Annotated in this window: 41 protein-coding genes, 1 tRNA gene, 1 rRNA gene and 1 pseudogene (1 of these 44 only partly in view); 26 read left to right on the top strand and 18 right to left on the bottom strand. The window is 71.4% G+C overall.

All coding sequences use genetic code 11. The features are described 5' to 3' along the window. Window positions 1-159 precede the first annotated feature (159 nt). The 3 genes from rrf (at window position 160) to ACIRF9_RS13105 (ending at window position 1,201) form a co-directional block, all read left to right on the top strand. Window positions 160-276 (top strand): 5S ribosomal RNA (gene rrf / locus ACIRF9_RS13115). 114 nt (window positions 277-390) lie between these two features. Continuing rightward, window positions 391-1,053: a DegT/DnrJ/EryC1/StrS family aminotransferase gene (locus ACIRF9_RS13110; protein ID WP_403819940.1), complete on the top strand. Its 663-nt coding sequence runs from the start codon at window positions 391-393 to the stop codon at window positions 1,051-1,053. A 75-nt stretch (window positions 1,054-1,128) separates the two neighbouring features. Then, window positions 1,129-1,201 (top strand) — tRNA-Thr (locus tag ACIRF9_RS13105). 59 nt (window positions 1,202-1,260) lie between these two features. Here ACIRF9_RS13105 and ACIRF9_RS13100 read toward each other — a convergent pair. Further along, window positions 1,261-3,999, bottom strand: coding sequence for a SpoIIE family protein phosphatase (locus ACIRF9_RS13100; protein WP_403819892.1), 2,739 nt, complete (start codon window positions 3,997-3,999; stop codon window positions 1,261-1,263). 379 nt (window positions 4,000-4,378) lie between these two features. Here ACIRF9_RS13100 and ACIRF9_RS13095 point away from each other — a divergent pair, with 379 nt between their 5' ends. The 10 genes and pseudogenes from ACIRF9_RS13095 to ACIRF9_RS13050 all read left to right on the top strand — a co-directional run. Beyond that, window positions 4,379-9,823: a HAMP domain-containing protein gene (locus ACIRF9_RS13095; protein WP_403819889.1), complete on the top strand. Its 5,445-nt coding sequence runs from the start codon at window positions 4,379-4,381 to the stop codon at window positions 9,821-9,823. Between the two features lie 262 nt (window positions 9,824-10,085). Then, window positions 10,086-10,772, top strand: coding sequence for a two-component system response regulator (locus ACIRF9_RS13090; protein WP_390848118.1), 687 nt, complete (start codon window positions 10,086-10,088; stop codon window positions 10,770-10,772). Window positions 10,773-11,004: 232 nt separating this feature from the next. After that, a complete protein-coding gene (locus tag ACIRF9_RS13085; protein ID WP_403819886.1) occupies window positions 11,005-13,725 on the top strand; it encodes a DNA translocase FtsK in 2,721 nt (906 codons plus the stop codon). Between the two features lie 254 nt (window positions 13,726-13,979). After that, entirely contained in the window at window positions 13,980-14,819 is an 840-nt protein-coding gene (locus ACIRF9_RS13080; protein WP_403819883.1) for a helix-turn-helix domain-containing protein, read from the top strand. 92 nt (window positions 14,820-14,911) lie between these two features. Next, window positions 14,912-16,381 (top strand): 30S ribosomal protein S12 methylthiotransferase RimO, encoded by a 1,470-nt coding sequence (gene rimO / locus ACIRF9_RS13075; RefSeq protein WP_403819881.1) that lies wholly within the window; start codon window positions 14,912-14,914, stop codon window positions 16,379-16,381. Further along, a complete protein-coding gene (pgsA, locus tag ACIRF9_RS13070) occupies window positions 16,378-17,184 on the top strand; it encodes a CDP-diacylglycerol--glycerol-3-phosphate 3-phosphatidyltransferase (protein WP_403819878.1) in 807 nt (268 codons plus the stop codon). The genes rimO and pgsA overlap by 4 nt, the downstream gene beginning before the upstream one ends. Beyond that, window positions 17,181-17,726, top strand: a complete 546-nt coding sequence (locus ACIRF9_RS13065; protein ID WP_403819876.1) for a CinA family protein — start codon at window positions 17,181-17,183, stop codon at window positions 17,724-17,726. Before pgsA ends, ACIRF9_RS13065 begins: the two co-directional genes overlap by 4 nt. Window positions 17,727-17,835: 109 nt before the next feature. Continuing rightward, window positions 17,836-18,216 carry a helix-turn-helix domain-containing protein gene (locus ACIRF9_RS13060; protein ID WP_015657463.1) on the top strand — a complete coding sequence of 127 codons (381 nt, stop codon included), beginning with the start codon at window positions 17,836-17,838 and terminating at the stop codon, window positions 18,214-18,216. 179 nt (window positions 18,217-18,395) lie between these two features. Continuing rightward, window positions 18,396-18,866, top strand: coding sequence for a Dps family protein (locus ACIRF9_RS13055; protein ID WP_403819873.1), 471 nt, complete (start codon window positions 18,396-18,398; stop codon window positions 18,864-18,866). Window positions 18,867-18,926: 60 nt separating this feature from the next. After that, window positions 18,927-19,139: pseudogene (locus ACIRF9_RS13050) on the top strand (hypothetical protein); the annotation flags it as partial. Between the two features lie 196 nt (window positions 19,140-19,335). On the opposite strand, the gene ACIRF9_RS13045 reads toward ACIRF9_RS13050, so the two are convergent. The 3 genes from ACIRF9_RS13045 to ACIRF9_RS13035 form a co-directional block, all read right to left on the bottom strand. After that, complete coding sequence (locus ACIRF9_RS13045) at window positions 19,336-20,100, bottom strand: SDR family NAD(P)-dependent oxidoreductase (RefSeq protein ID WP_403819870.1); 765 nt, start codon at window positions 20,098-20,100, stop codon at window positions 19,336-19,338. A gap of 54 nt (window positions 20,101-20,154) precedes the next feature. Next, window positions 20,155-21,000: a DNA-formamidopyrimidine glycosylase family protein gene (locus ACIRF9_RS13040; protein WP_403819868.1), complete on the bottom strand. Its 846-nt coding sequence runs from the start codon at window positions 20,998-21,000 to the stop codon at window positions 20,155-20,157. Window positions 21,001-21,075: 75 nt separating this feature from the next. Further along, a complete protein-coding gene (locus ACIRF9_RS13035) occupies window positions 21,076-26,007 on the bottom strand; it encodes an ATP-dependent helicase (RefSeq protein ID WP_403819865.1) in 4,932 nt (1,643 codons plus the stop codon). A gap of 149 nt (window positions 26,008-26,156) precedes the next feature. Between ACIRF9_RS13035 and ACIRF9_RS13030 the strand changes: the two genes are divergently transcribed. The 3 genes from ACIRF9_RS13030 to ACIRF9_RS13020 are packed head-to-tail and all read left to right on the top strand — an operon-like array spanning window position 26,157 to window position 28,047. After that, window positions 26,157-27,116, top strand: coding sequence for an AraC family transcriptional regulator (locus ACIRF9_RS13030; protein ID WP_403819862.1), 960 nt, complete (start codon window positions 26,157-26,159; stop codon window positions 27,114-27,116). After that, on the top strand, window positions 27,026-27,739 hold the full coding sequence (locus ACIRF9_RS13025) for an AzlC family ABC transporter permease (RefSeq protein ID WP_403819859.1): 714 nt from the start codon (window positions 27,026-27,028) through the stop codon (window positions 27,737-27,739). Before ACIRF9_RS13030 ends, ACIRF9_RS13025 begins: the two co-directional genes overlap by 91 nt. Beyond that, entirely contained in the window at window positions 27,739-28,047 is a 309-nt protein-coding gene (locus tag ACIRF9_RS13020) for an AzlD domain-containing protein (RefSeq protein ID WP_403819856.1), read from the top strand. Before ACIRF9_RS13025 ends, ACIRF9_RS13020 begins: the two co-directional genes overlap by 1 nt. Before the next feature lie 27 nt (window positions 28,048-28,074). Here ACIRF9_RS13020 and ACIRF9_RS13015 read toward each other — a convergent pair whose 3' ends face one another. Beyond that, complete coding sequence (locus ACIRF9_RS13015; RefSeq protein ID WP_403819853.1) at window positions 28,075-29,019, bottom strand: hypothetical protein; 945 nt, start codon at window positions 29,017-29,019, stop codon at window positions 28,075-28,077. A gap of 79 nt (window positions 29,020-29,098) precedes the next feature. On the opposite strand from ACIRF9_RS13015, the gene ACIRF9_RS13010 reads away from it, so the two are divergent. Next, the gene (locus tag ACIRF9_RS13010; RefSeq protein WP_403819850.1) at window positions 29,099-29,293 is read left to right on the top strand and encodes a DUF3046 domain-containing protein; all 195 of its coding nucleotides are present in this window, start codon (window positions 29,099-29,101) and stop codon (window positions 29,291-29,293) included. Window positions 29,294-29,353: 60 nt separating this feature from the next. Next, window positions 29,354-30,637, top strand: coding sequence for an AI-2E family transporter (locus tag ACIRF9_RS13005; RefSeq protein ID WP_403819847.1), 1,284 nt, complete (start codon window positions 29,354-29,356; stop codon window positions 30,635-30,637). Between the two features lie 42 nt (window positions 30,638-30,679). Here ACIRF9_RS13005 and ACIRF9_RS13000 read toward each other — a convergent pair whose 3' ends face one another. Beyond that, window positions 30,680-31,459 (bottom strand): hypothetical protein, encoded by a 780-nt coding sequence (locus ACIRF9_RS13000; RefSeq protein ID WP_403819844.1) that lies wholly within the window; start codon window positions 31,457-31,459, stop codon window positions 30,680-30,682. A 342-nt stretch (window positions 31,460-31,801) separates the two neighbouring features. Here ACIRF9_RS13000 and recA point away from each other — a divergent pair, with 342 nt between their 5' ends. The 4 genes from recA to ACIRF9_RS12980 all read left to right on the top strand — a co-directional run bounded on the left by recA (window position 31,802) and on the right by ACIRF9_RS12980 (window position 37,145). Continuing rightward, complete coding sequence (gene recA / locus ACIRF9_RS12995; RefSeq protein ID WP_403819842.1) at window positions 31,802-32,929, top strand: recombinase RecA; 1,128 nt, start codon at window positions 31,802-31,804, stop codon at window positions 32,927-32,929. 3 nt (window positions 32,930-32,932) lie between these two features. Continuing rightward, window positions 32,933-33,811, top strand: coding sequence for a recombination regulator RecX (gene recX, locus ACIRF9_RS12990; RefSeq protein ID WP_403819839.1), 879 nt, complete (start codon window positions 32,933-32,935; stop codon window positions 33,809-33,811). Window positions 33,812-33,924: 113 nt separating this feature from the next. After that, window positions 33,925-34,608 (top strand): ArsR/SmtB family transcription factor, encoded by a 684-nt coding sequence (locus ACIRF9_RS12985; RefSeq protein WP_403819836.1) that lies wholly within the window; start codon window positions 33,925-33,927, stop codon window positions 34,606-34,608. Then, a complete protein-coding gene (locus tag ACIRF9_RS12980) occupies window positions 34,605-37,145 on the top strand; it encodes an FtsX-like permease family protein (RefSeq protein ID WP_403819833.1) in 2,541 nt (846 codons plus the stop codon). The genes ACIRF9_RS12985 and ACIRF9_RS12980 overlap by 4 nt, the downstream gene beginning before the upstream one ends. A gap of 62 nt (window positions 37,146-37,207) precedes the next feature. On the opposite strand, the gene ACIRF9_RS12975 is transcribed toward ACIRF9_RS12980, so the two are convergent. The 8 genes from ACIRF9_RS12975 to ACIRF9_RS12940 all read right to left on the bottom strand — a co-directional run bounded on the left by ACIRF9_RS12975 (window position 37,208) and on the right by ACIRF9_RS12940 (window position 43,620). Then, complete coding sequence (locus ACIRF9_RS12975; RefSeq protein WP_403819937.1) at window positions 37,208-37,624, bottom strand: rhodanese-like domain-containing protein; 417 nt, start codon at window positions 37,622-37,624, stop codon at window positions 37,208-37,210. Next, window positions 37,615-38,202 carry a cysteine dioxygenase gene (locus ACIRF9_RS12970; RefSeq protein ID WP_403819830.1) on the bottom strand — a complete coding sequence of 196 codons (588 nt, stop codon included), beginning with the start codon at window positions 38,200-38,202 and terminating at the stop codon, window positions 37,615-37,617. Before ACIRF9_RS12970 ends, ACIRF9_RS12975 begins: the two co-directional genes overlap by 10 nt. Before the next feature lie 36 nt (window positions 38,203-38,238). Continuing rightward, window positions 38,239-38,310: a putative leader peptide gene (locus tag ACIRF9_RS12965; protein WP_309544753.1), complete on the bottom strand. Its 72-nt coding sequence runs from the start codon at window positions 38,308-38,310 to the stop codon at window positions 38,239-38,241. A gap of 144 nt (window positions 38,311-38,454) precedes the next feature. After that, complete coding sequence (locus ACIRF9_RS12960) at window positions 38,455-40,062, bottom strand: FAD-dependent monooxygenase (protein ID WP_403819827.1); 1,608 nt, start codon at window positions 40,060-40,062, stop codon at window positions 38,455-38,457. A gap of 175 nt (window positions 40,063-40,237) precedes the next feature. After that, complete coding sequence (locus tag ACIRF9_RS12955) at window positions 40,238-41,149, bottom strand: amino acid ABC transporter permease (protein ID WP_403819824.1); 912 nt, start codon at window positions 41,147-41,149, stop codon at window positions 40,238-40,240. Further along, window positions 41,146-41,811 carry an amino acid ABC transporter permease gene (locus tag ACIRF9_RS12950; RefSeq protein ID WP_403819821.1) on the bottom strand — a complete coding sequence of 222 codons (666 nt, stop codon included), beginning with the start codon at window positions 41,809-41,811 and terminating at the stop codon, window positions 41,146-41,148. Before ACIRF9_RS12950 ends, ACIRF9_RS12955 begins: the two co-directional genes overlap by 4 nt. Window positions 41,812-41,922: 111 nt before the next feature. Continuing rightward, window positions 41,923-42,783: a glutamate ABC transporter substrate-binding protein gene (locus tag ACIRF9_RS12945; RefSeq protein WP_403819819.1), complete on the bottom strand. Its 861-nt coding sequence runs from the start codon at window positions 42,781-42,783 to the stop codon at window positions 41,923-41,925. A gap of 60 nt (window positions 42,784-42,843) precedes the next feature. Continuing rightward, window positions 42,844-43,620: an amino acid ABC transporter ATP-binding protein gene (locus ACIRF9_RS12940; RefSeq protein WP_403819816.1), complete on the bottom strand. Its 777-nt coding sequence runs from the start codon at window positions 43,618-43,620 to the stop codon at window positions 42,844-42,846. A gap of 289 nt (window positions 43,621-43,909) precedes the next feature. Here ACIRF9_RS12940 and ACIRF9_RS12935 point away from each other — a divergent pair, with 289 nt between their 5' ends. Beyond that, complete coding sequence (locus ACIRF9_RS12935; RefSeq protein WP_403819813.1) at window positions 43,910-44,596, top strand: response regulator transcription factor; 687 nt, start codon at window positions 43,910-43,912, stop codon at window positions 44,594-44,596. 9 nt (window positions 44,597-44,605) lie between these two features. Further along, complete coding sequence (locus ACIRF9_RS12930; protein ID WP_403819811.1) at window positions 44,606-46,018, top strand: ATP-binding protein; 1,413 nt, start codon at window positions 44,606-44,608, stop codon at window positions 46,016-46,018. Between the two features lie 258 nt (window positions 46,019-46,276). Here ACIRF9_RS12930 and ACIRF9_RS12925 read toward each other — a convergent pair whose 3' ends face one another. Further along, on the bottom strand, window positions 46,277-47,275 hold the full coding sequence (locus ACIRF9_RS12925) for a TAXI family TRAP transporter solute-binding subunit (protein WP_403819808.1): 999 nt from the start codon (window positions 47,273-47,275) through the stop codon (window positions 46,277-46,279). A gap of 99 nt (window positions 47,276-47,374) precedes the next feature. On the opposite strand from ACIRF9_RS12925, the gene ACIRF9_RS12920 reads away from it, so the two are divergent. Beyond that, window positions 47,375-47,788 (top strand): MazG nucleotide pyrophosphohydrolase domain-containing protein, encoded by a 414-nt coding sequence (locus ACIRF9_RS12920; protein WP_403819805.1) that lies wholly within the window; start codon window positions 47,375-47,377, stop codon window positions 47,786-47,788. A gap of 6 nt (window positions 47,789-47,794) precedes the next feature. On the opposite strand, the gene ACIRF9_RS12915 is transcribed toward ACIRF9_RS12920, so the two are convergent. From ACIRF9_RS12915 to ACIRF9_RS12905, 3 genes are all read right to left on the bottom strand, one after another. After that, the gene (locus tag ACIRF9_RS12915) at window positions 47,795-49,186 is read right to left on the bottom strand and encodes a hypothetical protein (RefSeq protein WP_403819934.1); all 1,392 of its coding nucleotides are present in this window, start codon (window positions 49,184-49,186) and stop codon (window positions 47,795-47,797) included. A gap of 215 nt (window positions 49,187-49,401) precedes the next feature. Continuing rightward, entirely contained in the window at window positions 49,402-50,622 is a 1,221-nt protein-coding gene (locus ACIRF9_RS12910) for a cation:proton antiporter (protein WP_403819803.1), read from the bottom strand. A 4-nt stretch (window positions 50,623-50,626) separates the two neighbouring features. Continuing rightward, window positions 50,627-51,112, bottom strand: coding sequence for a cation:proton antiporter regulatory subunit (locus ACIRF9_RS12905; RefSeq protein WP_403819801.1), 486 nt, complete (start codon window positions 51,110-51,112; stop codon window positions 50,627-50,629). Between the two features lie 209 nt (window positions 51,113-51,321). On the opposite strand from ACIRF9_RS12905, the gene ACIRF9_RS12900 reads away from it, so the two are divergent. Beyond that, window positions 51,322-51,521: the start of a sensor histidine kinase gene (locus ACIRF9_RS12900; RefSeq protein ID WP_403819800.1), read on the top strand. It continues 772 nt past the right edge of the window; the window shows 200 of its 972 coding nt (coding positions 1-200); its start codon is at window positions 51,322-51,324; the stop codon falls past the right edge of the window.

The following is a 51,521-nucleotide window of genomic DNA, read 5'->3' as shown; positions in this document are numbered from 1 at the left end:
GTTGATAGGCCGGATCTGGAAGCACGGTAACGTGTGGAGGTGACCGGTACTAATAGGCCGAGGGCTTGTCCTCAGTTGCTCGCGTCCACTGTGTTGGTTCTGAAACCACGAACAGCCCCGTATGGCCACATACGGTGCGGCTGAACAGTTTCATAGTGTTTCGGTGGTCATAGCGTGAGGGAAACGCCCGGTTACATTCCGAACCCGGAAGCTAAGCCTTACAGCGCCGATGGTACTGCAGGGGGGACCCTGTGGGAGAGTAGGACACCGCCGAACAATCATTCAAAGGGTTGGGCCCTGAACTTCGGTTCAGGGCCCAACCCTTTTCTGCTTTCTGTCACTTGAAGTTCACGTTCCGCCCGCAGCATCCACGGCATGGGTACTGCTGCAATGCTCAGGGCCGCCGGCGTCGGCATCGGTGACGAGGTCATCGTGCCGGCTTTCGGGAACGCCGAAGTCGCCGGAGCGGTCGTCCTGGCGGGTGCGCTGCCGGTGTTCGCCGACGTGGATCCGGTGACCTACTGCCTGGACGCGGCCACTGTCGAGGCGGTCGTAACTCCGCGTACCGCGGCCATCGTTGTCGTACACCGCTTCGGGCGGCCGGCCGATGTCGCGCGGTTGCACGCCGTCGGGCAGCGGCATGGACTGCTGGTGCTGGAACAGGCGGAGTCCGAGGCGCCGTACGACGAGATCGCTCGGCGGCGGGAGCGGGCGGCCTATCTCGATGCGCGGCTGCGTGGGGTGCGGACGCCCGATGGTGGGGACGGGCACTCCTATCAGCAGTACGTGGTGCGGGTTCCGGGAAATGGCCGTCCCGATCGTGATGCCTTCGCTCGGGCTCTGCGGGGGAGGGGAGTTGAGTGCCGGGTGCCGGTGAAGACCCCCTTGCACCGGCTGCCCGAGTTCCGGCGCTGTGTGTCGCTGCCCGAGACCGAGCTGGCCGCGGACGAGACGCTCGCTCTGCCGGTGGACGCCTCTTTGACGAAGCGGGACATGCAGCGGATCGTGGCCGCGTGCAATGCGCTCGGTGGGCTGCTGCAACCGGCCTTCTGAACGAGTTTGGGAACACGGGCTCGTTCGGGGTATGATCTATTCCGTTGCCGCGAGGGAAACCTCGAAAAGCAACTGGCCCCTATAGCTCAGTCGGCAGAGCGTCTCCATGGTAAGGAGAAGGTCAACGGTTCGATTCCGTTTGGGGGCTCAAGAAAAACCCCCGCCCTTTCGGGCGGGGGTTTTCTCATGTCCGCGGCTCCTGCCGTCTCACGCCACTCGCATCGCCAGGATCGCCATGTCGTCGGACGGGGCGTCCGAGGCGAAGCGTTCGACCGCGCGCATGATGCGGGCCGCGACCGCGCCGGCCGTGAGGCCCGTACAGGTGGACAGGACGTCGGCGAGGCCGTCGTCGCCCAGCATGCGGGTGCCCTCTCGGCGCTCGGTGACGCCGTCGGTGACACAGAGCAGGACGTCGCCCGCATCGAGGGTGACCGTCTGCTCGTACAGCTCCAGGTCCTCGATGACGCCGAGGAGGGGCTGGGGCTCGGCGGCGGGCTCGACCGTGCCGTTCTGGCGCAGGCGGAGCGGAAGGGGGTGGCCGGCGCAGACCACCTTCAGCTGCGCGCTGCCGTCGTCCTGCGGGCGCATCTCGCCGTAGAGGAGGGTCAGGAAGCGGCTGCGGGCGCCCTCGTCGAGGATGGCCGAGTTGAGGCGCTCCAGGACCGCCGGGCCGCTGAGGCCCTCTCTGGCCAGCAGGCGCAGGGCGTGGCGGGCCAGGCCCGTCACGGCGGCCGCGTGCGGGCCCGTGCCGCAGACGTCGCCGATCGCGAAGCCGTAGGCGCCGTCGCTGATCGGGAAGACGTCGTAGAAGTCGCCGCCGACCTCGTTGCCCTCGCCGGCCGCGCGGTAGATGACGTCGACCTCGACGCCGTCGATCTCGGGGAGTCCCGGGGGCAGGAGGCTGCGCTGGAGGGACTGGCTGATGGCCGTGCGCTCGGAGTAGAGGCGGGCGTTGTCCAGGGCGAGGGCGGCGCGGCGGGACAGGTCCTCGGCCAGCTCCAGGATCTCCTGGCGGAAGTGTTCGTCGGTGGGCTTGCCGAGGGTCAGCATGCCGATGACGCGGTTGCGGGCGACCAGGGGGAGGACGACGGTCTCGCCGCCGACCGCGGAGGCCGTGGCGAGGGTGGGGCCGATGCCCGAGGCCACCTGGTGGGTGGGACCGCCGGTCAGGCCGAGGCTGCGCATGGAGCTGCGCAGGGCCGCCTCGTGGGCGGCCGCGCCGGGCGCCGTCCAGACGCGGGCGCCCGGGGTGGGTACCGGGTCCGGCGGGGGGATCTTCGAGAGCAACGACTTGATGCCGTCGATGAGTTCCTCGTCCTCGTGCAGGACGTAGGACAGGTACGGGTCGGAGGCCTGGTCGGCGATCGTGTAGACCGCGCACCACGTCGCCAGGGTGGGGACGGTCATCTGGGCCATCAGGGCCAGGGTCTGGTCGCGGTCGAGGGTGCCGGCCAGGAGGTCGGAGGCCTCGACGAGGAAGCTGAGCGAGCCACGGCGCAGGCGTTCCAGTTCGCCCAGGCGGGCCGACTCGACGGCGAGGGCGATGCGGTCGGCCGCGAACTGCAGGCGCAGGGCCTCCTCGTTGGAGTACCGGCCGGGGGCCTCGGCCGCGACGCCGAGGGAGCCGGTGAGGCGGCCCTCGACCTTCAGCGGCACCGTCACCACCGAGCGCATGCCCGTGCCGTTCAACAGCGGTACGGCGCCGGGGACGGCCGTGAGGTCCTCGTGGACGGCCGGCATCCGGGCCGAGCCGTAGCGGCCGGGGCCCGCCTCGACGGGGACGCGTGCGAAACGCTGGCGTGCGGAGGGCAGGCCGGTGGAGGCGCGGACCTCCAACTCGGTCTCGTCGTCGGTCGCGAGGAGCAGGAAGGCGGAGTCGCCGTCGAGCATGTCGCGGGCGCGTTCCACGGTGCGCTGGAGGAGGCCGTCGAGGTCGTCGGGGGCGGGGGAGCCGATGAAGACCTCGAAGGGGTCGGTGCTCTGGCCGTCGGCGGGCCCGGTGTCGGAGGCCGGGAGGCGCGACGGGGTCTGCAGGACGGCGCGTTCGTGGTCGCGGACCAGGAGGCAGACCGTGGAGGGCTCGCCGTCGGTGTCGCGGACGCGGAGGTGGGAGGCGTACACCGGGGTCACCCGGCCGGTGGCGCCGCGGATGCCGTAACTGCCCTCCCAGCGGGAGAGTTGGAGGGCCTCGGCGATGCCGGTGCCGGTGCCGGGCGTGTGCGGCCAGGCGGCGAGGTCGGTGAGGGGCTTTCCGGTGACCTGGTCGGCCTGGTAGCCGAAGAGTTCCTCGGCGTCCTCGTTCCAGGCCGAGATGGCGCCCGCGCGGTCGATCTGGACGACCGCGACGCGGACGCGGCTGTCCGCGAGCGGGAGGAGGTCGGCGGGGAGGGACGGGCCTGCGGCGCGGGTGCCCACCGGGCGGTCGGGGAGGTCGAGTTGGAACCAGACGTGTTTGTGGGTCGGGGTGTACTCGACGCCCCAGCGGCCCGCGATGGCCGCGCAGAGCTGGAGGCCTCTGCCGCCCTCGCGGTCGGGGCTGCCCATGGTGGCGGGGGAGCCCTGGAGGGGGATCTCGCGTTCCGGGTACCGGTCGGCCACCTCGATGCGTACGCCGTCCTCGGAGCGCAGACACAGGACGTCGGCGTGGGTGCCCGCGTGGACGACGGCGTTGGTCACCAGTTCGCTGGTGAGGACCACGGCGTCGTCGACGATGTCGGCGAAGCCCCAGCCCTGGAGGGTGTCGCGGACGAAGGAGCGGGCGGTCGCGACGGATCGCCCGACGGGCTCGAAGCTGGCGGCCGCGCGCGCGGTGATCACAGAACTCCTCGGCCGGTTGTCGACGTGGGGGGATCCCTGGCCGCCCTGGTCGCGCCGCTGCTGCGGCGGGCGCATGCCCGAAGGCCGGGGGTCCGGGGGCTGTCCCCCCGGGATCAGTCCGGTGGTCATGTGTGCGGCCGCCCCTCCGATGCCCGCTCGTGCCTCGTGCCACCGCCCAGGCCGGACGGACCGGCGCGGCTGGACAGCCGCATGCAAGGTTACTTACCTTCCCCGTCCGTGCGGATGCCGGTCACCCGTGTTTCCGCCCCGTGGGTGTGCGGACGATGTGCGAAGCTGCCGAACTGTTATGGCCGGGTTCGGTGAGGGTGAAACACTGGGCAAGCTTCTTGTGAAGGTCCGGGCAGACTGGGTGTCTTCTGAGTACAGGGGGCAGCAGCCCCCGGGGTCCGCCTGGTTTCATCGGGCGGAAAACCCAGCAGTAAGCAGCACACAGACGAGTAGCAACACCCCAGCACAGCGTGACGGTCGACCCCTGCGGGAGGGACAAGTGGAGTCTGGCGCAGCGACGCGGAGCACTAAGGCGCGCGCGAAAGGCGGACAGTCCCTGAGCAGGCGTGCACCGCGCGGAGGTACCACCACCGTGGACACGGCGGCCCTGGAGCGGCTGCTGACGGCCCTGGTGTCCATGCGGGACGGGAACTTCCGCAAACGCCTCACGGTGTCCGGCGACGGCGTGATGTCGGAGATCGCGGCCGTGTTCAACGAGGTCGCGGACCGTAATCTCCATCTCACGGGTGAGCTTTCGCGCGTACGTCGCATGGTGGGCCGGGAGGGCAAGCTCACCGAGCGGCTGGAGACGGGTGCCTGCGAGGGCTCGTGGGCGACCGCCATCGACAACTCGAACGCGCTGGTCGACGACCTCGTACGGCCTGTCTCCGAGGTCGGGCGGGTGCTGTCGGCGGTGGCCGAGGGTGATCTGTCGCCGCGGATGGAGCTGCGGACGCAGACGCCGGACGGGGCGGCCGGGCAGCCGCTGCGTGGGGAGTTCCTGAAGGTCGGGCGGACGGTCAACAATCTGGTTGACCAGCTGTCGACGTTCACCGACGAGGTCACGCGCGTGGCCAGTGAGGTGGGCACCGAGGGCAAGCTGGGCGGGCAGGCGCAGGTGCGCGGCATGTCCGGTTCGTGGAAGGACCTCACGGAGTCCGTCAACACGATGGCGGAGCGGCTGACCGCGCAGGTGCGGGACATCGCGCTGGTGACGACGGCGGTGGCCAAGGGTGATCTGTCGCGGAAGGTGACGGTTCACGTCGAGGGCGAGATGCTCGAGCTGAAGAACACCGTCAACACGATGGTGGACCAGCTCTCCGCGTTCTCGTCCGAGGTGACCCGCGTCGCGCGCGAGGTGGGCACCGACGGCATGCTGGGCGGCCAGGCGCAGGTGTCGGGTGTCGACGGTGTGTGGAAGGAACTCACCGATTCGGTGAACACCATGGCCGGCAATTTGACGGCCCAGGTGCGCGGGGTCTCCGAGGTGATGACGGCGGTCGCCAACGGTGACCTGTCGCGGAAGGTGACCGTTCCGGCGCGCGGTGAGGTCGCGCAGCTCGCCGAGACCATCAACCAGATGACCGAGACGCTGAGGATCTTCGCGGACGAGGTCACGCGCGTGGCCAACGAGGTGGGGGCCGCGGGGCAGTTGGGCGGTCAGGCGAACGTGCCCGGGGCGGCGGGGACGTGGAAGGACCTGACGGACTCCGTCAACACGGTGTTCCGGAACCTCACCACTCAGGTGCGGGACATCGCGGCCGTGACGACGGCCGTGGCGAGCGGTGATCTGTCGCAGAAGGTCACCGTGGACGTGGCCGGCGAGATGCTGGAGCTGAAGAACACCGTCAACGGGATGGTGGACCAGCTGTCGGCTTTCGGTGCCGAAGTGACGCGTGTGGCGCGGGAGATCGGTGTCGAGGGCGAACTGGGCGGTCAGGCGCAGGTGTCCGGCGCGGCGGGGACGTGGAAGGACCTGACGGACTCCGTCAACACGGCGTTCAGGAATCTCACCGGACAGGTGAGGAACATCGCGCAGGTGACGACGGCCGTGGCCAACGGCGACCTCTCGCAGAAGGTCACCGTCGACGTCTCCGGCGAGATGCTCCAGCTGAAGAACACCGTGAACACGATGGTGGACCAGCTGTCGTCGTTCGCCGACCAGGTGACGCGGATGGCCCGGGACGTGGGTACCGAGGGCCGGCTGGGCGGTCAGGCGCGCGTGGACGGTGTGTCGGGTACGTGGCGGGAGCTGACCGACTCCGTCAACTTCATGGCGGGCAATCTCACCTCTCAGGTGAGGCAGATCGCCCAGGTGACGACGGCCGTGGCGCGGGGTGACCTGTCGCAGAAGATCGACGTCGACGCGCGCGGGGAGATCCTCGAGCTGAAGAACACCATCAACACGATGGTCGACCAGCTCTCCGCGTTCGCCGACCAGGTGACCCGGGTCGCGCGGGACGTGGGTACCGAGGGCCGGCTGGGCGGTCAGGCGCAGGTGCCCGGTGTGGCCGGTGTGTGGCGGGACCTGACGGACTCGGTGAACGGCATGGCCGGCAACCTCACCGCGCAGGTGCGCAACATCGCGCAGGTCGCCACGGCGGTCGCGCGTGGTGACCTGTCCCAGAAGATCACCGTGGACGCGCGCGGGGAGATCCTGGAGCTGAAGAACACCCTGAACACGATGGTCGACCAGCTGTCGTCCTTCGCCCAGGAGGTCACGCGTGTGGCCCGTGAGGTGGGTACGGAGGGGCAGCTCGGCGGTCAGGCCGAGGTGCAGGGTGTCTCCGGCACCTGGAAGGACCTCACGCAGTCGGTGAACTTCATGGCGAACAACCTGACCATCCAGGTGAGGCAGATCGCCGAGGTGACGACCGCGGTCGCCAAGGGCGACCTGTCGAAGAAGATCACCGTCGACGCCAAGGGCGAGATCCTCGAGCTCGTCACCACCGTCAACACGATGGTGGACCAGCTGTCGTCCTTCGCCGAGCAGGTGACCCGGGTGGCCCGCGAGGTGGGCACCGAGGGCATCCTGGGCGGTCAGGCGCACGTGCCGGGTATCACGGGCATCTGGAAGGACCTCAGCGGCAATGTGAACCTGATGGCCAAGAACCTGACCATGCAGGTGCGCAACATCTCGCAGGTCGCGGCGGCCGTCGCCAACGGCGATCTGACGCGGACGGTGACGATCGAGGCGCGTGGCGAGGTCCAGCAGCTCGCCGACACCATCAACACCATGGTGAAGACGCTGAGCTCGTTCGCCGAGCAGGTCACCAAGGTGGCCCGCGAGGTGGGCACGGACGGCATCCTCGGCGGTCAGGCGCACGTACCGGGTGTGGCGGGCACGTGGAAGGACCTCACCGATTCGGTGAACGGCATGGCGTCCAACCTGACCGGCCAGGTGCGCAACATCGCCATGGTCACGACGGCCATCGCCAAGGGCGATCTGACGAAGAAGATCGACATCGACGCCCGCGGGGAGATCCTGGAGCTGAAGACGACCATCAACACGATGGTCGACCAGCTGTCGTCCTTCGCCGAGGAGGTCACGCGTGTGGCCCGCGAGGTGGGTACGGAGGGGCAGCTCGGCGGCCAGGCACGCGTGCGTGACGTCGACGGCACCTGGCGGGACCTCACCGAGTCGGTGAACGAGATGGCCGGGAACCTGACCCGGCAGGTGCGTGCCATCGCGCGCGCGGCCACCGCGGTGACGCGGGGCGACCTGAACCTGAAGCTCGACGTGGACGCGGCCGGCGAGATCCAGGAGCTGCAGGACTACATCAACAAGATGATCGCCAACCTGCGCGACACCACGATCGCCAACAAGGAGCAGGACTGGCTCAAGGGCAACCTCGCGCGTGTGTCGGCCCTGATGCAGGGGCGGCGCGACCTGGAGGACGTGGCCTCGCTGATCATGAGCGAGCTGCCGCCGCTGGTGGCCGCGCAGCACGGCGCGTTCTTCCTGGCGATGCCGTCGCCCGAGGGCACGGACGACCCGTACGAGCTGCGGATGCTGGGGTCGTACGGCTATTCGATGGGGTCGATGCCGACGTCGTTCCGGCCGGGTGAGGCGCTGGTGGGGACGGCCGCGGAGGAGAAGCGCACGATCCTGGTGGAGAACGCGCCGAGCGGCTATCTGAAGATCTCCTCCGGGCTCGGCGAGGCGCCGCCGGCGCAGGTGATCGTGCTGCCGGTGCTGTTCGAGGGCAAGGTGCTCGGGGTGATCGAGCTGGCGTCCTTCGCGCCGTTCACACAGATCCAGAAGGACTTCCTCAACCAGCTCGCCGAGATGATCGCGACCAGCGTCAACACCATCTCCGTCAACACCAAGACGGAGCAGCTGCTGAAGCAGTCGCAGGAGCTGACCGAGCAACTGCAGGAGCGGTCGGCGGAGTTGGAGCAGCGGCAGATGGCCCTCCAGGCGTCCAACGCCGAACTGGAGGAGAAGGCCGAGCTGCTGGCCCAGCAGAACCGTGACATCGAGGTGAAGAACACCGAGATCGAGGAGGCGCGGCAGGTCCTGGAGGAGCGTGCCGAGCAACTCGCCGTGTCGATGCGCTACAAGAGCGAGTTCCTCGCCAACATGTCGCACGAGCTGCGTACGCCGCTGAACTCGCTGCTGATCCTGGCGAAGCTGCTCGCGGACAACGCGGAGGGCAACCTCTCGCCGAAGCAGGTCGAGTTCGCGGAGACGATCCATGGGGCGGGCTCGGACCTGCTGCAGCTGATCAACGACATCCTCGACCTGTCGAAGGTCGAGGCGGGCAAGATGGACGTCTCGCCGACGCGGATCGCGCTGGTGCAGCTCGTGGACTACGTGGAGGCGACCTTCCGGCCGCTGACCGCGGAGAAGGGCCTCGACCTGTCCGTGCGGGTCTCGCCGGAGCTGCCGGCCACGCTGCACACGGACGAGCAGCGGCTGCTGCAGGTGCTGCGCAACCTGCTGTCGAACGCGGTGAAGTTCACCGACTCGGGCTCGGTCGAGCTGGTGATCCGGCCGGCCGGGGCGGACGTACCGGTGGCGATCCGGGAGCAGTTGCTGGAGGCCGGGTCGCTGACGGATCCGGACGCGCCGCTGATCGCGTTCTCGGTGACCGACACCGGCATCGGGATCGCGGCCAGCAAGATGCGGGTGATCTTCGAGGCGTTCAAGCAGGCGGACGGCACGACCAGCCGCAAGTACGGCGGTACGGGCCTGGGGCTGTCGATCTCGCGGGAGATCGCGCAGTTGCTGGGCGGTGAGATCCACGCGCAGAGCGAGCCGGGGCGTGGCTCGACGTTCACGCTGTATCTGCCGCTGCACCCGAGCGAGCTGCCTCCGCAGGGCTACCAGCAGGTGGTGCCCGCGCTGGAGGCCGGTGACCTGGTGGCCTCGGAGAACGGGGCGATCGAGCTGTCGGACCTGGCCGAGGCGGAGATCGTGACGCCGGCCGAGGTGAAGTCGTACCAGGAGACCCAGAACGGGGCGGCCGCGCTCTTCCGGCGCCGGCGGCGTTCGTCGAACGGCGGTGAACGGGTCGGGGAGGCGTCGCAGTGGCCGGCGCCGCAGGGTCAGCGGGGCATCCGGTTCGGCGGTGAGAAGGTGCTGATCGTCGACGACGACATCCGCAACGTGTTCGCGCTGACCAGCGTCCTGGAGCAGCACGGCCTGTCCGTGCTGTACGCGGAGAACGGCCGTGAGGGCATCGAGGTCCTGGAGCAGCACGACGACGTGGCGGTCGTCCTGATGGACATCATGATGCCCGAGATGGACGGCTACGCGACGACGACGGCGATCCGCCGGATGCCGCAGTTCTCCGGGCTGCCGATCATCGCGCTGACGGCGAAGGCGATGAAGGGCGACCGGGAGAAGGCGATCGAGTCGGGTGCTTCCGACTACGTCACGAAGCCGGTCGATCCCGATCACCTGCTGTCGGTGATGGAGCAGTGGATGCGGGAGGCGTGACGGGATCCGCTCGTGTGGCGGGAACTTGTGGAACACGTGAGGAGTTGCCGACCGAGGGTGTCCACGGCCGTGTAGCGGGGCCGGATCGGGGGAACCTTCTGGTCTCCTGTCGCGTTCCCGCTATGTGCACAGTGACATCACGGTGACAGGGTGTGGCGACGGTCGGGGTGCGGCTACCATGACCGGCACAAGGAAGGGCGGCGCAAAGGAGTCGTCCCCAGGGGCGGCGCCCGGTGCACTGCCGGGGCGAGGAGGGCGGGCCATGGTGCAGAAGGCCAAGATCCTCCTGGTCGATGACCGGCCGGAGAATCTGCTGGCGCTGGAGGCGATCCTCTCGGCGCTCGATCAGACGCTGGTGCGGGCATCGTCCGGGGAAGAGGCGCTCAAAGCACTGCTGACGGACGATTTCGCGGTCATTCTGCTGGACGTCCAGATGCCGGGAATGGACGGTTTCGAAACGGCCGCGCACATCAAGCGGCGAGAACGCACCAGGGACATCCCGATCATCTTCCTCACGGCGATCAACCACGGCCCGCACCACACCTTCCGTGGGTACGCGGCCGGCGCGGTGGACTACATCTCCAAGCCGTTCGACCCGTGGGTGCTGCGCGCCAAGGTCTCCGTGTTCGTCGAGCTGTACATGAAGAACTGCCAGCTGAGGGAGCAGGCGGCGCTGCTGCGGCTCCAGTTGGAGGGCGGTGGCAAGGCCGCGGCGGGCGGCGGGGCCAAGGAGTCGGCCGGACTGCTGGCCGAGCTCTCCGCACGGCTCGCGGCCGTCGAGGAGCAGGCGGAGGCGCTCTCCAAGCAGCTCGACGACGAGTCGGCGGACGCGGCCGCGGTGGCCACGGCGGCGCATCTGGAGCGCAAACTCACCGGCCTGCGGCGGGCGCTGGACGCGCTGGAGCCGGGCACCGGGAACGGTGCGGCCTCGGTGCCGTCGCAGAACTGACGCGAGAGGCGGGAGGCGTTGGGGGTGAGCGGGGGTCAGTTCCACGCCGTCATGGGGCCGGTGCTTCGGCTCCGCGGCGGGCGGGCACTCCGGCTCCCCACCGGGCTGACGCTCCGGCCCCCCGTCCCCGCCCTGCGGACGCGTCAGTTCCGCGCCTGCGCAGGGACGACACGAACGGGTGAAGCAGTGGGCACGCGTGTCCACTGTCGTCTCCCCCGGTAACCTCACACCCATGGCCTCACGTCCCTCCGCAGCCAAGAAGCAGCCCGCCAAGAAGGCGGCTGCTCCCGCGAAGGCTCCGGCGAAGAAGGCCGCCGCGAAAAAGGCCCCGGCGAAGAAGGCACCCGCCAAGAAGGCCGCGGCGAAGAAGGCGGCGCCGGCACCCAAGCCGGCGCCGAGTCCCACCGGGGGCATCTACCGGCTCGTGCGCGCCCTCTGGCTGGGCCTGGCGCACGCGGTGGGCGCCGTGTTCCGGGGGATAGGGAACGGCGCGAAGAACCTCGACCCGGCCCACCGCAAGGACGGCGTCGCCCTGCTGCTGCTCGGCGTCGCGCTGATCGTCGCGGCGGGCACCTGGGCCGACCTGAAGGGCCCCGTCGGCGACCTGGTCGAGATCCTCGTCACCGGCTCCTTCGGCCGGCTCGACCTGCTCGTGCCGATCCTGCTCGCGGTCATCGCCGTGCGCTTCATCAGGCACCCGGAGAAGCCCGACGCCAACGGCCGCATCGTGATCGGCCTGTCCGCCCTCGTCATCGGCGTCCTCGGCCAGGTCCACATCGCCTGCGGCGCGCCCGCCCGCAGCGACGGCATGCAGGCCATAAGGGACGCCGGCGGTCTCATCGGCTGGAGCGCGGCGACCCCGCTGACGTACGCCATGGGCGAGGTGCTCGCCGTACCGCTGCTGGTGCTGCTCACGGTCTTCGGGTTGCTGGTCGTCACGGCCACCCCGGTCAACGCGATCCCGCAGCGGCTGCGGCAGCTCGGGGTCCGCCTCGGGGTGCTGCACGACCCCGAGGCGGACGGACAGGACGAGTTCTCCGACGACGACGCGCGCTACGACGAGCAGTGGCGCGAGGCGCTGCCCGGGCGTCCCCGCCGGCGCTCGGGCGGCCGCGGGGCGTACGACCCCGACGGCGCCGAGCAGGAGGCCCTGTCCCAGCGCCGCGGCCGTCCCCGGCGCTCGGCCGTGCCGCAGCCCGCGATGGACCGGGAGCCGGACGCCGTGGACATCGCCGCGGCCGCCGCGGCCGATCTCGACGGCGCCATCATGCACGGCATGCCGCCCTCGCCGATCGTCGCCGACCTCACCCAGGGCGTGCGCGTGGGCGACCGCGAGGCGACCACGCCGACACCGGTCCCGGCCGCGCGGCCCAAGCAGGAGAAGCTCAGCTCCGGGGCCGTACCCGATCTGACCAAGGCGCCGCCGGAGGAGATCCGCGACCTGCCGCCGCGCGCCGAGCAGCTCCAGCTCTCCGGCGACATCACCTACGCGCTGCCGTCGCTGGACCTCCTGGAGCGCGGTGGCCCCGGCAAGGCGCGCAGCGCCGCCAACGACGCCGTCGTCGCCTCGCTGACGAACGTCTTCACCGAGTTCAAGGTCGACGCCGCCGTCACCGGCTTCACCCGTGGCCCGACGGTCACCCGCTACGAGGTGGAACTCGGCCCCGCCGTGAAGGTCGAGCGGATCACCGCGCTGACCAAGAACATCGCGTACGCCGTCGCCAGCCCGGACGTGCGGATCATCAGCCCGATCCCCGGCAAGTCGGCGGTCGGCATCGAGATCCCCAACACCGACCGGGAGATGGTCAACCTAGGGGACGTGCTGCGGCTCGCGGACGCGGCCGAGGACGACCATCCGATGCTGGTCGCGCTCGGCAAGGACGTCGAGGGCGGCTATGTCATGGCCAACCTGGCGAAGATGCCGCACATCCTCGTAGCCGGAGCCACCGGTTCCGGCAAGTCGTCGTGCATCAACTGCCTCATCACGTCCGTCATGGTCCGCGCGACCCCCGAGGACGTGCGGATGGTCCTCGTCGACCCCAAGCGCGTCGAGCTGACCGCGTACGAGGGCATCCCGCACCTGATCACGCCGATCATCACCAACCCCAAGCGGGCCGCCGAGGCGCTGCAGTGGGTCGTACGCGAGATGGACCTGCGCTACGACGACCTCGCCGCGTACGGCTTCCGGCACATCGACGACTTCAACGAGGCCATAAGGAACGGCAAGGTCAAGCCGCCCGAGGGCAGCGAGCGGGAGCTGCAGCCGTACCCGTACCTGCTGGTGATCGTCGATGAGCTCGCCGACCTGATGATGGTCGCGCCGCGCGACGTCGAGGACGCGATCGTGCGGATCACGCAGCTCGCGCGCGCGGCCGGCATCCACCTGGTGCTCGCCACCCAGCGGCCGTCGGTCGACGTCGTCACCGGTCTGATCAAGGCGAACGTCCCCTCGCGGCTCGCGTTCGCCACCTCCTCGCTCGCCGACTCGCGGGTCATCCTCGACCAGCCGGGCGCCGAGAAGCTGATCGGAAAGGGTGACGGTCTGTTCCTGCCGATGGGTGCGAACAAGCCGACCCGTATGCAGGGCGCCTTCGTCACCGAGGCCGAGGTCGCGGCGATCGTGCAGCACTGCAAGGACCAGATGGCGCCCGTCTTCCGGGACGACGTCACCGTGGGCACCAAGCAGAAGAAGGAGATCGACGAGGACATCGGGGACGACCTCGACCTGCTGTGCCAGGCGGCCGAGCTCGTGGTCTCCACCCAGTTCGGCTCGACGTCGATGCTCCAGCGCAAGCTGCGCGTCGGCTTCGCGAAGGCCGGCCGGCTGATGGACCTCATGGAGTCGCGGAACATCGTCGGTCCGAGCGAGGGCTCCAAGGCCCGTGACGTTCTTGTGAAACCCGACGAGCTGGACGGCGTGCTCGCGGTGATCCGGGGGGAGTCTGAGGGGTAGACGTCGCGTCGGGTACCCGGTCGTCCGTGACTCACCCGTTAGAAACCGCAGGGCAACCGTTTCCCTTTGGCGTACGTCCAGTTGAGCGAGAGGACAGGTACGGCTTGCCACCGGGGGCCGTGTCTGGCCCGTCATCGGCGTGACCGGCCATTCCGATGGCGTACAAAGTCGTACCGTCCGGTTGCCCCTCCCTTTGGCACCCCCCCTAGACTGAACCTCCAGCACAGGTGGCTACACGCTCGAAAGGCGCCCCCGTGTCCATCGGCAACTCCCCTGAAGACGAGCGTCCGTTCGAAGACCCGTCCGAGGAAGCCCCCTTCTCCATCGGTCGTGCCCTGCGCCAGGCGCGCATCACCGCCGGGCTGACCGTCGACGACGTCAGTACCGCCACCCGGGTCCGCATCGCCATCATCCATGCCATCGAGTCGGACGACTTCGCCCCCTGCGGCGGAGACGTCTACGCGCGCGGGCACATCCGAACCCTGGCCCGGGCCGTGCGCCTCGACCCCGGCCGGCTGATCGAACAGTACGACGCCGACCACGGCGGCCGTCCGGCGCCGACCGCGGCCGCGCCGCTGTTCGAGGCGGAACGCATCCGCCCCGAGCGGCGGGGACCGAACTGGACGGCGGCGATGGTCGCCGCGATCGTGGCCGTGGTCGGCTTCGTCGGCTTCACCGCGTTCAAGGGCGGCGACGAGGGCGGGTCCAAGGAGGCGGTCGCCGAGGGCACCACGCCCGCGGCCAGCGCCACCGCCTCGCCCACACCCAAGACCGACAAGTCCACCGACACCGAGCCCGAGCCCTCCGACAGCGCCATCGCGGCCGCGCCCCAGGACAAGGTGACCGTCAAGGTCAGCGCGACCGACGGCCGCAGCTGGATCTCCGCCAAGGACCACAACGGCCGGCTGCTGTTCGACGGACTCCTCAAGCAGGGCGACTCCAAGACCTTCCAGGACAGCGAGAAGATCAACCTCGTCCTCGGCGACGCCGGGGCGATCGACCTGTTCGTCAACGGCAAGAAGATCGACGACAACTTCCAGCCGGGCGCGGTGGAACGCCTGACGTACACCAAGGGCGATCCGCAGGCCGGCTAGAGCTTGAGAGATACGTGTGAATCGACGGGGTTGGCCATGATCGCCAACCCCGTCGACGTTCGTTGTCGGTGGGACAAAGTAGTCTTGAGCCCATGCCTGAACGCCGTACCGTCGCACTCGTCACTCTTGGCTGCGCCCGTAACGAGGTGGACTCGGAGGAGCTCGCAGGCCGCTTGGAGGCGGACGGCTGGCAACTCGTGGAGGACGCCGAGGACGCGGACGTCGCCGTGGTCAACACCTGTGGCTTCGTCGAAGCCGCCAAGAAGGACTCCGTCGACGCCCTCCTGGAGGCCAACGATCTCAAGGGGCACGGCAGAACCCAGGCCGTTGTGGCGGTGGGCTGCATGGCCGAGCGGTACGGCAAGGAACTCGCCGAGGCCCTCCCCGAAGCCGACGGAGTGCTCGGCTTCGACGACTACGCGAACATCTCCGACCGCCTCCAGACCATCCTGAACGGCGGCATCCACGCCTCCCACACCCCGCGCGACCGGCGCAAGCTGCTGCCGATCAGCCCGGCGGAGCGGCAGTCGGCGACCGAGGTGGCCCTGCCCGGGCACGGCGCCCCCGTGGACCTCCCGGAGGGCCTGGCCCCGCAGTCCGGCCCCCGTGCGCCCCTGCGCCGCCGCCTCGACGGCTCCCCGGTCGCCTCGGTGAAGCTCGCCTCCGGCTGCGACCGGCGCTGCTCCTTCTGCGCCATCCCGTCCTTCCGCGGCTCCTTCATCTCGCGCCGGCCGAGCGACGTGCTCAACGAGACGCGGTGGCTGGCCGAGCAGGGCGTCAAGGAGATCATGCTGGTCTCCGAGAACAACACCTCCTACGGCAAGGACCTGGGCGACATCCGTCTGCTGGAGTCCCTGCTGCCCGAGCTCGCGGAGGTCGACGGCCTCGAGCGGGTGCGGGTCAGCTACCTCCAGCCCGCCGAGATGCGGCCGGGGCTCATCGACGTCCTGACGTCCACGCCCAAGGTCACCCCCTACTTCGACCTGTCCTTCCAGCACTCCGCGCCCGGCGTGCTGCGCGCGATGCGCCGCTTCGGCGACACCGACCGGTTCCTGGAACTGCTCGACACCATCCGCGGCAAGGCACCTCAGGCGGGTGTGCGCTCCAACTTCATCGTGGGCTTCCCCGGCGAGTCCGAGGCCGACCTGGCCGAGCTGGAGCGGTTCCTGAACGGCGCGCGGCTGGACGCCATCGGGGTCTTCGGCTACTCCGACGAGGAGGGCACCGAGGCCGCCACGTACGACGACAAGCTCGACGAGGACGTCGTCGCCGAGCGGCTGGCCCGGGTCTCGCGGCTCGCCGAGGAACTCGTCTCGCAGCGCGCCGAGGAGCGTCTGGGCGAGACGGTGCACGTGCTCGTGGAGTCCGTGGACGAGGACGGCGTGTACGGCCGCGGGGCGCACCAGGCGCCGGAGACCGACGGGCAGGTGCTGCTCACATCGGGCGAAGGTCTGAGCGTCGGTCGTATGGTCGAGGCGAAGGTGGTCGGCACCGAAGGTGTCGACCTGGTGGCCGAGCCTCTGCAGGGCTCGTTCGGGTGTAGTGAGGAGGCGGGCAGATGACGGGTGTTCCGGCATCGGCTGCCGGCGGCTCCTCGCAGGCGAAAGGGGTCGGCGCCGCGGACGTGTCCGCCGCCGGGCCCGGCGCCGTCGACCCGTCTGCCGCTGTCGGCCCCGCCACTGCCGCCGGCGGCTCCCCGGACGTCGGCGACGCCGAGGCACAGGGTGCCGCGGGCCGCGGGCCGCGCGGCGGGAAGCTGGCCGCCGCGGCCGTCAACCAGGCGAGCGTCTGGAACATCGCCAATCTGCTGACGATGCTCCGGCTGATCCTGGTGCCCGGCTTCGTCGCGCTGATGCTGGCCGACGGCGGCTACGACCCGGCGTGGCGGTCGCTCGCCTGGGCGGCCTTCGCCATCGCCATGATCACCGACCTGTTCGACGGACACCTGGCGCGGACCTACAACCTCGTCACCGACTTCGGGAAGATCGCCGATCCCATCGCCGACAAGGCGATCATGGGAGCGGCGCTGATCTGTCTCTCCGCGCTCGGCGATCTGCCGTGGTGGGTGACGATCGTGATCCTCGGCCGGGAACTCGGCATCACCCTGATGCGTTTCCTGGTCATCCGGTACGGCGTCATCCCCGCGAGCCGGGGCGGCAAGCTCAAGACGCTCACGCAGGGCGTGGCCGTCGGGATGTACGTCCTGGCGCTGACGGGGTGGCTGGCCACCCTGAGGTGGTGGGTGATGGCGGCCGCGGTCGTCCTGACCGTGGTGACCGGGCTCGACTATGTGAGACAGGCCATTGTGCTGCGCCGGCAGGGAATCGCCGAGCGCCGGGCCGCGTCGGAGGAGACGGAAGCGTGAATTCCCCGGCCACCGACGTGGTGCGACTACTCACGGTGAAGGGCGAGACGCTCGCTGTGGCCGAGTCGCTGACCGGTGGCCTGGTTGCGGCGGAGATCACATCGGTGCCCGGCGCCTCCAAGGTCTTCCGCGGCTCGGTCACGGCCTACGCGACCGAGCTGAAGCGGGAGCTGCTCGCCGTGGACGCGGGTCTGCTGGCCGCGCATGGCGCGGTGGATCCGCAGGTCGCGGCCCAGATGGCGGCCGGAGTGCGCAAGGCGCTGGGCGCCGACTGGGGCATCGCGACGACCGGTGTCGCCGGCCCCGATCCACAGGACGGGCAGCCCGTCGGCACGGTCTTCGTGGCCGTGGACGGCCCGTTCGGACCGGAATCCGGTTCCGCCCCTGGCGGAAAAGTGGAGGGCCTGCGGTTGAACGGCGACCGTGCGGAAATTCGTAGAGAGAGTGTACGGAGCGTGCTCGCACTGCTTCTGACAGAGCTTGTGGGCGAACACACCGGGAATGAGCGGGCACAGGATACGGAACAGAACGGGGGGTTTTGATGTTTGCAGCCCTGAGTGAACACGACATCGCTCCCCGCACGGCCGCAGCGCAAGGCGGTACGGTGGGGCGTGAAGGATGCGGCTACGCGGTCCGAGGAGGGAGCCACCGATGATTCTGCTCCGTCGCCTGCTGGGTGACGTGCTGCGTCGGCAGCGCCAGCGCCAGGGCCGTACTCTGCGCGAAGTCTCCTCGTCCGCCCGAGTCTCACTCGGCTATCTCTCCGAGGTGGAGCGGGGGCAGAAGGAGGCTTCCTCCGAGCTGCTCTCCGCGATCTGCGACGCGCTGGACGTACGGATGTCCGAGCTCATGCGGGAAGTGAGCGACGAGCTCGCCCTCGCCGAGCTGGCCCAGTCTGCTGCGGCCACCCCCAGTGAGCCTGTGCCCACGTCGGTTCGTCCGATGCTGGGTTCCGTGTCGGTGACCGGTGTGCCGCCGGAGCGGGTGACCATCAAGGCGCCCGCCGAGGCGGTGGACGTGGTCGCCGCGTGAGGTTCCGCCTGCGGGCGTGTCCGTAGGGACACGCGCTCAGGCACTGTGTGAGGCCCCGGCCGGGGCTTCTCCGGGGAGACCCGGAGGAGTGCGGTCGGGGTTTTTCGCGTCCGTTTGCCGGTGAGGGGACCTGCGGTCATCGTGGAGGGCATGGCGGTCGCCGCACACCGGAGGTAGCGATGTACGTCGTGAAGAGCCCGCTGGCCGACGCCGATCTGAAGACCGTCGCCGAGGCATTGCAGGGAGCGCTCGTCGATCTGATCGACCTGTCGCTGGTGGCCAAGCAGGTCCACTGGAACGTCGTCGGGCCGCGGTTCCGGTCCGTCCACCTTCAGCTCGACGAGGTCGTGGACGTCGCGCGCGCCCACTCCGACACCGTGGCGGAGCGTGCCTCCGCGCTGGGCGTCTCTCCCGACGGCCGAGCGGCCACGGTGGCGGGCGGCAGCGGGATCGGCGCGGTGGCGGAGGGCTGGGTCAAGGACTCCGACGCCGTGGGCGCGCTCGTGGCCGCGCTGGGCGCGGCGATCACCCGGATGCGGGACCGGGTGGCGGCGACGGGGGAGGCGGATCCCGTCAGCCAGGACATCTTCATCGGAATCACCGCCGACCTGGAGAAGCACCACTGGATGTTCCAGGCGGAGAACACGTGACGTGCGGACGGGTCGTGCGGGTCGGCATGGGCTTTTCGGCGGCGGGCCGGTGGTGAAGCCGTGGCGCGCCGCATAGCGCGCCGCGGGGCGCTGCTCGGGCTCGCCGCCGTGTGGTGGTGGGCCGCGCTGAGACTGGCCGTGGCGCCCGGCGCCGGGGCCCTGGAGGGGGCGATCGCCGCCGGCGGCTGGGGGCTGAGCCTGCTGCCGGTGCACTGCGTGGCCAAGACGGGGGCGGTGGGGGCGGTTGGGGCGGGGCGGTGGAGGGTGGCTTGGGCGGGGCCTGGGGCGGATTTCGGGGCGGGGTCCGAGGTGGCTTCGGGGGTGGTGCCTGAGGCAGGGCGCGAGGCGGCTTCGGAGGCGGGGTCCGAGAGGGCCGCTGGGTTGGGGCCCGAGGCGGCTGGCCGGGCGATGCCCGAGGCGGCTTCCGGGGTGGCGCCTGGGGAGGGAGGTGGTCGGGAGGTGGGTGTGGTTACCAGGGCATGGCTACGCCGCCGTTCGGGCGGAGGATCTGGCCTGTTGTGAAGGCTGATGCGTCGGAGGCCAGGTGGAGTACCGCGTGGGCGATGTCCTCCGGTTCGCCGACGCGGCGCAGGGGCGCCATGCGGGCCATGAGCGCCTCGGTGTGCGCCTGTGCGCCGACGTCGTGGCGGTCGGTCATGGGGGTGCGGATCCAGCCCGGAGCGACGGCGTTGACCCGGATGCCGTATCGGCCCACCTCGGTCGCCAGGGTCTTCGTCAGCTGGACCACGGCCGCCTTGGCGGCGCCGTAGCAGAGCAGGCCGGGGCCACCGGTGTCCACGGCGCCCGAGGCCATGGTGACGATGCTGCCGCCGGTGTCGCGCGCGATCATCAGACGGGCGGCCTCCTGGCAGGCGTACAGCACACCCTTGAAGTTGACGGCCAGGACCCGGTCGAGGTCCTCGTCCCGGGTCTCCAGGACGGGGCTGCTGTGCATGATCCCGGCGACGGCCGCCAGCACGTCCAGGCGCTCACAGGACTCGACGGCCCGGCGGACCTGGGCGCGGTCGGTGACGTCGAGGTGGTGGGTGCGGGCGGTGCCACCCCGGTCCTTGATCAGCGTCGCCGTCTCGTGCAGCCCCTGCGCGTCCCGGTCGGCGCCGTGCACGGTGGCGCCGGCCTGGGCGAGCAGGACGGCGCAGGCGCGGCCTATCCCGCTGGCGGCGCCGGTGACGAACGCGGTGCGTCCGGTGAGGTCGTACGCCTTCACGGCCATGAGGGGACGGTACGAGGGTTTCTGACGGTGCGTCAATTGGTCGTACGGCGCTCGTCAACTGGTCGTACGGCGGTAACGCTCACGCCAGCGCTGCGGAGAACCCGGCGCCGGGGCGGGCCCCGACTGGCAGGTGGGGCACCAGTACGTGGGGCGCTCCTGCGATCCGTCGCCCTGGTCGGCCACCCGGATCTGTGTGTGGCAGCGCAGGCAGGGGCGGGGAGCGCGGCCGTAGACGAACAGGTCCTGGTTGCGCAGGCCCGTGGTCTGGCGGACGACGCGGTCGCGGTTCACTTCCAGCAGTCGCCGGGCGAGGCCGGGCAGCTTCGCGGCGCGGTCGTCGGGGAGCGCGCCGACGGGGAGCCATGGGGTGACGCCGAGCAGGAAGCAGAGCTCGCTCTTGTAGACATTGCCGATGCCGGCGAGGTTGCGCTGGTCGAGGAGCGCCTCACCCAGGGGGCGCGCGGGGTCGGCGAGGAGGTTCGCCAGGGCGAGGTCGGCGTCCCAGTCCGGGCCGAGGAGATCGGGGCCGAGATGGCCGACGACACTCTCCTCGTCCTTGGTGCGCAGCAGGTGGATGACGGGGAGTCGGTAGCCGACCGCCGAGCGGTCGTCCGTGCCCAGAACCACCCGGATCTGGTGCGCCGGGCCCCCGGTCCAGCGCTCGCCGTGGCCGAAGACCTTCCACGTGCCTTCCATGCGCAGATGCGTGTGCAGGGTCAGGCCGCCCTCGACGCGGGTCAGCAGGTGCTTGCCGCGCGGGATCGTGTTCAGGACGTGCCGCCCGGTGAGGTCCACGGTGGCGTACTTGGGCACCCGGAAGTCGCTGCGTGTCAGCACCTGACCCGCGAGCGCGCCGTGCAGCCGTTTCGCGGCCTGCCAGACCGTGTCACCTTCGGGCATGGGTCAAGGGTGGCACGGGGGTGCGTGGCATGAGGGCGGGTGGCGTGGGGGTTGCTTCCGGCGTTCGTCTGCTTGTCATGCGCGCAGCCGCAGGCCCCGTGGGGTCGCGATGAAGCCTGCTCCTTCCAGGAGGACGCCTATGGGGGACGTCAGTGCCGAGGCGCCGTTGATCCGCTCCACCGTGACCGTGCCGAGGGAGCCTGCGCGGGCGGCCAGGGCGAGGGCCTCCGCCGCGTCCCGCAGACGGGGATCGTCGGTGGGGGTGCTCTCCGCGTCCGGGGTGGAGGGCCAGGCCAGCAGTGTCTTGCCGCCGCGCTCCATGTAGAGCGTCAGCTCGCCGTCGACGAGCACCACCAGGGAGCCCGCCTTGCGGCCCGGCTTGTGCCCGGCGCCCGTCGGCGGCTCGGGCCAGGCCAGGGCGGCGCCGTACGCGTTCGCCGGGTCGGCGGCCGCGAGGACGACCGCGCGGGAGGCGGGGGAAGGGGCGCGGCGGCGGTTGGGGGTGGCCGGACCGTACGAGGAGGCCGTGTTGTGGCTGCTGTGGGGGAAGCCGTCGCCGCCGCCGCGGGGGCCGCCCGCGCCCGGGGAGGAGAAGTCGTGCGGGGATGTGTACTCGCCCGGCGCCGCGAACGGGTCGTCGGGGAACGGGGTGTCCCACTGCGCGTCCGGAGCCGGGAAGCCGTCGGTGAACGCGTCGGTGAAGGCGTCCGGAGCGGCGCTCTGTACGCCGTTCTGCGTGCCGGCCGGGCCGGGCAGGGGCTGGCCGCGGTCGCGGGCGTTGGCCACCGCGCGCAGGCGGTCCACGGCACCGTCCATCGCGAACTGCGCGGCGCCGAGGCCCTCGACGACGTAGCCGCGCCGGGCCTGGCCGCTCTCCTCGAAGACGGACAGGATGCGGTACGTCGCCGAGAAGCCGCCCTCGACGCCCTCGGCCGCGACCGCGCCCCGGGTCACCACGCCGTGCCGGTCGAGCAGTGTGCGGGCGAGCGCGTGGGCCCGGACGGTGGGGTCGGGCTCGTGGGCCGGGAGGAGGGACCAGCGGCCGGCGACGGTCGGGGGGCCGCTGCGGGAGGCGGGGCGGGCGGCGGCCGTCAGGGAGCCGTAGCGGCCCCGGGGGATCGTGCGTTTGGCGCGATGGGCGGTGGAGCCGGCTGTGCGGCCCGAGCCCAGCAGGGAGCGCATCGGGGCGAGGGTGTCGTTGGTCAGGAGGCCGGACCAGGCCAGGTCCCAGACGATGTCGGCGAGTTGCGGATCCGTGGCGTCGGGATGGGTGGTGGCGCGGACCTGGTCGGCGATCTGGCGGAAGAACAGACCGTAGCCCCCGGACAGGGCGTCCAGGACGGACTGGTGCAGTGCCGTCGGCTCCAGGGGGTGGGGAGGGGGCAGGAGCAGCGGAGCCGCGTCCGCCAGGTACAGGGAGACCCAGCCGTCCTTGCCGGGGAGCGCGCCCGCGCCCGCCCAGACGATCTCTCCGGCGGCCGTGAGCTCGTCGAGCATGGCCGGGTTGTAGTCCGTGACACGGGAGGGCAGGACGAGCTTCTCCAGGGCCGAGGCGGGGACGGAGGAGCCCTGGAGCTGCTCGACGGCGCGCACCAGGCCGTCGACCCCGCGCAGGGAGTGGCCCTTGCCGATGTGCTGCCACTGGGGCAGGAACTGGGCGAGGGCGGGCGGCGGCACCGGTTCGAGCTCGTGCCGCAGGGCGGCCAGGGAGCGGCGGCGCAGCCTGCGCAGGACCGTGGCGTCACACCACTCCTGGCCGATGCCGGCCGGGTGGAACTCGCCCTGGACGACGCGTCCGCTCGCCGCGAGCCGCTGCAGGGCGCCCTCGGTGACCGCCACGCCCAGGCCGAAACGGGCGGCCGCGGCGGCCGAGGTGAACGGGCCGTGGGTGCGGGCGAACCGGGCGAGGAGGTCGCCGAGGGGGTCCTTCACCGGCTCGGTGAAGGCCTCCGGGACGCCGACCGGGAGCGCTGTGCCGAGCGCGTCGCGCAGACGGCCCGCGTCCTCGACGGCCGCCCAGTGGTCGGCGCCGGCGATGCGGACGCGGATGGCGCGGCGAGCCGAGGCCAGTTCCCGCGCCCAGTGTGGTTCGGAGCCCCGCTCCGCCAGTTCGGCGTCGGTGAGCGGGCCGAGGAGTCGGAGGAGGTCGGCGACGCTTTCGGTGTCTTTCGCGCGGCGGTCCTCGGTGAGCCATTGCAGTTCCTGTTCGAGCTCGGTGAGGACCTCGGCGTCGAGCAGTTCGCGCAGCTCCGCCTGGCCGAGCAGCTCGGCCAGCAGCCGCGAGTCCAGCGAGAGGGCGGCGGCGCGGCGCTCGGCGAGCGGTGAGTCACCCTCGTACAGGAACTGGGCGACGTACCCGAAGAGGAGCGACCGGGCGAAGGGCGACGGTTCGGGCGTGGTGACCTCGACCAGGCGGACCTTGCGGGACTCCAGGTCGCCCATCAGCTCGGTGAGGCCGGGGACGTCGAAGACGTCCTGGAGGCACTCGCGGACCGCCTCCAGGACGATCGGGAACGAGCCGAACTCGCTCGCCACCTGGAGCAGCTGCGCGGCCCGCTGACGCTGCTGCCACAGCGGGGTGCGCTTGCCGGGGTTGCGGCGCGGCAGCAGCAGCGCGCGGGCGGCGCACTCGCGGAAGCGGGACGCGAACAGGGCGGAGCCGCCGACCTGGTCGGTGACGATCTGGTCGACCTCGCCCTTGTCGAAGACGACGTCCGCCGCGCCCACAGGAGCTTGCTCGGCGTCGTACTCCGTGCCCGTCTTCACCGGATCCCGGTCGAGGAGGTCCAGGCTCATCAGATCGGCGTCCGGCAGGCGCAGGACGATGCCGTCGTCGGCGTGCATGACCTGGGCGTCCATGCCGTACCGCTCGGAGAGCTTCGCGCCGAGCGCGAGCGCCCACGGGGCGTGGACCTGGGCGCCGAAGGGGGAGTGGACGACGACCCGCCAGTCGCCGAGTTCGTCGCGGAAGCGCTCCACGACGATCGTGCGGTCGTCGGGGACGTGACCGCAGGCCTGGCGTTGTTCGTCCAGGTAGGAGAGCACGTTGTCGGCCGCCCAGGCGTCCAGGCCCGCGGTGAGCAGGCGGAGCCGGGCGTCGTCCTTGGGCAGGGAGCCGACCTCGCGCAGGAAGGCGCCCACCGCGCGGCCCAGCTCCAGTGGACGGCCCAGCTGGTCGCCCTTCCAGAACGGGAGACGGCCCGGGACGCCGGGGGCGGGCGAGACCAGGACGCGGTCGCGGGTGATGTCCTCGATGCGCCAGGAGCTGGTGCCGAGCGTGAAGACATCGCCCACGCGCGACTCGTAGACCATCTCCTCGTCGAGTTCGCCGACCCGGCCTCCGCCCTTCTTGGGGTCGGAGCCGGCGAGGAAGACGCCGAACAGGCCGCGGTCGGGGATCGTGCCGCCGGAGGTGACCGCGAGGCGCTGGGCGCCGGGGCGGCCCGTGACCGTGCCGGCGACGCGGTCCCACACCACGCGCGGGCGCAGCTCGGCGAACGCGTCGGAGGGATAGCGGCCCGCGAGCATGTCCAGGGTGGCCATGAAGGCGGACTCGGGCAGGGACGCGAACGGGGCGGCCCGGCGGACCGTGGCGAGGAGGTCGTCCACCTGCCAGGTGTCCAGGGCGGTCATGGCCACGAGCTGCTGCGCCAGCACGTCCAGGGGGTTGGCGGGGATCTTCAGGGACTCGATGGAGCCCGTGCGCATGCGCTCGGTGACCACGGCCGCCTGGACCAGGTCGCCGCGGTACTTGGGGAAGACCACGCCTGTGGAGACCGCCCCCACCTGGTGGCCGGCGCGGCCGACGCGCTGGAGGCCGGAGGCCACGGAGGGCGGGGACTCGACCTGGACCACCAGGTCCACCGCGCCCATGTCGATGCCCAGTTCCAGGCTGGAGGTGGCGACCACCGCGGGCAGGCGGCCCGCCTTGAGGTCCTCCTCGACCAGGGCGCGCTGCTCCTTGGAGACCGAGCCGTGGTGGGCGCGCGCGATGACGGGCGGGGCGCCCTGGGCCGCTCCTGAACCGCCCATGAGTTCGGCCGGGGCGTGGTGCTCGTCGAGGGGCAGGCCGGTGGCGCGTTCGTAGGCGATCTCGTTCAGGCGGTTGCACAGGCGCTCGGCCAGGCGGCGGGAGTTCGCGAAGACGATCGTGGAGTGGTGGGCCTGGATCAGGTCCGCGATGCGTTCCTCGACGTGGGGCCAGATCGACGGGCGTTCCGCTCCTTCGGAGCCGTCGGCCACCGGGGAGGCGCCCAGCTCGGCCAGGTCCTCCACGGGGACGACGACCGACAGGTCGAATTCCTTGCCCGACTTCGGCTGGACGATCTCCACCTTGCGGTGGGGGGAGAGATAGCGGGCGACCTCGTCGACCGGCCGGACGGTCGCGGAGAGACCGATGCGGCGGGCCGGCTTGGGGAGGAGCTCGTCGAGCCGCTCCAGGGTGAGGGCCAGGTGGGCGCCGCGCTTGGTGCCGGCTACGGCATGGACCTCGTCCAGGATGACCGTCTCGATGCCCGTCAGCGCGTCGCGGGTGGCCGACGTCAGCATCAGGAACAGGGACTCGGGGGTGGTGATCAGGATGTCCGGCGGGCGGGTGGAGAGCGCGCGGCGCTCGGCGGGCGGGGTGTCGCCGGAGCGGATGCCCACCTTGACCTCGGGCTCCGGCAGGCCCAGGCGGACGGACTCCTGGCGGATGCCGGTGAGGGGGCTGCGGAGGTTGCGCTCCACGTCGACGGCCAGGGCCTTGAGCGGGGAGACGTAGAGGACGCGGCAGCGCTTCTTGGGGTCGGCGGGCGGGGGAGTGGAGGTGAGCTGGTCCAGGGCGGCGAGGAACGCGGCGAGGGTCTTGCCGGAGCCGGTGGGGGCCACGACGAGCACGTCCGAGCCCGCGGCGATGGCCTGCCACGCGCCTGCCTGGGCCGCGGTGGGCGCGGAGAACGCCCCCGTGAACCAGCCGCGGGTCGCGGGGGAGAAGCCGTCCAGGGCTCGATGCGTGGAGCTCGCCATGCGTCCATCGTGCACCCCGCCACTGACAATCGGCTCTGAGCTGCGGTGACGGCTCCGGCGCCCGCTGTTTCGGCAGCTCGGGGCCGGGGGGTGTGCACGGAGACACGGGGTGTCGGGGAGCCGTCGGCCCCGTCACGGACAATGGGGGTGTGGCGGGTTCTCGTTCCGGTGAGCTGGCACGGCACTGGCAGTACGCCGAGTTGCCGGGCGTGGATCTGCTGCGGGCGCGGTACGTGCGGAAGACGTTCGTGCGGCACACCCATGAGCACTTCGTGATCGCCGCCATCGCCGAGGGCGTGGAGGTCTTCCACCACGGAAGCGGCGACCAGTACGCGGGGGCCGGGGCGCTGGCCCTGGTCAATCCGGACACCCCGCACACCGGGCGGGCCGGGGTGCCCGAGGGGTGGCGGTACGGGGCGGTGTATCCCTCGCCGGAGGTCGTGGCCGCGATCGCCGCCGAGACGACGGAGCTGCGCGGCACTCCGGGATTCGTCAGGCCCGTGCTCGACGACCCGTACACCGTGGGGCTGGTGCACCAGGTGCTGCGGGCCGCCGACGAGGGCAACGCGCTGGCCGCCGACACACTGCTGCGGGTGGCGGTCACGCGGCTGCTCCGGCTGAACGGCGGCTCGCTGCCGCAGCGGGAGGTGCGCACCGCCGGGGCGCGGATGGCGGCACGCGCGCGTGAGGTGCTGGAGGGGCGGATGGCCGATCCGCCGACGCTGGAGCGGCTCGCCGGGGACCTGGGGACCAGCCCGTTCGCGCTGCTGAGGGCATTCCGTGGGGCGTACGGAATGCCGCCTCACACCTGGCTGACCGACGCGCGCGTGCGGCGGGCGCGACGGCTCCTGGACGCGGGGACGGCGCCCGCCGAGGCGGCCGTCGCGGTGGGGTTCACCGACCAGCCCCACCTCAACCGGCACTTCGCCCGGATCGTGGGCGTCCCGCCCGGTGCCTACCAGCGCGAGCGCAAGAACGTACAAGACGCGCGCGTGCCCTCCCTCCTACCGTCCGAGGCGTGCAGGAACGTATCGCTCTCTCAGACATCCGCGCCGGAAGGCCGGACTCCGCCGTCGTCCGGGACGCCCTCGGAGTCGGGGTCGCCGTAGGACTGTCCGGGTTCGCCTTCGGCGTGACCTCGGCGGGCAGTGGGCTCACGGTGTGGCAGACATGCGCGCTCAGTCTGCTGGTGTTCACCGGCGCGTCCCAGTTCGCCCTGGTCGGGGCCCTGGCGGCGGGCGGCAACCCGCTCACGGCGGCCGCCGGCGCCTTCTTCCTGGGGGTGCGCAACGCGTTCTACGGTCTGCGGCTGTCCCAGGTGCTGGCCCTCCCGCGCGCGGTGCGCCCGTTCGCGGCGCAATGGGTGATCGACGAGACGGCGGCCGTCTCGCTGGCGCAGAGCGGGCGGCGCGGGGCGCGGATCGGCTTCGCCGTCACCGGGGTGAGCCTGTACGTGCTGTGGAATCTCACCACCCTGCTGGGGGCCCTGGGGGCCGAGGCCATCGGGGACACGGACGCGTGGGGGCTCGACGCGGCGGGCCCGGCGGTCTTCCTGGCGCTGCTCGCGCCCATGGTGAGGACCGGCACCGAGCGGGCCGTCGCCGGGCTCGCCGTCCTGCTGGGGCTCGGCATGCTGCCGGTGCTGCCGGCCGGAGTGCCCGTGCTGGTGGGCGCGCTGGCCGCGCCCGTCGTGCTGTACGCCGAGGGGCGCCGGCGGAAGGAGCGTGCGTGATGGGTGTCTGGATCGCCATCGGCGCCACCGCTGTCGGGTGCTACCTCGTCAAGCTCGCCGGCCTGCTCGTGCCCGCGGGGGCCTTGGAGCGGCCCCTCGTCCGCCGGCTCGCGGCCCTGCTTCCCGTGGCCCTGCTGGCCGCTCTCACGGCCCAGCAGACCTTCGCCGACGGGCACGCGCTCGTCCTCGACGCACGGGCCGCGGGGCTTGCCGCGGCCGCCGTCGCGCTGGTGCTCCGGGCGCCCTTCCTGCTCGTCGTGGCGGCGGCCGTGGTGGTCACGGCGGGGGTGCGGGCCCTCGGAGGGTGACGGGCCCTCGCACGGTGGCTCCTCAGCTCACCCGATCGTCCGGCCGTGGGCCCGCAGAGTGCGCAGGGCCTCGATCGTCACCAAGGGGCGTGCCTCCAGGACGGGAGCCGGTGCCCACTGGCGCCAACGGATCGGCCAGCCGCCGTCCTCCTCCTGCTCGCCCGCGAGGAAGTCCAGGGAGCGTGCCATCTCGTCGTCCGTGAACCACGCGCGCGCGAGGGAATGCGGAGTGCGCGCGTAGTCGTGCGGGAAGTGGTGCTCGCCCGGGGCGTAGCCGGGCGCGACCGGGTACGCGTCCAGGTGGTCCGGGTCCAGCGCGGCGAGGTGGTGGGCGCGCACCAGGCGGCCCAGACGGTCGGCGGCCGCCTCCGCGCGCGGGCGGTCGGGGGCGGCGTCCAGGAAGGCGACGGCGGCCTCGATCTCGTACGGATGGGACCGCTCCAGGGAGTCGATCGCCTGCCAGCAGAAGTCCGTGGCCCGGAAGAGCCAGGCGTGCCACACGTCGTTGCGGTGCAGCAGGCCCACCACCGGGGCCGTGGCCAGCAGATCGCTGGGAGGGTCGTCCACGATCGGCACGAAGGGAGCGGCGGGGTATCCGCGCTGGCCGGGATCGATCGCCGGGAGTGCGCCGTCGGCGGTGGAGACGGAGGTGAGGTAGCGGCACACCCGCTCCACGCGCTGACCGCCGAGCCGGCCGACGGAGTCCAGTACGCGCAGGGCGCGGGCGGTGTGCAGCGGCTGGCTCACGGGCCCCCGCAGGTCGGGTTCCAGCGCATGGCCGTACCCGCCGTCCTCATTGCGGTAGGCGTCGAGCGCCGCCTCGACGGGATCGGCGCCGCCGTGCAGGAAGTCGTACGCGAAGAGGCGCTGCTCCAGCACGCGCGCGGTGAGCCAGACGAAGTGCTCGGCGCGGAAGAGCGGTGAGCGCGACGAGGGCGTCGGGGGGAGTGGGGATGCTCCGGTTTCGGCCATGTCTCAGACCGTAGGACGGAAAGCGTTCTCGGCAGGCGGTCACGGCGGGGGCCACCCCCGGGGGCGGGATACTGGAGTCATGCGGTTGACGGTCTTCTGGCAGCGGATGGACGAGCACTTCGGCGCGGGCTACGCCGACACCTTCGCGCGTGATCACGTGATGACGGAACTCGGCGGGCGCACCGTGCACGAGGCGCTGGCGGACGGCTGGGAGGCCAAGGACGTGTGGCGCGTGGTGTGCGCGGTGATGAACGTTCCGCAGGAGATGCGCTGATCCACAGGGAAGATCACCCGGGGCTCCCGGATTGTCGGTGGCGTAGGCGAGACTTGAGCCGTGACATCCACTGACGAGACCGGGCAGGCAGCCCGGCACGCATCACCGTCCGGCACGACGCCGCCGAACCGGCCGCCGGCCGACGGCGCCGTGGCCGCGGGCGAGCGCATGCCGCGCTGGCTCCCGCGCGCGATGGTGCTCGCGCTCGCCCTCGTCGGTGCGTTCCAACTGGGCACCTGGGCCTTTCACCAGCTCCTCGGCCTGCTGGTCAACATCCTCATCGCGTTCTTCCTGGCCCTCGCCGTGGAACCCGCGGTGAGCCGGATGGCCGCCCGCGGGATACGCAGGGGGTTCGCGACCTTCCTGGTCTTCTTCGGCCTGCTGATCGTGGTCGCCGGTTTCTTCACGCTGCTCGGCTCGATGCTCGCGGGGCAGATCATCAAGATGATCGAGGGCTTCCCGGAGTACCTCGACTCCGTGATCAACTGGGTCAACACGACGTTCCACACCGATCTCCGCCGTGTGGACATCCAGGAGGGCCTGCTCCACTCGGACTGGCTGAAGAAGTACGCGCAGAACAGCGCCGCCGGTGTCCTGGACGTCTCCACCCAGGTCCTGGGCGGCCTCTTCCAGCTGCTGACGATCGCCCTGTTCTCGTTCTACTTCGCCGCCGACGGACCGCGTCTGCGCCGCGCCCTGTGCTCCGTGCTGCCGCCCGCCAAGCAGACCGAGGTGCTGCGCGCGTGGGAGATCGCCGTCGACAAGACCGGCGGGTACCTGTACTCACGCGGGCTGATGGCACTGATCTCGGGAGCCGCGCACTACGTGCTCCTGCAAGCGCTCGGCATCCCGTACGCGCCCGTGCTCGCCGTGTGGGTGGGCGTGGTCTCGCAGTTCATCCCCACCATCGGCACCTATCTCGCGGGTGCCCTGCCCATGCTGATCGCCTTCACGGTCTCCCCGTTGTACGCGGTGTGGGTGCTGGTCTTCGTCGTGGTCTACCAGCAGTTCGAGAACTACATGCTCCAGCCCAAGCTGACCTCGAAGACCGTCGACATCCACCCCGCGGTCGCCTTCGGTTCGGTCATCGCCGGCACCGCCCTCCTCGGCGCCGTCGGAGCCCTGATCTCCATCCCGGCCGTCGCCACCCTCCAGGCGTTCCTGGGCGCGTACGTGAAGCGCTACGACGTCACCGACGACCCCCGCGTCCACGGCCACCGCCGCCGTGGTGGGGGCTCGCGTCTGCTCACGCGCGCGCGAGGCCTCTGGGCGAGGGCGCAACAGCAGCGGGGGAGCCGGTCGGGGAGCGGGGCGGAGGACCGGCCGGGCAACGAGTCGGACTGAGGGCCGGCGCCCCGCCTTGCGCTCGTCCTCCGGGAGCGCGCCTCAGTACGTGACGATCGCCCACACCCCGGCCGCGGCGACCGCCGCCGCGTAGCAGCCCACGGCCGCGGCCACGATCCACCGGCGCACCGTCGCGCTCCAGGGCGTGCGGGACAGCAGCCAGGCCAGCGCGGGCAGGACCAGGACGGCGTGCAGGCTGATCCCGTGCAGGGGCTTGAGGGAGGCCGTCGAGTGGTACGCCGCCTCCTGGTGGCCGGTCCGGGTGAGCACCACGCCGCGCGCGATCATCGCCGCACTCGAGGCGAGCGCGACCAGGAGGATCGCGAAACCGGAGCGGACGGCGAGCGCCATACCGGCCGGACCCGCCGGCCGGTACCGGAAGGACAGCACGGCGAACACGGTAAGCAGCACCACCAGGACACCGCCGCCGACCGCGAGCGTCATGGACACCGCCGTGTCGAAGGGCGTCTCCATGTCCAGGTGCAAGGGCACTCCCCGCCACGCCTGGAGGGTGATGCCCCCGACCTCCACGACACAGTCGGCGGTGAACACCCCCAGGAGCGCGGTGCGCAGCCGTGGTCCGACGCGCAGGTACGACGTGACCCGGACGACGGCGAGGAGCGTCACGCCGAAGGAGAGTCCGAAGGTCACCGGCTTGCGCCAGGAGACGGGCCCGTTCCACGGACCGCCGTCGACGGCGAACACCCCCAGGTGGACGAGGCCGGAGAGGATCAGCAGCAGAGCGGTCGCCTCGTAGAGGCGGTGCCGCAGGGGCGGGCGCGCAGAGCCGGTGGTGGCGGCGGTCTTCTTCTCGTCGGCCATGCACCGAGCCTCGCGGCCGCGCCGGACGCCGTCGTCGTCCGGCCGAAGACACCCGTCGTACGTCAGGGGAAGTAGCGGGACGGGGGCCTGCCGGGCGCTGGGTGCCGGCACGTGCGTGCCGCGTGGTGCCTGTCGGGTGCCGCGTGGTGCGCTTGACACGAAAATCGAACATCCATTCTTATGGAGGCTCCGGCGAGGCTCGCGACGGGGGTTACGTCCCGGTTTAGGCAGGGAAGTACCCGAGTTATCCACAGGCTGGACCGGCGTCGGGGCGCATTGTCAGTGGCAGGCGTTAGCGTCTTTGACGTGAAGCGATCGACTCAAGCAAACCGGGTGGAACCCATGGCAGGAACCGACCGCGAGAAGGCCCTTGATGCCGCACTCGCACAGATTGAACGACAATTCGGCAAGGGCGCGGTCATGCGCATGGGCGAGCGGTCGAGGGAGCCCATCGAGGTCATCCCGACCGGGTCGACCGCGCTCGACGTGGCCCTCGGCGTCGGCGGACTGCCGCGCGGCCGTGTCGTGGAGATCTACGGACCGGAATCCTCCGGTAAGACCACGCTGACCCTGCACGCCGTGGCCAACGCCCAGAAGGCCGGCGGTCAGGTCGCCTTCGTGGACGCGGAGCACGCCCTCGACCCCGAGTACGCGCGCAAGCTCGGCGTCGACATCGACAACCTGATCCTCTCCCAGCCCGACAACGGCGAGCAGGCCCTGGAGATCGTGGACATGCTGGTCCGCTCCGGTGCCCTCGACCTGATCGTCATCGACTCCGTCGCCGCGCTCGTCCCGCGCGCGGAGATCGAGGGCGAGATGGGCGACAGCCACGTCGGTCTGCAGGCCCGTCTGATGAGCCAGGCGCTGCGGAAGATCACCAGCGCGCTCAACCAGTCCAAGACCACCGCGATCTTCATCAACCAGCTCCGCGAGAAGATCGGCGTGATGTTCGGCTCCCCGGAGACCACGACCGGTGGCCGCGCGCTGAAGTTCTACGCCTCGGTGCGTATCGACATCCGCCGCATCGAGACCCTGAAGGACGGCACCGAGGCGGTCGGCAACCGCACCCGCTGCAAGGTCGTCAAGAACAAGGTCGCGCCGCCGTTCAAGCAGGCCGAGTTCGACATCCTCTACGGCCAGGGCATCAGCCGCGAGGGCGGTCTGATCGACATGGGCGTGGAGCACGGCTTCGTCCGCAAGGCCGGCGCCTGGTACACGTACGAGGGCGACCAGCTCGGCCAGGGCAAGGAGAACGCCCGTAACTTCCTGAAGGACAACCCCGATCTCGCCAACGAGATCGAGAAGAAGATCAAGGAGAAGCTGGGCGTGGGCGTGCGCCCGGAGGAGCCCGCCGCCGAGCCGGGCGCGGACGCCGCGGCCGCCCCGGGCACGCCGGCGGACGACGCCAAGACGGTTCCGGCCCCCGCCGCCAAGACCGCCAAGACCAAGGCCGCGACCGCCAAGAGCTGATCCGTGACACGACGAACGGACTGGGCCGAGTACGACGCCCACCCCGGCGCCCTCCGGGAGCCGGGGGGCGGGGACCATGACGGCCCCGCCCGAGGCGGCGACCGGCCGGACGGCGGACGCCACCGAGGGGCCGACGCCCCGTACGGCCGTGGCGTCGATGCCTACGGCGAGGCCGACGGCCGGTACGGCGCGGACGGTGGCCCGTACGGCGGTGACGGCGCGGGCGGTGACGGTCCGTACCGTGACGGCCGGGCGACCGGACGCGGCGGGGGCGGCGGCCCGCGTGGCGGGCGGGGGCGCCGCCGCCGTGGCTTCGGAGAACCGTCCGCCGAGGACGGAGGCACTTCCTCCTCGTCGAGGGCCGAGAAGGGGGAGCCTTCAGGGGACCCGGCTGAGCGGGCGCGGGCGATCTGTCTGCGCCTGCTCACCGGGACCCCGCGCACGCGAAAACAGCTCGCCGACGCCCTGCGCAAGCGCGAGATCCCGGACGACGTGGCCGAGGAGGTGCTCTCGCGGTTCGAGGAGGTCGGGCTGATCAACGACAGCGCCTTCGCGGACGCCTGGGTGGAGTCCCGCCACCACGGGCGCGGACTGGCCCGGCGCGCACTCGCACAGGAGCTGCGGACCAAGGGGGTCGACTCGGCGCTGATCGACGAGGCCGTCGCCCAGCTCGACTCCGAGCGGGAGGAGGAGACCGCGCGCGATCTCGTCGCCCGCAAACTGCGCTCGACCCGCGGTCTCGACCGCGACAAACGCCTCCGCCGACTCGCGGGCATGCTCGCCCGCAAGGGCTACTCCGAGGGCATGGCCCTGCGGGTGGTCCGGCAAGCGCTGGAGGAGGAGGGCGAGGACACGGAGTTCCTCACGGAGGACGGGGGCTGACTCCTCCGTGGACGCGGAGAGCGCCGGTCGTCCCAGGGGTGGGGACAACCCCCCGTTGAGGACGCCGGGCCGCCTCAGTGCACAGGGGCCTGTGCACAGACGACTGTGTACGCATGCCCCGAACACCCCAGGAAGCCGGTGGCGGTGAGCCCCCGCAGGCGGGCCACGCGGCGGCGGTGCCCGTCGAACTCGGCGATCTCGCCGCGTTCAAGGCGCTCGCCCAGCCGCGGCGTCAGCGCATGCTGGAGCACCTCACCCTCTACGGGCCCGCCACCTCGGCGACACTCGCCCGTGCCCTCGGCCTGAACACCGGCTCCACCAGCTACCACCTGCGCGAACTGGCCAGGTACGGCTTCGTCGAGGAGCTGGACGGGCCGCCGCGAGGGGACCGGAGCGCGGAACCGTCCGCTCATCGGGAGCGCTGGTGGCGAGCCGTCCCCGGTGACCGGCGCTTCCCACCGCGCAGCCGGCAGAGCCCCGAGATGCGGCACGTCATGGACGAGCTGAACCATCATGCCTACGCCGCCGACCTGGACCTCTTCGAGCGGCTCCAGCGGGACGCGGCCGACGGCGACCCCTGGGCCGACGCCTTCCCCCACTCGCGCGGCACGATCCGGCTCACGCTGCCCGAACTCCGGGAGCTCTTCGAGGAGTACATCGCGCTCCTCAACCGCTACAAGCGCCCCGAGGCCGAGACCCCGCCCGGCGCACGCACCGTCCTCACCCGCTTCCTCGCCCACCCCGCGCCCGACCACCACAACCGCGCACACAACAGAAGAGAGACCGGTCCGTCATGATGCTGCGCTACGCCCTGAAGACCGTCCGCGCCCGCAAGGCGGGCTTCCTCGGCGCCTTCCTCGCCCTCATGTGCGCGGCCGCCCTGATCACCGCGTGCGGCACCCTGCTCGAGACGGGGCTGCGCGGCACCATCCGCACCGAACGTTATGCGGCCGCCCCGGTCGTGGTCTCCGCCGACCAGAACGTCCACCGGACGACCATCAAGCACAAGAAGGGCAAGACCAAGGTCAAGCACAAGGCCAAGCCCATCGCCGAGCGGGCCTGGCTCCCGGCCGGCCTCGGGGAGTCCCTCGCCGACCTACCGGGCACCGCCCGCGTCCTCCCCGAACTCACCTTCCTCGCCGAGCCGTTGTCGACCCCCGACCGCGCGGCGGCCGGAGACGGCAGGCCCGCCTACGGGCACGCCTGGGACTCCGCCGCGCTGACGCCGTACCGGCTCACGGCCGGCACCGCCCCCGAGAAGGCGACCGACGTCGTCGTCGACCGCGACCTCGCCGAGCGCGCCCACCTCGCCCCCGGCGACCGGCTCACCGTCCAGTCGACGCAGGCCCCGCGCACCTACCGGGTCTCCGGCGTCGCCGCTCCCGCCACGGACGTACGCCACCAGACCGCCCTCTTCTTCTCCGCCGAGGAGGCCCGACGCCTCGCCGCGCACCCCGGCAAGGTCACCGCCTTCGGGGTGCTGCCGAAGACGGGCACCGACCCGGAGCGGCTGCGGCAGACCGTGGCCGAGGCCCTGCACGGCACCGGTGCGCAGGTCAGCACCGGTGACGCCCGCGGCCCGGTCGAGTTCCTGGACGCCGCCGCGGCGCGCACCAAGCTCGTCAGCATGGGCGGCGCGATGGGCGGGACCTCGCTGCTGGTGGCGGTCCTCGTGGTCGTCGGGACCTTCGCGCTCTCCGGCCAGCAGCGCCACCGTGAACTCGCCCTCCTGCGTGCCGTCGCCGCCACCTCCGGGCAGATCCGCAGGCTCCTCGGGCGGGAGGCCCTGATCGTCGGAGCGATCGCCGGTACGGCCGGGGCCTGCCTGGGTCTTCCCCTGGGCGACTGGCTGCACGGCAGGTTCGTCGCCCTGGGCGCGGTGCCCGCCACGCTCCAGCACACCGTCAGTGTCTTCCCGCCGTTCGCCGCCCTCGCCGCGACCCTGTTCGGCGCCTGGGCCGCCGCGCGGATCGCCTCCCGCCGGGTCGCCCGGATCCGCCCCGCCGAGGCACTCGCCGAGGCCCGGACCGAACGCACCCGACCCGCCTGGGGCCGCCTCCTCGCCGGTCTGCTGCTGCTCGCCGGCGGGGCCGTCCTCGTCGCCGTGCTCAGCGTCCTGCGGACCGAGCCCGCGTCGACGCCCGTCACCTTCCTCGCCGTCGTCGTGCTGTCCACCTCCGTCGCCCTGCTCGGGCCGCTCCTGGTCAAGGCGGCCGCGCTGTTCCTCGCGGGCCCGCTGCGGCTGACCGGCCACAGTGGCAGGCTCGCCACCGCCAACCTCCGCGGCAACGCCGCTCGCATGGCCTCCGTCGTCACCCCGCTCACCCTGCTCGTCGGCATGACCTGCACGGTGCTGTTCGTGCAGCCCACCCTTGGCGACTCGGCCCGCGCCCAGGCCCGCGAGGGCGTCCGCGCCGACTGGGTCGTCGCCTCCCAGGGGCCCGGCGTCCCGGCCGAGGCGGCGCGCCGGCTCCGTACCGGACCGGACGTCGTCACCGAAGTCGTCCGTAGCACCGTCCGGGTGGGCCTCGACAAGTACGCGGCGCAGGGCGTCACCCCGGCCGGACTCGCCCGCACCTGGGACCCGGACGTCACCGCCGGCACCCTCGCCGGGCTCACCGAGGACACCGTCGCCCTCAGCGAACTGGCCGCGGACCAGCTCCACCTGAAGCCCGGCAGCACCCTGAGGCTCACGCTCGGCGACGGCACGCCCGCCACCCTCACCGTCGCCGCCGTCTACGCCAGGGGCCTCGGCTTCGGAGACCTCACCTTCGCGCACGACCTCCTCGCCCGCCACGTCGACAACCCGCTCTCCTCCTCCCTCCTCGTCAGCACGGACCGTACACAGACACAACTCGCGACTACGCTCCGTGAGTTCCCGGGACTCGCGGTGATCTCCCCGGCCGCCGCCGACTCGCTCCAGGCCGAGCGGCAGCAGGCGAACGCCGAGGTCAACCTCCTCGCGATGGGACTCGTCCTGGCCTTCACGGCGATCGCCGTGGTGAACACGCTGGCGATGTCGGTCTCCGAACGCGTCCGGGAGTTCGCGCTGCTGCGGCTCGCGGGGGCGACCCGCCGCCAGGTGCTGCGCATGCTGCGCACCGAGGCCCTGTCGGTGCTGCTTCTGGCCACCGCCCTCGGCAGCGGCATCGCGCTGGCGGTCCTCACCGCGTTCAGCGTGGGCATGACCGGTCGCGCGGCACCGGCGGTCACCCCGCTGGTGTACGCCGTCGTGGTCGCGGGAGCCGGACTCCTCGCGCTCGTCGCCACCTCCGTTCCCGGCCGGGTCGCCCTGCGGGTCCCCGCGGTGACGGTGGCCACGGCCAAGGAATGACCGGCACGACACGATCGGCCGTCCCGCTCAGCCGCCGGCGGGACGGCCGACCTCCGTACGCGCTACGACGTCACCGGCAGTCCTGCCGCCTTCCAGGCCTGGAACCCGCCGACCAGGTCGGTGGCCCGGTGCAGCCCCAGCCGGTGCAGGGAGGCGGCCGCCAGGCTCGACGCATAGCCCTCGTTGCAGATCACGACGGCCCGGAGGCCGTGGCTCGTGGCCTCGGCGACGCGATGGCTGCCCTGGGGGTCGAGCCGCCACTCCAACTCGTTGCGCTCCACGACCAGGGCGCCGGGGATCAGACCGTCCCGCTCGCGCAGGGCCGCGTACCGGATGTCGACGAGCAGCGCCTCGCCCGCGCGGGCGGCCTCGTACGCCTCGCGTGCCTCCACGCGCGCGTACCCCGCACGCACCCGGTCGAGCAACTCCTCTATGCCGACGGGCTGATCGCCCACAGCCCTGTCGTCGCTCACTGCCAGTCCTCGGGACGCTCGACCTGCTCCAGGCGGAGCACCTGTCCGGTGCGGCTGAAGCGGCGGATGCGCGGCAGCGGCGGGTAGTAGGCGTGGACGGAGATGGCGTGCTCTTCGGTGGACTCGTTGAGGACCTCGTGGACGTGGTGGCGGCCGAAGGCGCGGCCCTTGCCGGCCGGCAGGGTGCGCTCCCGGTCCACGCCCTCGGTCAGCTCCAGTGTCTTCCAGCCGTCGGTGGGCAACCGCACGGCGAGCGAGTACTCCTTGAGTTCACCCCGTGCGGTGGTGAAGGCGCCCACCGAGTCGGCGTGGTCGTGCCAGCCGGTGCCCGTGCCGGGCGGCCAGCCGATCAGCCACGCCTCGCTGCCGCCGGGCCCTTCCAGATGCACCCAGGTGCGGCCCTCGGGGTCGAGAGGGAGGGAGGCGATCAGCTCGGCGTCGGCGGCGGTACGCCGGACGAAGTCGAGGAGGTCCGCCTGGGTGGGCGCGGCGACGGCGGCGGACACGGAGGGAGAGACAGACACGGGTACCGTCCTGAGAACGTTCGCGGGAGCGTGCGACAGCGCACGAGCGCACAGGCGCATCGGCGGCGCGGGCCGGTGGAAGGTGGGGATGCGAGTTCAGCAGGACGGACGACACACGCAGCCCGCATAGCGGACGAGGTCCATATGGACCCTCCGCCACAGGCGCACATCGGTGTCGGTCACGATCCGGAGTACACCACGCCGGTGTCGGCCGGTCAATTCAACGTCACCGTGCGGACGGACACACTGGTGCGGTCATCCGCTTGTCGTGCCAACGCGCTGCCGGTCCACTTCGCGCCACCGACTGCCGCTCTACTTCGCCCCCGAACCGGCCGTCGCCTCCTCCGACTCCGACGCCTTCCCGCCCACCGCGGCCTCCGCCGCCGCGTACAGGTCGGCCGGGCGCACCCCGTTCAACGCGGTCACCAGGTGCCCGTCGGGCCGTACCAGCAGCACGGTGTGGGCGGCCGCGCCCGGGTAGCTCTCGGCCACCAGCAGTTCGGCCGGGCTGGGCAGGGCCGTCACGGCGGCCGCGAGCCGGGGCATGATCCCGGCGCTCACCCAGTGCCGTCGCTCCCACACGCCCGTGCCCGGCGCGATCAGCACGACGAGCAGCGCGCCCCGGCCGAGCCGGTCCCGCAGCCGTACGAAGGAGCCGTCCTCGGCGGTCACCCGCACGTCCTCCACCGGCGCGCCCAGGGGCGTGTCCACCGGCACCTCGGCCTCGAGGTCCCGGGGCGCGAGCGGTGAGCCGTCGTACGTGCCTGGCGCGCCCAGCTGGCCGCGCCCCAGGTGGCCGTCGGTGAGCAGCACGTCGTGGCCACGGGCGGCGCCGGGGACGTACGACCTTATGCCGCCGCCTCCGCGCAGCAGCGGCAGTACCTGGTCGGCCGCGCGCAGCCGGGCGGCGACCACCGCGCGGCGCTCGGTCTGGTAGCTGTCGAGCAGCGTCTCGTGCGGCCCGTGGTGCCAGGTCAGGGCCAGTTTCCAGGCGAGGTTGTCGGCGTCCCGCAACCCCTCGTCGACGCCCTGGGTGCCGAGCGTGCCGAGCAGGTGCGCGGCGTCCCCGGCGAGGAGGACCCGGCCCACGCGCCAGCGGCGGGCCAGCCGGTGGTGGACGGTGTGCACGCCGGTGTCGAGCAGTTCGTACTCCGGCGTCGGGCCGTCGCTCCAGCCCGCGAGGGTCTCGCGGACACGGGTCAGCAGCAGCTCGGGTGTGACGAGGTCCTTGCCGGGCGGGAGCAGCCAGTCCAGGCGCCAGACGTCGTCCGGCAGGGGGCGGGCGGTGACCTCCCCGGCGGACGGGCCGGACATCCGCCACGGCGGTGTCCGATGGAGCAACGCCTCGCCCTCCCACGGAAGTTCCACGCGCAGCGCCGCCACGGCGTGTCGTTCCACCGCCGTACGGCCGGGGAAGCGGATGTCGAGGAGTTTGCGGACCGTGGAGCGGGGGCCGTCGCAGCCGATCAGATGGCTGCCGCGCCACCAGGTGCCCTGGGGGCCGCGGGTGTGGGCCGTGACACCGGAAGGTTCCTGCTCGATCGTGTCCAGGCGGCTGTTCACGGCGATCTTCACCAGCCGCTCGCGTGCGAGGGCGGTGCGCAGGGCGCCGGTCAGCACGTGCTGGGCGATGTGGAGGGGGGCGGGTTCGTCGTCGCCGAACGTGATCTCGCCCGTCACCTGTCGGCGCCGCATCGCCCGCCAGCCGGCGAAGCGGACGCCCGCCTCGTCCAGGGGCGTCCCGGTGAGCCGCTCCATGAGGGCGGCGGTGTCCTCGCGCAGCACGACGGTGCGCGCGAGCCGTGGTTCGTCCTTGCCCGGCCCCTCGTCGAGGACGACCGACGGCACCTCCTGGCGCGCCAGCGCCAGGGCGAGCGTGAGCCCTACCGGCCCCGCTCCGACGATGATCACCGGGTCCACGGCGTGGCGCTCCCTGCCTTCGACGGTGCCCCGAGGGACATGAGTGAACAACAGGTTGGAGCAGGGTGCACGATCACAGAACGTATGCAACCCATTGTCGTTGTTTGCGTCAAGCGACGAAAGGCAGTGGCGCGCGCCACTGCCTTTCGTACACGTCATATCGCTTGAGGGTGCGTCACATGCTGGCCCCGCCCGCGCCGGTGCCGAAGGAGCCACCGACCTCGGCCGCGTTGAGCTCGTCCACGTCCTCGACACCGAGGACCGCGCCCGTGCTGCGCTTGCTGCGCCGCAGGCGGCGCTCCAGCCAGCTCGCGAAGCTGGTGAGGATGAAGTTCAGCACGACGAACATGGCCGCGACCACGATGAAGCTGGGGATCGGGTTGGCGTAGAACGCCGCGAGTGTGCCGCGCGAGTTGAGGAGCTCGGTGAATCCGATCATCACACCGCCGAGTGCGGTGTCCTTCACGATGACCACCAGCTGGCTGACGATCGCCGGAAGCATCGCCGTGACCGCCTGGGGCAGCAGAATGCTGCTCATCGTCTGGCCCTTGCGCAGACCGATGGCGTACGCGGCCTCCGTCTGCCCCTTGGGGAGGGCCAGGATGCCGGCCCGGACGACCTCGGCGAGGACGGCCGAGTTGTAGAGCACCAGGCCGGTGATGACCGCGTACAGAGGCCGGTCCTCGCTGGTGACGTCCGTGGAGCGGGCGTAGAACTCGTTGGCGAACAGCATCAGCAGCAGCACCGGGATGGCCCGGAAGAACTCGACCACCGTGCCGGACACGATCCGCACCCACCGGTGTTCGGACAGCCGGGCGATGCCGAAGACCGCACCCAGCGGAAGGGCGATCACCATCGAGAGGGACGCGGCCTTCAGCGTGTCGGCGAGGCCCGGCAGCAGGTACGTCGTCCAGGCTTCCGACTTGGTGAACGGCTTCCACTGGGCGGACGTCAGGAGGTCCTTGGCCTCCATCTTCTGCCACACCCACCACAGGAGCAGCACGAGAAGGACGGAGAAGGCCACCGAGAGGAGGAGGTTGCGCCGCTTGGCGCGGGGGCCGGGTGTGTCGTAGAGGACCGAGCTCATCGCTTCACCGCCAGTCGCTTGCCCAGCCAGCCCAGGAAGAGGCCGGTCGGCAGGGTCAGTACCACGAACCCGAACGCGAAGACCGCGCCGATGAGCAGTGTCTGCGCCTCGTTCTCGATCATCGTCTTCATCAGGTAGGCGGCTTCGGCGACGCCGATGGCGGCGGCCACCGTGGTGTTCTTGGTCAGGGCGATCAGGACGTTCGCCAGCGGGCCGATGACCGCGCGGAAGGCCTGCGGCAGGACGATGAGCCGCAGGGTCTGGACGAAGCCGAGCCCGATGGCCCGGGCCGCCTCGGCCTGCCCGAGCGGCACCGTGTTGATGCCGGAGCGCAGCGCCTCGCACACGAAGGCCGCGGTGTAGCCGACCAGGCCGAGCACGGCCAGCCGGAAGCCCTGGATCTTGAAGTCCGCGGAGCCCATGGTGACACCGAAGACGTCGGCCAGGCCGAGCGAGCAGAAGAGGATGATGACGGTCAGGGGGATGTTCCGGACGAAGTTGACGTAGGCGGTGCCGAACACACGCATCAGCGGCACCGGGCTGACCCGCATCCCGGCCAACAGGGTGCCCCAGATCAGGGAGCCCACGGCGGAGAGGGCGGTGAGTTTCACCGTCATCCAGAACGCCCCGAGGACGTCGTAACCTTCAAGAAAGTCGAACACGATCTCCCGCGCTTCCGGGTGGGTGGCGTATGTGGAGGGCGGGGCGCGCCGCCGCCGTGATCGCGACGGACGGCGGCGCACCGCAGGAAACCCCGCTGGGCTGGACTGTGCTTACGAGGCGTTCGGGACGATGACGCCGATCTTCGGGGCGGGCTCGTTCTTGTAGTCCGCCGGGCCGAGGTTGGCGTCGACAGCCTTCTGCCAGGAGCCGTCGCTGACCATCTGCTCCAGCGCCTTGTTGATCTTGTCGACGGTCGCGGTGTCGCCCTTCTTGACGCCGATGCCGTAGTTCTCGTTGCTGAGCTTCAGGCCCGCGAGCTTGAACTTGCCCTTGTACTGCTCCTGGGAGGCGAAGCCGGCGAGGATCGAGTCGTCGGTGGTCACCGCGTCCACGGCGCCGCTCTGGAGACCGGAGATGCACTCGGAGTAGCCGCTGACCTCCTTCAGGTTGGCCTTCGGCGCGATGGACTTCTGGACGTTCTGCGCCGACGTCGAACCGGTCACGGAACACAGGTTCTTGCCGTTGAGGTCGGTGCCCTTGGTGATGTCCGAGTCCGCCTTGACCAGCAGGTCCTGGTGGGCCAGCAGGTACGGGCCGGCGAAGTCCACCTTCTGCTTGCGCTCGTCGTTGATCGAGTAGGTGGCCGCGATGAACTTGACGTCCCCGCGCGCGAGGGCGTTCTCGCGGTCGGCGCTCTTGGTCTCGACGAACTCGATCTGGTCCGGCTCGTAGCCGAGCTGCTTGGCGACGTACGTGGCCACGTCCACGTCGAAGCCGGCGAAGGATCCGTCGGCCTGCTTCAGGCCGAGGCCGGGCTGGTCGTACTTGATGCCGATCTTGATCTTGCCGCCGCCGCTGCCACCGGTGGAGCTGCCGCTGCCCTCGTCGTCGCTGTCGCCGCCGCAGGCGGTGGCGGACAGTGCGAGAGCGAGAACGACGGCCGAGGCGGCGGTGACCTTGCGAAGCTTCATGTCGACTTCCTTAGGAGTGATGAAGGAATGAGGGCGGTGCGGATTCCCGTCGGGGAAGCGTCAGTGGTGCAGGATCTTCGACAGGAAGTCCTTGGCACGGTCGCTGCGCGGATTGCTGAAGAACTGGTCGGGCGCAGCCTCTTCGACGATGCGACCGTCCGCCATGAACACCACGCGGTTTGCAGCCGATCGTGCGAAGCCCATCTCATGGGTGACGACGATCATGGTCATGCCGTCCCGGGCGAGCTGCTGCATGACCTCCAGGACCTCGTTGATCATCTCCGGGTCGAGAGCCGACGTCGGCTCGTCGAAGAGCATGACCTTCGGGCCCATCGCCAGCGCCCGGGCGATGGCGACGCGCTGCTGCTGGCCGCCCGAGAGCTGGGCGGGGTACTTGTCGGCCTGGGTGCCCACACCGACCCGGTCGAGGAGGGCGCGGGCCTTCTCCTCGGCCTGCTTCTTGTCGGTCCTGCGGACCTTGAGCTGGCCCAGCATCACGTTCTCGAGCACGGTCTTGTGCGCGAACAGGTTGAACGACTGGAAGACCATGCCGACGTCGGCCCTCAGCCGGGCCAGCGCCTTGCCCTCCTTGGGCAGCGGCTTCCCGTCAATAGTGATGGTGCCCGCGTCGATCGTTTCCAAGCGGTTGATGGTGCGGCACAGGGTCGACTTCCCGGACCCGGAGGGCCCGATGACCACGACGACCTCGCCACGGGCGATCGTCAGATCGATGTCCTGGAGTACGTGCAACGCGCCGAAGTGCTTGTTGACATTCTTCAGGACGACGAGTTCGCCGGGCGGGACCGCGTCTTCCTTGGCCACCGATACTTCGGTCATCGCTCTCTGGCTCCGTCCTCCTCGGTTTCGGAGGACAGTAGTGAGCGGCCGCGACCAGCGTCATTACATCTGAGGGGAATCTGAGCATCACGATCCGATAGCAATCGGACACGTGTCGTAGCACTTGTGACCTGCGTGCGTATCGGGCGGATAACGGAAGCCGCGCGCAACCGGAACCCACTTGACTGCGTCCTCGTCCATCAGCGTGACTGCCATGGTGCGCACGCGCGCGTGCCCGTGAATGTGTACATAAACAGACCAAACGGCCGATGAATCGGAGGGGGCCGGGATGAGACTGCTCCTCGTCGAGGACGACAACCATGTCGCTGCCGCGCTGTCCGCGGTCCTCAAGCGGCACGGTTTCGACGTCACGCATGCCCGCAACGGCGAGGAGGCACTCCAGGCCCTCGTGCCCGAAGGCCCCGGCTTCGGGGTCGTCCTGCTCGACCTGGGCCTGCCCGACCAGGACGGCTACGAGGTGTGCGGCAAGATCCGCAAGCGCACCGCCACCCCGGTGATCATGGTGACGGCCCGCTCCGACGTACGCTCCCGCATCCACGGCCTCAACCTCGGGGCCGACGATTATGTGGTGAAGCCGTACGACACCGGAGAGCTGCTCGCCCGTATCCACGCCGTCAGCCGGCGCACCGTCCACGAGGACGCGGCCGCGGGCGGCGAGGACGCGCTGCGGCTGGGCCCCGTGCAGATCGAACTGCCCACGCGACGCGTCACGGTCGACGGTTCGGTCGTCCAGCTGACCCGCAAGGAGTTCGACCTGCTCGCGCTGCTCGCCCAGCGCCCCGGAGTCGTCTTCCGGCGGGAGCAGATCATCAGCGAGGTGTGGCGCACCAGCTGGGAGGGGACCGGACGCACCCTGGAGGTGCACGTCGCCTCACTGCGCGCCAAGCTGCGCATGCCCGCCCTGATCGAGACCGTGCGAGGCGTCGGGTACCGGCTCGTCGCGCCGAGCGCGTAGCGGGGACCGTTGCGCACACGTCTTCTGCCGCTGCTCATCGTGCTGATGGCGGCCGTGCTGCTGGCCCTGGGGGTGCCGCTGGCCGTCAGCGTGGCAGGGGCACAGCAGCAGAAGGTGGTCGTCGACCGGATCGACGACACCGCGCGCTTCGCGGCGCTCGCCCAGTTCGTCACCGCCGCGTCGGGCGCGGACGACGCCACGTCCGCGTCCACGGACGAGCGGCTCGAGACCCTGAAACGCGAACTCGCCAGCTACTACGACGTCTACGGCATTCGTGCCGGTGTCTTCTACCCCACCGACACCCCTCTGGCTCATGCCCCGAGGGATCTTTACCTCCCTCAGACGGGCGAGGTGCGGGACGCCTTCGACGAGGCACTGCTCAGCCGTCGCAGCCATGACCCGCAGCAGGTGTGGCCGTGGCAGCGCCGTCATCTCGTCGTGGCGTCGCCGGTCATCCGGGACGGCGACGTGGTCGCGGTCGTCGTCACCGACTCGCCCACCGGGCCGATGCGGTCGCGGATCCTGCACGGCTGGCTGGTCATCGGTGCCGGCGAGATCGCCGCGATGCTCCTGGCCATCGGTGCCGCGCTGCAGCTGACCGGGTGGGTCCTCAAGCCCGTACGCGTCCTGGACGTCACCACGCACGCGATCGCGAGCGGCCGGTTGAAGTCCCGGGTCGCGGTCGCGACCGGTCCGCCGGAACTCAGACGTCTGGGCCGGTCGTTCAACGAGATGGCGGACACCGTCGAGGACGTGCTGGAACAGCAGCGCGCCTTCGTCGCCGACGCCTCGCACCAGTTGCGCAACCCGCTCGCGGCGCTGCTGCTGCGCATCGAACTGCTCGCCTACGAACTCCCGGAGGGCAACGAGGAGATCGCCTCCGTCCAGAGCGAGGGCAAACGCCTGGCCCAGGTCCTGGACGACCTGCTCGACCTCGCCCTGGCCGAGCACACCGAGGCCGACCTGAGGGTCACCGACATCGGCGCGCTGACCGCCGAGCGCGTCGCCGCCTGGGCACCCACCGCCGAGGCCAAGGGTGTCCGGCTGGTGGGCGACTGCCCGCCCACCACGGCCTGGGCCGACCCGGTCACGCTCTCCAGCGCCCTGGACGCGGTGATCGACAACGCGGTGAAGTTCACGCCGGAGGGCGAGAGCGTCGAGGTGACGGTCGCGGCCGACGGCGAGACCTCCACCGTCGTCGTCACGGACCACGGGCCCGGCCTCACCGACGAGGAACTCGCGCGCGTGGGCGACCGCTTCTGGCGCAGCGGCCGCCATCAGAACATCAAGGGCTCCGGCCTCGGCCTGTCCATCTCCCGGACCCTGCTCGCAGCGGGCGGCGGCTCACTGGCGTACGACCACCACGAGCCGACCGGGCTGAAGGTGACGGTGTCGGTGCCCAGGACACGCCCTACGGCCTGACGGCGCGGGGTCCGGCTGCTGTCTGTGGCTTGGCGTCGCGGGGTCCGGCCGCCGTCTACACCTTGGTGTCGCGGGGCCGGGCCGGCCGTCCATGGCTTGGCTTCGCGGGGTCCGGCCGCCGTCTACGCCTTGGCTTCGCGGGGCCGGGCCAGCCGTCCATGGCTTGGCGTCGGGGGACCCGTTCCGGCGTCCACGTCTTGGCGCCGCGGGGGCCGTTCTGGCGTCCACGCCTTGGCGTCGCGGGGGCCGTTCCGTCGTCTACGGCTTGACCGAGCGGTAGTAGCGCCGGGCGCCCGTGTGCAGGGGGAGCGGGTCGGTGTAGATGGCCGTGCGCAGGTCCACCAGCTGGGCCGAGTGGACGTGGCCCCCGATGTCGTCGCGGCTCTTGAGCACGGTCCGGGTCAGCCATTCGGTGAGCCGGGGATTCATGTCCGTGCGGGTCATCAGCAGGTTGGACACCGCGATCGTCGGCACGGTGTCGCCGTTCTGGACGCTGGGATAGGCCGACTCGGGCATGTTGGTGGCCCGGTAGTAGCTGGTGGACTCGTCCTGGTCGTGCATCTCGGCCACCAGGGCGGCGTCGATCGGCACGAACCGGAAGGTGAAACTGTCCGCCAGGTTCTCCAGACCGGCCGTCGGGACCCCGCCGGACCAGAAGAAGGCATCGATCTTGCCCTCCTTCAGACGCTCCGGACCGGTGTTGATGCCCTCGGACACGGCCGTGATGTCCTTGGCCGGATCAACGCCCGCCGTCGTGAGCACCCGCTCGGCGATCAGCCGCACGCCCGAGCCGGGCAGCCCCGTCGCGACCCGCTTCCCGCGCAGATCGGCGACGGAACGGACGTCCGAGTCGCGCGGCACCACCAGCTGGACGTAGTCGTCGTAGAGCCGGGCCACCCCGCGCAGCCTGGTCGCCGAGGCGGCATGCCGCTCCTCGTACGTCTGTACGGCGTCCGCCGCGGCGATGGTGAAGTCGGCCTCGCCCGTCGCCACGCGCGCGACGTTCTCCTGCGAGCCGTTGCTCGTCTTCAGGGTCACCTTCAGCCCCGGCATGTCCTTGGCCAGCTCGTTGCGCAGCAGGCTGCCGTACTCCTGGTAGACACCACCGGTCGAGCCCGTGCTGAACGTGATCGACCCGCTCGGCGGGTCCTCGCCCAGCGGCAGCAGCCACCACAGCAGCAGCCCGAGCACGACGGCACCGGCCGCCGCGCCCTGCAGGGCCCGGCGCCTGCCGATACGGGGGAGAACCTTGGACATGCGGCGATCCTGCCAGCCCGCGCGCGGTGCTGACCAGGGCGGGGCTCACAGGGCCGGTTCCGGACGGCACTGTCAGTGGGCGTCGTTACAGTCGGGGGCATGAGCTCTTCCTCGCCCGCCGACCTGGTCCGTGAGTTCCACCGTGCCTTCGGGCTCGACACCCGCAGTACGCCGACGGAGGTGTCGCCCCGTCTCGCCGCGCACCGCGGGGAGCTGCTCGCCGAGGAGGCGGCGGAGGTCGCCGAGGTGTCGGTGAGCGGCCCGCTGGACCGGCTGGCGCACGAACTGGCCGACGTCGTCTACGTCGCGTACGGCACGGCGCTGGTGCACGGGATCGACCTCGACGCGGTGATCTCCGAGATCCACCGCTCCAACATGACCAAGCTGGGCCCCGACGGCCAGGTGGCCCGCCGGGCCGACGGCAAGGTGCTCAAGGGGCAGCACTACGAGGCGCCGGACGTGTCCGCGGTGCTGCGCCGCCAGGGATGGATACCTGACGGCGCGGCGTCCTGACGGGCGCTACGGCGTCTCGCCGCCCGCCAGCTTCCACTCGCGGTGCAGCGCGCCCAGCGGGATGTCCTTCTGGAACACGGGCGTGCCGAAGATCGTCAGCTGCAGCCGGAGCGTGCCGGTGAGGTCCACGCCTCCGTAGACGGCCCAGGTGCCCTTGGCCTCGAACACGTCGTCGGTGCCGGTGACCGTGCCGGTGCCCTCGCCGCGGACGTACGGGGCCAGGTCGGCGACGACGCCGACGCTGCCGTAGAGGCCGACGGAGGCCTGGGCGCCGAGGGCCGCCTTCACGCCTCCGGCGGTGGTGACGGACGTCCGCACCGGCGTGCTGGTCATGTCGGAGGAGCTGACCGGGGTCCAGCCCTGGGTGAGACCGAAGGTGCCGCCCGCCTCGAAGTCGCCCTTCAGGCTCTGCTCCACGTCCACGGTGATCTTTCCGTCGCCGCTGATCTCGACGTAACAGGTCAGGTCGAGGTTGACGACGACGGGGACGGGGCCGACCTGGAGGACGGGATCGGCGTGCAGGGTGGCGAAGGGGATGCGCACCGGGGTCGCGGAGGCGCCGGCCCGGCCCTTGAGCGACCAGCCGGAGGTCCAGTCCCCGGACACGCCCAGGTACGCCGAGGCGGGTGCGGTGTCGGCGCCCTCGCCGCCGTAGCGGAAGTCGACCTGCGGGGCGACCTGGACGAAGCCCTCGACGGACGCGTAGGCGGAGGCGGATCCCTTGGTCAGGGTGGGGAGTTCGGCGCGTACGTCGAGCCGCAGGCTGCCGAGCGGGACCGTCGCGCCCTCCGGGCCGACGTGCACGTCACCCGTGCGCGACCAGGACACGTCGACGTCGGGCAGCAACTTGTCGACGTCGAACGCGGCCGGGTCGACCGGCACGCTGCCCTTGGCGGTGTCGTCCCCGAGCAGCGCGTTGAGCTGGGCCGGTTCGGTCTGTACCTCCGTCCCCTCCTCGGTCTCGCCGAGCACCTTCGTGACCTTGGCGAGGAGCCCCTGCGGCGCGCCGGGAGCGGGGGCGCTGGCGATGACGTCGCCCACGGCGGTGCGGTGCGGGGCCGCCGAGGCGCCGGCGGAGGACGCGCTCGGGGAGGGTGCGGAACTGGCCGTACCGGCGCCGTCGTCGGAGTCGTCCGAGGCGATGACGGCCCGTCGGGTCTTGCTGTCGTACGAGGCGACAGCGAGCTCGGTCCGCTGGGCCTTGCCGTCGGACCTGGCCGGGTTGGCCGCGGCGGTGGCGGTGCCCGCCGGAGCCGCGGCCACCGCGAGCGAGCGGTCGGCGGCGGACTCCGAGGCGCCGGCCTGCCGGTCGGCCGTGGCGGAGGGGGATGCGGCCTGCGACGGGGCGGAGGAGCAGCCCGCGGCGAGGAGGAGGGCGGATGCGGCCAAGGCGGGCATGAGGGCACGGCGGTGCGTCGTGCGTCTGCGCAAGGTCAGTCCTGGGGGTGGTGGGGGGCGAGAAAGGGAGACCGGCCGGGCACGGTGGGGCCACCGGGTACCTACTGGCCGGTAACGAGCCATGAGCATGCCATGGCTCTCTCACCGCCACTCCATGATTCGGCCACAGGGAGATGTGACCTACGGCATAACCTCGGGCCGCCCCTCACCGCCCCTCAGTCGCTCACCGGCTCCTGCGCCCGCGTCTCGGACGGCCGCTCCGCCACGTCCTCCCGGGGTGTCCGGCGGCGCGTCCACCACAGCGCCAGCGGTTCCGTGTAGCGCGCGGTGAGCGGGCCGAGGACCACCAGGAGCAGGACGTACGCGGTCGCCAGCGGGCCCAGGGACGGCTCGATTCCGGCGGTGACCGCGAGGCCGGCGATGACGATCGAGAACTCGCCGCGGGCTACCAGCGCACCGCCCGCGCGCCAGCGGCCCCGCACGGAGATGCCCGCGCGCCGGGCCGCCCAGTAACCGGTGGCGATCTTCGTCGCGGCCGTGACGACGGCCAGCGCCAGCGCGGGGAGGAGGACGGGAGGGATGCTCGCCGGGTCGGTGTGCAGCCCGAAGAAGACGAAGAAGATCGCCGCGAACAGGTCCCGCAGCGGGCTCAGCAGTGTGTGCGCGCCCTCCGCGGCCTCACCGGACAACGCGATGCCCACCAGGAACGCGCCCACCGCCGCCGACACCTGGAGCTGCTGTGCCACACCGGCGACCAGGATCGTCAGCCCCAGCACGACGAGCAGCAGCTTCTCCGGGTCGTCGCTCGACACGAACCGGGAGATGACCCGGCCGTAGCGCACCGCCGCGAACAGCACCAGCCCCGCCACGCCGAGCGCGATCGCCAGGGTCAGGCTGCCGGCGGCCAGACCCGCCCCGGCCACCAGCGCGGTGACGATCGGCAGGTAGACGGCCATCGCCAGGTCCTCCAGGACGAGGACGCTGAGGATGACCGGGGTCTCCCGGTTGCCCACCCGGCCGAGGTCGCCCAGCACCTTGGCGATCACCCCGGACGAGGAGATCCAGGTGACGCCGGCGAGGACCACGGCAGCCACCGGCCCCCAGCCCAGCAGCAGCGCGGCGGCCGCGCCAGGCAGGGCGTTGAGGGCGCAGTCGACGAGCCCGGCCGGATAGTGGGCCTTGAGGTTGGAGACCAGATCGCTCGCCGTGTACTCCAGGCCGAGCATCAGCAGCAACAGGATGACGCCGATCTCGGCGCCGGTGGCGACGAACTCCTCGCTCGCGCCGAGCGGCAGCAGCCCGCCCTCGCCGAAGGCCAGACCGGCCAGCAGGTACAGCGGTATCGGCGAGAACCGGAAACGGGCGGCGAACCGGCCGAGCAGCCCGAGCGCCAGGATGATGGAACCGAACTCGATCAGCAGGACGGCGGAGTGCACGCGATCACTCCCGCCCGAGTATCGCCGCGGCCGCGTCCACGCCCTCGCGGGTGCCGATCACGATGAGCGTGTCGCCGCCCGCCAGCCGGAAGTCCGGAGCGGGGGACGGGATCGCCTCGGCCCGCCGCAGCACCGCCACGATCGACGCGCCCGTCTCCGTGCGCATCCGGGTGTCGCCCAGCAGCCGCCCGTTCCAGCGGGAGGCCGCCGCGACCTCGATGCGCTCGGCGACCAGGCCCAGGTCCGTGGTGTACAGCAGGCTCGCGCTGTGGTGGGACGGCTTCAGCGCGTCGATCAGCGAGCCGGCCTCCGCGCCGGTCAGGTGCAGGGACTGGGCGCACGAGTCGGGGTCGTCGGCGCGGTACACGGCGACCGTACGGGTGCCGTCCCGGTGCGCCACCACGGACAGATGGCGCTGTTCCCGAGTCACCAGGTCGTACTGGACCCCGATGCCTGGCAGCGGTGTCGTCCTCAGGCGTGGCGCAGACACGTTTCTTCTCCTTGTCGTCCGTCTTGTCGTTCGTCGATGCCGTCAGTGGTTCAGTGGTTCAGTGGTTCACGGGTGCCCGGAGCGGTCATGCTGCCATCCGCCCGTACGGTGGCGACATGGGTGTTGTGACGGATGGACGGGGACCGCGGAGGACGGAGAGGCTGGTCACGGCGGTGCCATGGGTGCGCGGGAGAGGAGGAACCGGGAGCGTGTCGCTGTTCGCACGGATCTTCACGCTCAACGCCGTCGGCCTGACCGTGGCCGCCGCGCTGCTCCTGGGCCCGGTCACCGTCTCCACGCCGGTGCTGCCGGGCGAGGCGCTCGTCGTCCTGGGCGGTCTGGCCGTGCTCCTCGCCGTCAACGTGGTCGTGCTGCGGGTCGGACTGGCCCCGCTGGGGCGGCTCGGCCG

This window comes from Streptomyces sp. NPDC096132, from assembly GCF_044763345.1.
GTDB lineage: Bacteria > Actinomycetota > Actinomycetes > Streptomycetales > Streptomycetaceae > Streptomyces.
This window is presented reverse-complemented; position numbering and strand designations above follow the sequence as displayed.

Excerpts from the sequence above, each read along its gene's own strand:
- ACIRF9_RS13110 (WP_403819940.1), top strand. The coding sequence starts at position 391 with ATGCTCAGGGCCGCCGGCGTCGGCATCGGTGACGAGGTCATCGTGCCG.
- ACIRF9_RS13100 (WP_403819892.1), bottom strand. The coding sequence starts at position 3,999 with ATGACCACCGGACTGATCCCGGGGGGACAGCCCCCGGACCCCCGGCCT.
- ACIRF9_RS13090 (WP_390848118.1), top strand. The coding sequence starts at position 10,086 with ATGGTGCAGAAGGCCAAGATCCTCCTGGTCGATGACCGGCCGGAGAAT.
- ACIRF9_RS13085 (WP_403819886.1), top strand. The coding sequence starts at position 11,005 with ATGGCCTCACGTCCCTCCGCAGCCAAGAAGCAGCCCGCCAAGAAGGCG.
- rimO (WP_403819881.1), top strand. The coding sequence starts at position 14,912 with ATGCCTGAACGCCGTACCGTCGCACTCGTCACTCTTGGCTGCGCCCGT.
- pgsA (WP_403819878.1), top strand. The coding sequence starts at position 16,378 with ATGACGGGTGTTCCGGCATCGGCTGCCGGCGGCTCCTCGCAGGCGAAA.
- ACIRF9_RS13060 (WP_015657463.1), top strand. The coding sequence starts at position 17,836 with ATGATTCTGCTCCGTCGCCTGCTGGGTGACGTGCTGCGTCGGCAGCGC.
- ACIRF9_RS13055 (WP_403819873.1), top strand. The coding sequence starts at position 18,396 with ATGTACGTCGTGAAGAGCCCGCTGGCCGACGCCGATCTGAAGACCGTC.
- ACIRF9_RS13045 (WP_403819870.1), bottom strand. The coding sequence starts at position 20,100 with ATGGCCGTGAAGGCGTACGACCTCACCGGACGCACCGCGTTCGTCACC.
- ACIRF9_RS13040 (WP_403819868.1), bottom strand. The coding sequence starts at position 21,000 with ATGCCCGAAGGTGACACGGTCTGGCAGGCCGCGAAACGGCTGCACGGC.
- ACIRF9_RS13035 (WP_403819865.1), bottom strand. The coding sequence starts at position 26,007 with ATGGCGAGCTCCACGCATCGAGCCCTGGACGGCTTCTCCCCCGCGACC.
- ACIRF9_RS13020 (WP_403819856.1), top strand. The coding sequence starts at position 27,739 with ATGGGTGTCTGGATCGCCATCGGCGCCACCGCTGTCGGGTGCTACCTC.
- ACIRF9_RS13015 (WP_403819853.1), bottom strand. The coding sequence starts at position 29,019 with ATGGCCGAAACCGGAGCATCCCCACTCCCCCCGACGCCCTCGTCGCGC.
- ACIRF9_RS13010 (WP_403819850.1), top strand. The coding sequence starts at position 29,099 with ATGCGGTTGACGGTCTTCTGGCAGCGGATGGACGAGCACTTCGGCGCG.
- ACIRF9_RS13000 (WP_403819844.1), bottom strand. The coding sequence starts at position 31,459 with ATGGCCGACGAGAAGAAGACCGCCGCCACCACCGGCTCTGCGCGCCCG.
- recA (WP_403819842.1), top strand. The coding sequence starts at position 31,802 with ATGGCAGGAACCGACCGCGAGAAGGCCCTTGATGCCGCACTCGCACAG.
- ACIRF9_RS12985 (WP_403819836.1), top strand. The coding sequence starts at position 33,925 with ATGCCCCGAACACCCCAGGAAGCCGGTGGCGGTGAGCCCCCGCAGGCG.
- ACIRF9_RS12980 (WP_403819833.1), top strand. The coding sequence starts at position 34,605 with ATGATGCTGCGCTACGCCCTGAAGACCGTCCGCGCCCGCAAGGCGGGC.
- ACIRF9_RS12970 (WP_403819830.1), bottom strand. The coding sequence starts at position 38,202 with ATGCGCCTGTGCGCTCGTGCGCTGTCGCACGCTCCCGCGAACGTTCTC.
- ACIRF9_RS12955 (WP_403819824.1), bottom strand. The coding sequence starts at position 41,149 with ATGAGCTCGGTCCTCTACGACACACCCGGCCCCCGCGCCAAGCGGCGC.
- ACIRF9_RS12945 (WP_403819819.1), bottom strand. The coding sequence starts at position 42,783 with ATGAAGCTTCGCAAGGTCACCGCCGCCTCGGCCGTCGTTCTCGCTCTC.
- ACIRF9_RS12940 (WP_403819816.1), bottom strand. The coding sequence starts at position 43,620 with ATGACCGAAGTATCGGTGGCCAAGGAAGACGCGGTCCCGCCCGGCGAA.
- ACIRF9_RS12935 (WP_403819813.1), top strand. The coding sequence starts at position 43,910 with ATGAGACTGCTCCTCGTCGAGGACGACAACCATGTCGCTGCCGCGCTG.
- ACIRF9_RS12925 (WP_403819808.1), bottom strand. The coding sequence starts at position 47,275 with ATGTCCAAGGTTCTCCCCCGTATCGGCAGGCGCCGGGCCCTGCAGGGC.
- ACIRF9_RS12920 (WP_403819805.1), top strand. The coding sequence starts at position 47,375 with ATGAGCTCTTCCTCGCCCGCCGACCTGGTCCGTGAGTTCCACCGTGCC.
- ACIRF9_RS12915 (WP_403819934.1), bottom strand. The coding sequence starts at position 49,186 with ATGCCCGCCTTGGCCGCATCCGCCCTCCTCCTCGCCGCGGGCTGCTCC.